The following is a 55,562-nucleotide window of genomic DNA, read 5'->3' as shown; positions in this document are numbered from 1 at the left end:
CGTCACCTTTACCGGCGACAACGGAATCTATGAAGCGAGAGGCATATATGGCGGCGTCAGCCTCGGTGCAGCCTTGCTGCTTCTGTCCGGAGCAATCCGTGAGCGGATGATGCGGCCTGCCCTATGGTTCATTTCGGCTTATATGGGCGGCTATTCCTTTGCGCGCCTTGCGGGTCTGATCGCAGGTGATCAGCCGACCACGGACTTTATTTTGTTTGCAGTATTCGAGGCTGTCTGCATGGTTGTTTCTATTATCGCGCTCAGCGCATACAAGCCGAAATAGACGCGGCCATGCGCCTTGCCGCAAAAGAAAAAGGCCCCGCCAGATGACGGGGCCTTTTTCTTTGTTTTCCCAGGCTAAGTCCTAGAAGCTCTTGCGCACAGTTACGCCATAGGTGGCTGGCTGGTTCGGATAGCCAGACAGGGAGCCTGTCTGTGCCACAGCCGGGAAGGCAACCGTGAGATACTCATCATTAAAGATATTACGGCCCCACAGCGTCACGCTGAGGCCATCCTGTGTCGTGAAGCCGGCAGAGGCGTTCACCGTGTTTACTTCCTTCTCCATGTCGATCAGCGCCTGATCTTGCGGATCGTCGAAATAATCTGACGGACTTTCATACTGCCAGTCCGCGCGAACGAAAGAATCCAGGGAATTGACCGTAAAGCTGTAAGTTGCTGCCAGAGAGGTCGACAGGTCCGGAATGCCATAGGGCTTCCGGCCGCTGATGTCTCCGGAGGCCGAATTCGGGAAGCTGTCATAGACAGGGTCCAGATACGTACCTGCCGCAGATATGAGCAATTGGTCCGTCACATTCCATTGAATGTCTGCCTCGACACCTTGGGTGGACTGCTTACCGGCATTCGTCAGCGCAAAGCCAGTGCCCGTAAAGGCGTTGGACTGGAAGCCTTCAATGGTCTGATCGAAGATCGCAACGTTAAAGGCAAAATTACTATAGGCCCCTTTGATGCCAAGCTCAAAAACCTCGGAATCTTCCGGACCGGCATAACGCGTGCCTTGCGAGAGGTTAGGCGTCAGCAGCCCCCCCTGCGTCAGCAGTGCATAATCGGAAGCGGTCGGACGGCTATCGCGGGACAGGTTCCACGAGGTAGCCTTGAAGCCGGTAGCATATGATCCGTAGACATTGATATTGTCTGTCAGGTCATAAGCAAGGCGCAGAGTGACGGACGTGTCCTCGTCATTGGTAGAGCCCCCCTCCACCAAATTCGGGAAGTTCACGAATTGCGGGAAGAATTGCAACTGCTGCAGGCTGCCCGTCGCCCCCGCGGCGGTCGCCTGCATTGTGGCAAAGACATCAGGGAAGTTCGCAGCAAAGGCACCGATAGCAGCCGGATTGGTCGGGTCAACACCGGCCTGGATCAAAAGGCCACCAAGAGTGGCCTGCTGAATGTAAGGTGACAGAGGATCGAGATCGACGGCGGCGAACATGTCGGTCGACACGACGTTCGCAAACGCGTCCTTGTTGTCCTGTGTATAGTTCAGTCCGAAGGTCGCGGTCAGGCGATCATTGATGTGATAATCAATTGTGCCGAAGATGGAGGCCGCCGTGTTGTCCTGGCCATAAGTCTCCGTCATGCCTTGTCCGGGCTGGAAGAATGTCCCCGGTGCAACGCCGAACACCGCCGGCTCCAATCCAGTCAGAAGTCCGGAAGACAGGATATCAATATAACCGCGGATCTGGCTACCATAGAGCAGCTGGTTGTCGATATCGACGCTTTCGTCGAAATAGAAGGCGCCAACCATCCAGTCGACCGGGCCTGTGCCATTCGAAGTCAGGCGGACTTCCTGGGTGAAAGTTTTGATCTCGGTGTCGTTTGAGTTGCGGCTCAACAGATCGGCGCTGGTGAAGTCAGAATCCTGATCGGTGCTCAGTTCGGACTTGCGGTAGGCCGTGATGGAAGTCAGCGTGAACGCGCCCATATCGAAATCGCCCTGCAGCGACAAACCGCCATTTGAAATCTGGTTCGTGGACGGGAAATTGTAGGCTACTCTGTAGGAGAATGGATCTTCTGCCACAATCTGACCACCCAGCCCCACAACAGCCGCGCCGGTTGGCCCATTCACAACGTTAGCCGCAATACAGCAAACTTCATCAATCTCATCATAATCGGCGATCAGGCGGAAAGACATATTGTCGGTCGGCTCAAACAGCATCTCGCCACGAATGTTCCAGCGGTCACGCTCGTTGGAGGGCACCCCGGACCCGATATCCTCGGCATATCCATCCCGCGTATTGTATCCACCGCCCAGGCTGAAAGCGAGATTCTCGCTGATCGGGCCGGTGACATAGCCACCAAGACGATAGCCATCATAATTGCTTATGGTGCCCTCGACATTGCCACCCCACTCATATTGAGGCTTCTTGGTAATGATCGAGATGACACCGGCAGAGGCATTCTTGCCGAACAGTGTGGATTGCGGGCCGCGCAGAACTTCTACACGCTGGATGTTCGGCAGATCAGAAATCTGAGAGGCAGACCTGGAGCGGTACACGCCATCAATAAACACACCGACAGACGGTTCGATACCCGCATTGTTGGACCCGTTGCCAAATCCACGAATGATGAAGTTCGTATTGGCCGAAGACTGCTGCTGGCTGACACGCAGGGACGGCACGATGGATTGCAGGTCGCCAAGATCAACAATCTCTGACTTTTCGATCACGGACTCGTCCACGACGGACACAGCGACCGGTACATCCTGCAGCGTCTGTTCGCGCTTGGTCGCGGTGATGGTGACCGTCTGAAGCGTGCGAGATGTGTCATCGTCCGCATCCTGGGCAAGCGCAGGGACGGAAATGGAGGCATAAGCGGCAAGGCCGGCACCCAGGAAGAGCGCAGACTTGTAACTGAACGCGCGGTCAGCGCGGGATTTGGCAATTTTCACTTCGTTTCCCTTTGAGCAAGATTTCTGTTCAGGAGGATTTATGCTTCGGTTTTATTCACTATGCGTAAGGTCTAAGCGGTTCGCATCGCTTTGCAATATGTTACGGCAAGTCAACTCTGACATAGCCATTACAGCATTGCACAATAAGCACAGCCTGATCTGATCTCGGGCAAGCGTGTACCGTGATGAGACTCCTCCGCTCCGCATCCTCCGCCGTCAGCGCGCACTCCCTGTCGAAATTCCACAGAATCGCTTCTGAAAACGCCTCAGCGGGGAAAAAATCCTGAGCTTGAGGCAACATATTCCCGCGGGGCGGGAATGCAGCAGACTGGAATAGATATTGCGGAAGTGAGAGCCGAACTGGCCCGCACGGGCCTTGGCATATCTGATGGAGCCCCCGCTCAATATGGAAGACCGGTCGATTCACCCCAATACCAGGATCCTGCTGGATGCCTGGCGCCGCATGAACGCTACCCCCGAGGATTATTCCCTTCATGGCCCGCGTGCGAACGAACATCCTGATCTGCTCACGAACCTCTTCGTGATTCAGGCAACGGGGGACGGCGCATGGGAGTTTCGGTCTGCCGGTGATGGCCTGCGCGCCCTGCTTGGCAGAGAGCTGGCCCAGCATGACTATCTCAGCCTCTGGACCGGCCCTGATCGCTACATGATGGCGGCATTCCTGGACGCTGTGCATCTAGACGGCGGGCCTGGTGTCATCCGCGGGCGTGGCGAGACACTGACGGGCCAGCGCGCCGAAATCGAAATCACGGTCATGCCGCTGGCACCGTCGCAATCAGGCTCACGCCAGAATCGCTTCCTCGGCCTGTATCAGACACTGGGGGGTGTCCCGACCCTGCGCGGACGCCCGATCTGGCGTCACCGGATTTCCATGCTGGTTCCACCGGACACTCGCCCCGAAAGCCCTGCGCTGAAGGTTGTCTCTTCGAACGACTAGGTTGTCCGGGGCGGTATATTCCCCGCCTTAGGCGAGTTCGGCTTGCGGCTCTTCTGCCGCAAGTGGCGCTTTCTTTAGGATCATGTCAGCGGCCTTTTCCGCGATCATGATGGTCGGCGCATTTGTGTTGCCGCCAATCAGGGTGGGCATGACGGACGCATCAATCACCCGCAAACCCTCCACGCCTCTCACGCGCAACTCGCCATCGACCGGACTGTCCTCGGACGTTCCCATAGCGACTGTCCCGACCGGATGATAGATCGTTTCGCCCATGCGGCGTACGAACGAATCGATCTCCTCATCACTCTTCACGCTCTCGCCAGGCATGATCTCCGCGCCGGTCAGTGCTTTCAGCGCATTCTGGGAACAGATATCACGTACCATTTTGACCGCTTCGCGCATCGCCCGGCGGTCTTCCTCGGTTGCCAGATAGTTCGGATCAATGGCTGGTGCATCAAACGGATCGGATGAGGCAAGGCATACCGTGCCTCGGCTTTCCGGCCGCAACTGGCAGGCGTGCACCGTGTAGCCATCCTTGTCGGCCTGATGCTTGGCGTGATCCATCATGATGGCATTGACCAGATGAAGCTGGATGTCCGGCATTTCCAGGCCCTCGCGCGACTTCAGGAAGGCCCCTGCCTGTAAATGATTGTCGGCCCCGGCACCGGTCTGGTTGATCAGGTACTGGATACCCACGCCCAGTTTCTTGATGCCTTTCTGCATGGAATAGGCAGACAGAGGTTGGGTCATTTCGTGAATGATGGTCAGGTCAAGATGGTCCTGGAGGTTTTGCCCCACTTTGGGAGACTTGACCTTTGCCTCAATGCCGAACCGTCCCAGATGATCCGGATTGCCGATGCCGGACAGTTGCATCAATTGTGGGGACTGCACCGCGCCGGCACAGACCAGCACTTCTTCGGACGCGTGGATCTCCTGGGCCAGACGGCCCTTCCCTTCGACAACCTCAACGCCGGTAGCGCGGCCATTCTCGATCAGCACACGCGTCACCAATCCTGTTGAGATAACAGTCAAGTTCGGGCGCACGCCCACAATCGGACGTAAATATCCGAAAGAAGCGCTCCAGCGCTCTCCCTTGTGAATGGTGCGCTGATAACGGCCTACACCTTCCTGATCTGCGCCGTTGAAATCCTCTGTGGTCTTGTAACCGGCCTCTTCCCCAGCCTGAAGGAAGGCCCGGTAAATCGGCGAATTCATCGGACTTTCGGAAACTTTCAGCGGCCCTGCGCCGCCATGAAAGGCATTATCGCCGCCTTCATATCCTTCAGAGCGTCGGAAATAGGGTAACACATCGGCATAGCTCCAACCCTTCAGGCCCATCTGGGCCCACTGGTCATAGTCCCCCGCATGACCGCGAATATAGACCATGCCGTTGATCGAGGAGGAGCCGCCCCAGCCTTTTCCACGCGGCCACCATAGCTTGCGTCCGTTCATATGCTTCTGAGGTTCGGTCCAGAAGCCCCAGTTATAATCGTTTACATCCTTGATCAGGTTTCCAACCCCCGCGGGCATGCGCACCATCAGGGAGTTATCTTTCTTGCCAGCCTCAATCAGACAGACCTTGATCGTGGGATCTGCAGATAATCGGTTGGCTAGAGCGCATCCGGCACTGCCCGCGCCGACAATAATATAGTCATAGGTTTCCACCTCTGTTTCCTCCAGCTGGTTGTCTCTGGTTAACGGATTCAGTTAATCCTTCACCTTCACACAACAGTTTGTGAATGAAACTCCTGTAAGTAAAGCGTTGTGTGGGGGAAGATGAATGCGAGGCCAGGAGGCCTACAGGAGTGAAGTTTATGTCTGCACCCCAGCTGTCCATGACGCACAGCCCTTTGGCGGAATCTGAACGGGACCGTCGTCAACACGAGCGGATCGACCTTGAGATCGGCGGCTGTTATCTCGACGAGGAAAGTCAGGACCACAAGCTGGTCACGGAGAACCTTTCCTGTTCCGGCGCCTTGATGCGCGCTGCGACCATCCCTTCCGAGGGATCAAATGTAATTTGTTATTTCGACGATCTCGGCCGTGTTGCCGCGACAGTGGTGCGCACGTCTGAAGATGGCTTTGCCGTCCAGTTCAATGTCGTACCGCACAAGCGCGAGAAACTGGCCAATCGCCTGTCCTGGCTGGCCAATAAGGGCGAGCATGAACTGCCGGAAGAGCGCACAGCCCCGCGCTATCCGACAAGCGGACACGCCCAGGTCATTCGCAAGAACGGCCAGCATCTGGCCTGCAATGTCATCGACATATCCCTGACCGGCGCGAGCCTGGAAACTCATGGCGCGCTGCCCGCCATTGGCGAGATCGTGATCGCCGGCAACCTTCAGGGCCGCGTCGTGCGGGTTGGCGAAGGCAATTTCGCCATCAACTTCCTACGCAAGGACGAAAGAGAAGACTAGCGCCCAGCCGCGTTTAGTCGATCCGTTTCAAGCTGCCGCGATGCCGCTTCCAGTTTTCCACATAGTGGACTGCTGACATCTTGATCACCTGGATCTGGTGGTCGGAAATTTCCTTCACAACCTTCCCCGGCGCTCCCATCACAAGGGAGTTGTCCGGGATTTCTTTACCTTCCGGAATCAGGGCGTGCGCCCCGATGATGCAATTCTTACCGATCTTTGCATTGTTCAGGATCGTGGAGCCGATACCGATCAGCGTTTCTTCACCAATCGTACAACCATGCAGCATCACCATATGGCCAACCGTGACATTTGCCCCGATTGTCAGCGGGCATCCGACATCAGTGTGAAGCACGCTGCCATCCTGAATGTTGGAGTTCTCGCCAATCGTGATCGGATCATTATCCCCGCGCAGGGTAGCACCATACCAGACTGAGGCATTCTCCTTGAGAATGACATTGCCCATAACCTGGGCGTTTTCAGCCACCCAGTAATTCCCGCTTTCGGGCAGGCTGGGACGGGCTCCGTCAATTTCGTAGATCGCCATGGGTCTGGGGCCTCCTTAATTTCGCAAACGGAATTATCGTTTAATCTTCTGATAACCTTGCTACACTCTAATCATCAACAGATTCGGAGTTGGAGACGGTCATTACCAGACCTTGTCACACCCCGCCGCCCGGGCGTCCAGCCCAGGAACTGGCTGCACCGCCCTCGGGGCGTCAGGCCTCTTCTTCCTCCCAGTTTCCACCAAGCCACTGTGCGTTCTTGCCAGTGGCTTTTTTCTTGCCCGCAACCAAGGAGTCCACCCATGGGTAAACGCAATGCAGCGAAGCGTATGAAGCAAGGGTCTGAAGTCAATTTGAACGCCTGGTTCGAGGAAGGTGCCCAGGGCAAGGGCCCCCAACTGCACGCCATTGAAGGCGGCCGGGGCTGGCATCCGGATGATGCTGATGGAAAGCAAACTCATCAGAGGGCGGAAAATGGGCGTACCCAGCGTTACCAGAAGACGGTAAAGCCCCGTTCTGAAAACCAAGCCCAGCTGATGAAGGCCATGGACGATCACGCCCTGGTCGCCGCGCTTGGGCCTGCCGGCACCGGCAAGACCTATCTCGCCATCTGCAAGGCGGTTGAGGCTCTTCAGAAAGGCAAGGTAGCGCGCATCATTCTGTCTCGTCCTGCGGTAGAGGCTGGCGAGCAGATCGGCTTCCTGCCCGGCGCCATGGAAGACAAGCTCGCGCCCTATCTGCGACCGCTTTATGATGCCCTCTCCGACAGGCTGTCTCCCGGCCAATTGAAACACATGCTGGCCGAAGGTGTCATCGAGATCGCCCCGATCGGTTTCATGCGGGGACGTACACTGAATAATGCCTTCATCGTCATCGACGAAGCGCAGAACTGTACCTATACGCAGTTGAAGATGCTGCTGACGCGCCTTGGCTGGCACTCCACCATGGTCATCACCGGAGACCCGGCGCAAAGCGATCTACTCCCGGAGTTTTCAGGCCTCGCCAATGCGGCAGAGCGGCTTGAGAAGCTCGGCGGCGCCGCCGTCATCAAGCTCGAAGGCAAGGACGTTGTCCGTCACCCGCTTGTCCAGGAAATGCTGGACGTATTGTAGAGTACCCTCGCTCTCCTCCAACCCGCCGGACTTGCCATCCGGCGGGCTTTTTTTATGCGTATAGCCAGATGTTCGGCTTTGCCGACCTCACTCCCCTCCTCGCCGCACCGCGTTTGTATGGGAATGGAAGTCAAACTTATTTTGATAATGATTATCATTTGCAATTTATGTGAACGTATTATAATTTGCCATCAAGCTAAAAGTCTCGTGCAAGGCCAACTGGCTTGGGCATACAATAAGAGGGATGTGGGGCCTGGCAGTTCGCAGGGCGCCACAGGAAAACATGACCAATACTCAACAAAAGATGCAGAGCGAATACTGGAATACGAGCGGAGCGGAGCGTTGGCAGCGCAATGCCCACCATCTGGAGCAGGCGCTCTTTCCCTTTTCAGCGGAAATCATCGGTCATATTGCTCCTGCGCCGACAGATAATATTCTGGACATTGGATGTGGAACCGGTGACCTCTCGACGGATCTGGCGTGCCTGACACCGGATGGCCAGGTTGTGGGTCTCGACATCTCTGCGCCGCTGCTGGAAACAGCACGGAACCGGAATGCCGATGCGCCGCTGCCCAACCTCTCCTTCATTCTGGGCGACGCCTCCTCATGGCAGCCAAGCGCCTATGTGGATGCAGTTGTCTCCCGTTTTGGGGTTATGTTCTTCGAACATCCGGAAGCCGCGTTCGAGAATATTCGCAACATGCTGAAGCCCGGCGGACGCATGGCCTTTGCCGCATGGGCCAGCATGGAGGAGAATGAATGGGTCTCTGCCCCCCTGAGCGCCGTGCAAGCATATCTGAACGAGGCTCGCCCTGGTCCGCTGCCCGTGCCTGCGCCGAACATGCCCGGCCCCTTTGGCCTGTCTGACCGTAACCGGATCGAGCATATCCTGGCCGCTTCCGGCTGGTCTGACATTCTCATTTCGCCCTGGCTCGGCCATCTGGAGTTTCAGGACATGCAAAGCCTGGAAGGCATCGTGGACTTCATGACCAGTATGGGCGGTGTTGCACGCATGATCGGCAGTGGTTTGATTGAGGCTGATGAAGCGCGTGCAGCTGTGACAGAATTTCTGACACCGATCTGGGAAGATGGAACAGCCACCATCTGGCGCGCCAAAGCCTGGATCGTATCCGCCAAAAACCCGGAACCGGAATAAGGCGCCCCCCCCTTAAGGGGGATGTGGCATCTTCAGACGCGGGCTAATTTCCATACATGAAAACACGCATCCTCCTGTCAGCCTTGCTTGGGCTGAGCTTCGCCCTTCCCCTGAACGCCTCGGCAGAGCCGGCATCAGCGGAAGAAACCACCGCCTTCATCGGCACATGGTCCATCGCCTGGCCGGATGAGTCCGGCGTGATCGTCAACGTGCCGGACGTAACATGTGACGCTCCGGCCATGATTGAGCAGGTCGATGAAGACACAATCCATGTCGCAACGCCCGGCGGAGATATGGGCAATTGGGATGTCCGCAGCTTTGATGGCCGCTTTCCATGGTGGCGCGAAGACGGCCAATCTCTGGTCTCTGAGTGGAAGAGCGAAAGCGCTTTCCTGCTGGCGGGAAAAGATCATACCGGCATCATGTCCGACTGGGACAATGCGAAACAATGGACGCGCTGCCCGGCCGGAGAAACTGAAAGCGAATAGAGCGGCCCTCTTCAGCTGGCGCTGCTGCGTCTAGTCGGACAGGTTTGATCGCAGGGACTCGATCTTTGCGATCAGGCCTGCCGATTCCTCAATAGGCATAAATCGGCATGCCGGCCGCCTCGATGGTCTCGGCGGAACATAGGCGGCTTCGGTCTCCAGCGCCTTGCAAAGGAAAACGCGCACATACAAATAGCACCTACGATTTAATCCCGCGCGATATTCATTTACAAAGGAAACCAATATGTCCGTTACAGTCCTCTACGAAACCAAAGCTGTCGCAACAGGTAACCGTGAGGGTGACGGAATGGCTGAAACACTGGACGGCAGCCTGAAACTGAATCTTGCCGCCCCGAAGGAACTCGGCGGTTCAGGAAATGGCAACAACCCCGAAGAAATATTCGCAGTGGGTTATGCCGCCTGCTTCATCGGGGCGATGAAAGCGGTCGCAAGCAAAAGCGAGTATTTGAAACTGCCCGCAGATGCAAAAGCAACTGCAACGGTCGGTATCGGTCCGTACTCTGAAGGTGGTTATGGCCTGAAAGTGTCGCTGGATGTGTCCCTACCCGGCCTTGAAAAAGCCGCTGCGGAAGAACTGGTCCAGAAGGCCCACGAGGTTTGTCCCTATTCCAACGCCACGCGCGGGAATGTTGACATGGAACTCTCCGTATCCGTCTAAACTTTTCGCCGGAGGCCGTAGCAGCGGCGCCCGGGCCCTCAGCCTACACCGCAAATCAGAGCATACGTTCTTTCGTTGCCGTGAAGCGGATGTCCGGATTCTTTTCCTGGGCGTAGCCGACATCCCAGGCATTCTTCGCCAGATAGACCGGCGCACCATCGAGATCCGTTCCGCTATAGGATTTGTTCTTGTCGAGAAACGCTTCCAGAAGTTTCGGATCATCACTGCTCATCCAGCGCGCCACATTATAGGGTGCAGGCTCGAAGACGACTTCCAGATTGTACTCGGCGGCAACGCGCTCGATCATCACTTCGAACTGAAGCTGGCCGACCGCGCCAACAATCATGTCAGACCCAATGGTTGGTTTGAACAGCTGGGTCACACCCTCTTCCGCCAGACTTTCCAGCGCCTTGCGCAAATGCTTTGCCTTCATCGGATCTTTCACGCGTGCACGGCGCAACAATTCCGGCGCAAAGTTCGGAATGCCGCCGAACTGAATATCTCCGTTCTCTGACAGACTATCGCCAACGCGCAGCTGGCCATGGTTCGGTACGCCGATCACATCGCCCGCATAGGCGGTCTCGGCGATCTCGCGATCCTGCGCCAGGAACATCATAGGATTATGGATATTCAGCTGCTTGCCCGCCGTCGTCTTCAGGCGCATGCCACGCTTGAACTCGCCCGAGCATAGCCGCAGGAAGGCCACGCGGTCGCGGTGGTTCGGGTCCATATTGGCCTGGATCTTGAAGACAAAGCCAGAGACCGGCTTGTCAGAGGCGTGAATTGTGATCGGCTCACCCTTCTTCTCGGCTTTCTGGTCCCTTGGCGCAGGCGCATATGAGTGTAGGGTACGGAGCAGTTCAGCAACCCCGAAATGGCGAAGCGCTGATCCGAACACGACCGGCGTCATGTGACCGCCCAAGAAGGCCTCTTCATCAAATTCCGGCAGCAGGCTGGTCGCCATTTCGGCGCCTTCGCTCAGCTCTGCGAAGACGCTCTCGTCCAGCTCGGCTATCAGCGTATCATCATCGCCTGAAATGCGCATGGCCGGCCCGATGCGCGGCGCTTCACCGGGTTTGCGCTCAAACTGGCAGAATTCCTGTTTCTTCAGGTCCAGCATGCCCGCGAAGCGCTGACCGCTCGCGGCAGGCCAGTAAAGTGGCGAAGTATCCAGCTGCAGCTTGTCCTGGATTTCATCCAACAGCGCGATGGGGTCTTGTGCCTCACGGTCCATCTTGTTGATGAAGGTGACAATCGGAATGTCACGCAGACGACAAACCTCGAACAGTTTCAAGGTCTGCGGCTCGATACCTTTTGCGGCGTCCAGCACCATGACGGCGCAGTCTGCTGCGGTCAGTGTGCGATACGTGTCTTCGGAAAAGTCTTCGTGGCCTGGCGTATCGAGCAGATTGAAAACGAGGCCATCAAATTCGAACGTCATGACGGAGGCGGACACCGAGATGCCACGGTCCCGCTCGATCTTCATCCAGTCAGACGTTGTACGGCGGGCTTCGCCGCGCGCGGCCACTTCTCCCGCGGCGCGGATGGCACCGCCAGCCAGCAACAGGTTTTCCGTCAGCGTCGTCTTACCGGCGTCCGGGTGGGAAATGATGGCAAAGGTGCGCCGCCGGGCGGCTTCCTGTTCATGGGACATGGAAATTCAGGCTCTTTCGTATTCGGCAGAGCCCCTAGCCCATTTGAGCTGGCGATTGAAGGGCTGTCGCTCAGGCAGCGGCTGGCCAGATCTCGCCCATATCCGGCGCCTTGCCTTCCCGGTGGTGGCGTTCGCGCAGCGAAGCCAAGATGGTTTCCGGCAGAATGGTCAGGCGCGGCTCTGAGACTTTGCCGTCAAAGGCCGGAAACAACGCCGCATTGGCACCTGTCTTGGAAATGATCAGAGAGCCCAGATCCTGCAGCAGGCTGTCTTCAAGACGGATGCCTTCCTTCACATGCTCGGCCACAACGCGGCTCGCAAAGGCCAGCGCTTCGCGCGCCCGCATGCCATATGGGTCACCGCAGCCGAGAGACTTCCAGCATTTGGCAAGGTGCATTTCGGGTATGTCGATCTCGGCGATCTGATCATTCATCAGAAACAGCATGATTGGCGCGCCCCAGCTTTGGTTCTCTACACGCTGAAGCTGCCGTCACACGGTTAACAACGGCTTACCATTGGTTAAAGACTTCTGTGAAATTACTGCGACTGCGAGCCTTCGACATCCTCTGTCAGGAAGTGGCGGCCCTGCCGGTCTTCAATCTCGATGACCCAGAGGTCCCGGTCCCGCTCGCGCGCTTTCTTCACATAGGCATCAACATCCCGCTCCTCCGGCCCGATGCCCTGCACGATGAGATCCAGGAAGATGCGCTCGCCCTCCATGTTCATGCTTGGGCTGTAGACCGCTGCCGTACCGTCCAGCCGGGCCACCTTGACCAGTACATCCCCGCGATGCTCGTCCCCTGCCTGCACGACAAAGGCCGACGCACCGCCGACTTCGACCCGCCGGATCAGCGCATCGACCCATAGCTTTGTGGGCAATCTTTCCATCATCATGCGAGAATTCCTGTGTGTTGTCGGCAGGAGCATACGCGCCGCTTGCAGCAAGCAGAATACCTATTCCGCCGCATCTTCCAGCGGCTGGATGTCGGCGGGGTTGGCGCGTGGCAGGCTGACTTCCACTTTCGTGCCCTTACCGGGTTTGGAGTCGATAGTGACGAGGCCGCCATGCAGCTGGGCAAAGGAATGTACCACGGCCAGGCCGAGCCCTGTGCCCTGCTTGCCCTTGGAATTGCTGCCCTGCGCAAAAGGCTCCATCACGCGGCGCACATCTTCCGCGCTCATGCCGGCGCCCTTGTCGGCCACGCTCAGCACTACGGCATTGCCTTCATCGCGCGCATCCAGCGTGACAGTGCCGTCCCGCTCTGAATATTTAAGCGCATTGGAAACTAGGTTCTGCCAGATCTGGCGCACGGCGCGCGGGTCTGCTTCGGCCCACACTTCATCGCTCGCCTTCAGTTTCATTTTGACGCCCATTCGGTCCGCCTGGTTTTCCAGCTGGCGCATGATGGACATGGCAGAGGCCGTCAGGTCCACAGGCTCCGGCTCCAGCCGCTGGCGGTCGGCCTCGGCCTTGGCCAGGTCCAGAATGTCCTCCACCAGCAACAGAAGGTCCTGCCCGCTCTCGTGAATGATTTCGGGATAGTCCTTGTAGGCTTCGGGCATCGGCCCGCGAATGCCGGCGCGCATCATGTCTGCATAGCCGAGAATGGCGTTGAGCGGCGTCTTCAGATCATGGCCTAGCGACGCAAAGAAGGCTGTGCGTCCGCGCAGGCGCTCTTCCGCCTCCTGCAGCGCAGCTTTCGTCTCGGTCGCCTTGGCGTGGGATTCGGTCAGGTCACGCAACACCAGGAAGGTGCCATTCTCATGCGCCTCGGCCACGAAAGTCGCCTCGCGGCCATTCTTCAGCGTGACATCGCCATGCGTGCGGCCATTGGCTGGCTGCAACAGGCCCTGCTCGCTGTCATCCTGTAGCAGTGAGGAGAGCAAGCCGCCGGCGCGAATGCCGCTTAGGCCCAGCATGTCGCCGCTGATCGTGCGGATACGGCCATATTGGGAAACGTCCAGTAGCATCAGGCCTGACTCTTCAGGCACGCGCAAATCGCTGACGGCCAGGTCGGGTGCCTCGGCGCCTGTCGTGGCAGTCGCTTCCTGCTTTTGCAGATAGATCCAGGCCAGCAGTCCTGTCACGACCAGGCCCGCAAACGCCATCAGCATCGCGACCAGTTGATAGCCGCCTTCCGTCACCACAGGCGGCAGCCAGCCGACGCGCACCATCAAAGTGGCGGCAACATAGGCCACCGCGCCGAACACCGCCGATTCGGCCGCCATCCGGGCATCGCCAAGGTTAAGGGCGACCAGCGGGGCAATGGTAAACAGAATGGTCAGAGGGGACAGCGCAGCCCCGGTCGCGGCCACGCCCATCACCGCCAGCAGACACCAGCTGATGACCAGGAAAGGCCCCGTCAGATCCACCCACCGGTCAGTCTGATTCAGCACCAAAACCCCCGTCACACCGGGGATTGCAGCCAGCGCAAAGCCCGCCATCATCAGCGAATCAATATCCGCCCGCAACAGCGTGGAAAGGCCCAGAATCACCACCAGGGCCAACCAGACCAGATGGACAAACTGTAATCTCTTTCGCGCCATCATGGCTAATCCGTTAACATCCCGGAGAGATTTATTAGGCATTCTGCCTTGGTCACTCATACTTTGCTGTATTTGTAATGTGGACGACTAGCAAGGCGAGGTTCCCCCGGTGGGGAAGTTCATGCAAGAGTGTCGCGTGTCGCGTGAGGGAGAAGTGAGACATGAAATCCATCAGAATGATCGGTACTGCGGTGATCGCTTTGGGCCTGGCCACCAGCGCATCCGCGCAGGAAGGGGACCCGATTTCGGATTCCGCAGCCATCTATGGCACTTACCAGAGTGAAGTCACAGAAGTGAAGGAAAAACCCTTCAGTTCTGCAGGTGACATCGACAATGCACTCACATCACTGGGCGGGCACAATCCTGATCAACTGTCGAAAGGCTGGATTGCCTATTCCGCGCTGATTGCCTCTCAAGACCCTGAATATCGCGCTGCTGTTCGCGACATTGAAGGCTTCTACGGCCGCGATGCCCTGCTGACCGGCCTGCAAAACGATGTTCGCTACGCCCGTCAACTGAGCGGTGGCGACAATGCTGTCAGCTCCGCCCTTTCCGCCACAGAAGCAGACAGCCAGCGCATCACCAGCGCAGCCGCCTATGTGAAGGAACAGGCCTACAGCCTTCAGGCCTCTGGCTGGGCCAAGGCCAAGATCGGCAATTCAGGCGCCAAGGCGACAAAACTGAACAGCCAGCAAACCATTGGCACTCCGGCCAATGCCAAACTGGTCAATGCTTTCAAGGCAACTGACATCGATTCCATCCTGGCCCAGGCAGGCCGCAGCGGCGCCCCCTCCCTGTGGGACAATGTCTCCGGCGCAGCTGAAGCCATCCGCTTTCCGGCGGCTGTGACGTCAGGCCTGAACCTGAACAGCAAGAAGCGCGTGAAATTCGGCAAGGAACCTGTGGCCGACCAGATCGCCACCCTGGCCGCCTATCGTGTGCTCGGCACGACGGCCGCTTCCAGCAGCCAGGTTCATTCCGCCATGGCAGAGCGTGAAACGCGCGGCTGCCTGAACATGGCCAACCTAAACCTGCAGCAATGCGTAGCCGCGGCGAACCAGCAATATGAAGTCCCCTTTTGTATCGGGGAACACGCCCTGGCCGATGTCGGCCAATGTATCGGCGGCGTCTACCAGTAATTCCCATCTCTCTCTCGCCCCCGGCGCTTCGGCTCCGGGGGTTTCTTTTTGTCTTCAGATGCCCCATCTGGCGGTCATGAGTATTACTGCTGCTGCCGACGAGATCCGCGAAGAGTTTTCCTGGCTGGAAGACTGGGAAGCGCGCTATGCGCACATCATTGATCTGGGCAAGGCGAACCCGCCGCTGGAGGCCCATGAACGCACGGAGGAAACCCGCGTGCGCGGCTGTGCCTCTCAGGTCTGGATGGTGACGGACATTGCCGATGGCAAGATGAAGGTGCGCGCCGAATCCGACGCGATGATCGTCTCCGGCCTGATCGCGCTCCTGATCCGCCTGTATTCCGGCGCGACCCTGGAGGAGATTACCCGCTTCGATGCCAAGGCCCTGCTGGACGAGATCGGCGTCAGCGGCGCACTGACCGCTCAGCGCTCGAACGGTCTTGCCTCGATGCTGGAGCGTATCCGCTCGGATGCCGCAGCCGCGCTCTCCTAAACCGGCGACAGGGCATAGGCCTCGGCAAGTGTCTTCAGCGCTGACAGTGCACGCGTGCCTGCGGCCTGGCGACTGACCCGCCAGTATTCTGCCGCCACGCAGCGGCTTGCCCGATCAATCAGCATGTCTTCAAGATCGCGCATTGCGGGCGTGCCAATCTCGGCTTCCAGCAGGGCCACCTGCGCGGCTGGCTCCGTCGTCGCGCGGGCCGGTCCAGCCCGCAACCGGCTGGCATCCGGGCGCGCAGCCCGTGCAAAATCATCCCGAAACCGGCCTGCCGCCGCCCGCAGTCTGACCGGCAAGGCACTGCCCGGCAGGGTCTTCGTTACCTCAGCGAACAAGGTTTCCCGGCGATGAGGCGGCCTCGCGCGGCCATCTTGCGGCGGGCGTATATTTGCACCGTCAAGGCCCGGCATCTCCAGCCCTGCCCCCATCAGGCGTTCCGGGAAATCCGCATGTGCCACCAGATGGCCCTCATGCTTCAGGCGCGTCACGATGTGCGGAGACACCCAGCCAATGCGCTGCGTGCGGGTATCCCGCCCGCGATAGACTGCCTGCCCGCCCTGCATCGGCACGATCAGGCCGCCATGGCGCAGCACGGCGAGCAAACGACGTTCCGTCATGTCTCTCAGCCGGGTCATCTACGCCTCCACGCTCGCGCCATCGAGCACGACGACGCTGGACAGCCCGACCGACAGCTGTTCGACCCAGAGGTCAAAGTCTGAATCGTCGCGCGCATCCTCGATCAGATTACACGCATAGGCAACCGTTGTGCGGTCCCGGTTGAAGGCCCGCGCCACGCGGCTGAGGCTCATGCCCAGCGCCGTACGCAGCAAGTACATCGCGATATGGCGGCCCCGCGACTCTGCGGGCGACCGGCGCTGGTGGCTGAGGATGCCCTCCGTCTTCAGGCCCAGCGCATAGGCCGTCAGCGCAGCGGCCAGATAGGCCCGGTCCTCGTCTTTCTGTGGATCAAATTCCGACACGTCTCTCTCCTGTTTCCGACAGGCACAAGACTACCCGACTTCCGCAGGTGTAGGATAACTTTCCTATTACAGCAAGTTGATCCCCCGTAATCCTTGGGGAATACGGGAATGAGAGGTGCCGGATTTGTGGGATTGGGGGAGCGGAAGAATGGTTAGTTAGTCCAAACGCAAAGCGCGCTGCCCGGCAGGGGCAACGCGCTGTGTAGATCTTCGAATTTGAGCGGAGCGAAACGCTCAGGCGGCGGCCAGGTCCTCGGGGCCGGCGCTATCCGGCCTTCCCCGCTTTGGGCGGGCGCGCACCAGTTCGTCATGGCAGAGCACCTGCGTCAGCTGTCCGTCCGGCCCGGCCAGCGGCAGGCGCAGCCAGGCGTGGAGACGGCCATTACCCTGATCGATGACCCCGCCAACCGGCGTGCCCCGGTCCAGCGCGGCAGACAGGCCGAGGCTGTAGGCTTCGCCATGCTCGCCCAGCACATCATCAATCCGGCGGCCGCGTGCCTCCATGCCGAAAATGTCCCGCAGGCGAGACCCGGCAATCCGGAAGCGGCCTTCACCAGACCGGTCAAATTCAACAATGGAGATACTGGCCAGCATGGCGCGGAAGCGCCCAGGGTCCAGTGATTCGCGATGAGCGAGGCCTTCCGAATCGCACAGACTGCACCAGTAATCGACCAGCTTGCGCTGCGACTCAGTCACGCCTCTAAAGAGATTCTTCTTGTTCATTCCGAGCACCCCCAGGTGATTCGATAGAATCACCTATCGCGCGAGTGGACTCACGGATCAAGAGTCATGGTGTAATTTTCTTAACCATTCCTACCAAATTCTTTCATTTCGGAAGTGAAACAAAAAGTATTCGGTCTGAATATTACTCGCGCTCTGCCTTGCCCAGGCCCATTTGCTTGGCAAGCTTTGATCTCTGTTTGGAATAGCCCGGCGCAACCATCGGGTAATCGGCCGGCAGGCCCCACTTCTCGCGGTATTCCTCTGGCGTCATGTCATATTTGGAGCGCAGGTGACGCTTCAGGGATTTGAACTTCTTGCCGTCTTCCAGGCAGATCAGGAAATCCTCGCCAATGGATTTGCGCACCGGCACGGCAGGCTTGGGCGCTTCCTTTTCCGGCTCAGGCTGGCCGTTCAGGGATGCCAGAGAGGCATGCACATTCCGGATCAGGCCCGGCAACTCATCGGATTTTACTGTATTGTTGCCGACATAAGCCGCGACGATTTCCGTCGCGAGTTCAATCAGAGCAACCTTCTCAACGCTACCATTCTGGTCAGTCATATTTGCCTCGATAAAGGAGAGCTGGAACAGGCGGTTCTGCCTGTCCCAAGCCCCTGGAAGGGTACACCCTACTCATGATGAGCGGGTTAAGGTCCGTGTTAGCTGGAGGTGATAAAGGCGAGGAGCAGCACAAGGCCGAGCAGAATCGCAGTCCAGATGGCCATGGCACTGCCAAGCCCGCCCCGGGCCAGTTCGCCACGCGGGCTGAATGTGTCCTCGATCCGGTCGTAGGCCCGGCCTGTCAGCTTGAAGAAGACAGACGTCATGGCAGGCCCTGCCTTCTGCCAGATCGTGCCGGCCCAGGTGAAGAGGCCATAGCCAGCCTTGCGATACACCCAGTCCGTATCCAACACAACGCCTGGCTTCTCTGGCGGATACCAGCCAAGACGCTTCAGCATCACGAAGGCGAAGATGGCCAGAACCAGCAGCTGCATCTGCGTCAGCACGTGATCAAGCGTGAACGGATTATACGCCATCGCCTCTTCACGATATGGCAGCAGATTGTACAGCCACTCATAGCCAAGGCCCGGCACGATTGCCGGAATGCCCACTGCCACACAGATGAAGGCGGCAAGCCCCATCGCCAGCAGCATGTTGAAGGGCGCTTCCTTCACACGCTTGCCGCTGTCATGGCCGAAGAAGGCAAAGTACGGGATCTTGATGCCGGAATGCTCCAGCACACCTGCGGAGGCGAACAGTAGCATTAGCCAAACAATCGTATAGCCCTCATGGCCCACGGCGCTCATCGTCAGCGACTTGGCCGCAAAGCCAGAGAAAAGCGGGAAGGCCGAGATGGACATTGCCCCGATGATACAGAACACGGTTGTCCAAGGCATGGATTTGTAAAGCCCGCCCAGCTCAGACGCCTTAGTCGTGCCCGTGCGATACATCACCGCGCCCATGCTCATGAACAGAAGGCCTTTGTAGATGATGTGACAGAAGGCATGCGCGCTTGCACCGTTCAGCGCCAACGCATTGCCGACGCCCGTCGCGCCAAGGCCGATCGCACAGATCATGAAGCCCACCTGGTTGTTCAGGGAGTAGGCCAGAACCTTGCGCAGATCATTCTCGATCACGGCAAAGAAAACCGGGAAGACAGTCATCACCGCGCCGATCCAGATCAGCGCATCATGGCCTGGGAACATGCGGGCAAACGCATAGACGGCCAGCTTGGTTGTGAAGGCAGACAGTACGACTGCGCCCACCACCGTGGCCTTCGGATAGGAATCCTGCAGCCAGTTGTGCAGGAACGGGAATGCCGCCTTGATGCCCAGCGCGATGAAGACAAGGATCGCCCCCGGCTCTTTCAGGCTGGTGAAGGCCTGAACCGAAAGGTCGCCACGCGAATGGTAGACATAGGCAATGCCCGCCAGCAGCAACACACCGGACAGGATCTGAATGGCCAAATAGCGCATAGAGGCGAAATAGGCCGCACGCGTCCCTGCCCGCAGGATCAGGAAGACAGACGTGATCGCCGTCAGTTCCCAGAACACGAACAGGCTCATCATGTCGCCGGAGAAGGTCGCCGCGACAGCCGCGCCGGCATAGGCCATGGCCATACCGTCCTGCAGCCGGTCATCAGTGTGCCAGGCATAGATCGCGTTCAGCAGCGCGGCCAATAGGAAGGCCAGACCAAAGATGAAACTGAGACCGTCTACCCGGTAGAAAATGAAATCAATGCCCAGCGCCTGCACGCCGAGGTGATTGACGTTCTGGTCCGCCAGCGCCAGCAGGATGATGGCGATAATCGGTGTGGCAATGGTCAGCCCCTGGCGCACGCGGCGCATCGGCAGGAACAGGGCCACGAGGCCAACTGCAATCATCAGCCAGCCAGGGTTCAGCATGGAGAGCGGGCCAGTCATCAGTCCTCATCTCCTTCATAACGATACGTGCCCTCGGTGGAGGGTTCGACAGGCACATCGGGATCAATATCGGCGGGAGGTCCGCCCGGCTCCCCATAGTAATCTTCCTTGCGGCGCAGCAGGCGACCAAGCGGCCAGCCCATCAGCACAACAAAGGCAAAGGAAGCAAAGCCCCACAGTGCATAGAAGCCGGTCGCATGGGCGATTTCGACATATTCGTGGCGGGGGACAGCCAGGTCCGCAACGATCAGCACCATGCTGAGAATGGCAAACCCCCAGAAGATCAGCGTGCCTGTGCGCTTGTTCTCGGTCCAGCCGAACAGGATTTTCGCCATCGGGTGAACGCCCTCTTCCGAAGGTGTGTGCAGGCGGTGCGCTGTCTCGGCGGCGCGCTTCACGAAGCGACCATTGGAGTCACGGGTATCGTTAGGCGTTTCATCGCTCATGGCTGACCTCCCGTAACGATGCTGGTGGATGTCGAGGCTTCAAAGGCTGGGGCCAGGAAATCGGCCATCGGTCCGGCCAGGAAGAACAAAATGATACACAGCCCGGCCGTGATCATTGGTGCGGCAACCGTGGGCATCGGCGCGCCATCCGGCCGCTTGAACGGTTTCGGCTCCGGCGTACCCGGCGGTGGCATGAGGGCCAGGATCGGGATCGGCAAGAGATAGGCAATATTCAGCAGAGACGACACGATCAACACCGGAATGACATACGGAATGCCCGCATCAACCGCGCCCTGCATCAACTCATATTTCGGCCACCCTCCAACCAACGGCGGGATACCAATGATGGACAGCGAGGCGATGAAGAAGGCGATGAACACCATCGGCATCTTCCGACCGAGGCCCTTCATGTCGGAAATATTCGTCAGGCCTGTGGCGACATAGATCGCGCCTGCGCACATGAACAGCGTCATCTTGCCGGCTGCGTGCGCCGCAATCTGCATCGAGCCGCCAAGCCAGCCCGCCTTTGTAGCAATCATGGCGCCAAGCGTGACATAGGCCAGCTGCGCAACGGTGGAATAGGCAAGCCGCGCCTTCAGATTGTCCTTCGTCATCGCGATCAGAGACGCGACAATGATGGTGAAGCACGCGACATAGAGCACAAACTCCCGCCCCGGCACGGTGGACAGCATGTCCTCCCCAAAGATGTAGATCGACACCTTCATCACGGTGAAAACACCCGCCTTCACAACCGCAACAGCGTGCAACAGCGCGGAGACCGGCGTCGGCGCGACCATGGCATTGGGAAGCCAGAAATGGAACGGCATCAGCGCCGCTTTACCGATGCCGAAGGCAAACAGGATTAGCAGCGCACTGGCAACGGCCGGCTGGATGTTCTTGTCGGCCAGCAAGCCGCCCGGCACGAAGTCCAGATTCTGCCCGGCCAGCACCCAAGTCCACATGATGGCCATCAGGAACAGGCCAATGGACGTGCCCAGCAGCGTCAACAGATAGATGCGTGCACCTCGCTTGGCCGCTGCATCGCCCTTATGGGCCACCAGCGGATAGGTCGACAGCGTCAACACTTCATAGAACACGAACAGCGTGAACAGGTTCGCCGCCATCGCGACGCCCAGCGCGCCGAAAATGGCGATGGCGAAGCAGATATAAAAACGCGTCTGATTACGCTCCCGGTTCCCGCGCATATAACCGATGGAGTAGAAAGAGTTCACGATCCACAGGCCACTCGCCACCAGCGCAAACAGCGCGCCCAGCGGCTCCACCCTGAAGGCAAAATCCAGCCCCGGTGCAGCCTGGCCAACATAGAGAGAAGGCTGATCGCCCCCTGCGACGGCTGAAGCCAGAGCAATCACAACACAGAATAGCAGCGTTGCGCCAACCAGTGTCACGCTTTCACGGATGTTTGAGACAGAACCGGTAATCGCGATACCGGCAGCAATAATGAGAGGCAGGCAAAGCGCTGCCCAGATCAGCATGTCAGGGCTCATCGGAAGGCCTCCAGTCCGAAGGCGGCCGCGGCCGCATCACGCGCCAGGCCGAGGGGGAACTCCGTGTTGATACCGAAATAGATGTTGGCCAGCGCCAGAACCCAGAGCGGAACGAGTATCAGTATCGGCGCCTCCTTTCGGAACTTGCGCGGATTAATTGGCGCCTGGAAGAAGATTGCTTCCAAAATGCGCCCCATATAGATCACCGCCAGGAAGCTGGAGAACACAACCAGCGCAACGGCCCACCACATGCCCTGCTCGAACAGGGCATAGCCAAGCTGCAGTTTGGACTGGAAGCCCGCCGTCAGCGGCACACCGATCAGCGACAGCGCCGCAATGGCAAAGCCGGTCATCGTCCACGGGGCCGAACGGCCAAGGCCTGCAAAGTCCCGAATGGTCGTGCCCTGATAGGTCAACACCACACCGCCGACGGCCATGAACAGCGCGCCCTTGATCATGGCGTGGTTCAGCAGGTGGAACAGGCCAGCGCTGAGGCCGGCAATCGAGCCGATGGACACGCCGAGGATCATGTAGCCAACCTGAGCCACAGAGGAATAGGCCAGCGTCCGGCGGACATCGGTTTGGAAGACCGCCTGGAAGCTACAGGAGATCATCGCGGCTAGGCCCAGCGGCATGAGGATGAAGGTAAAACTCGCCTGCTCGAACGCGAATTCCGGGCGGAACACGGTGAACAGGAAACGGATCAGCGCATACAGCGCCACCTTGGTCGCCGTGGCCGACAGGAACATCGTTACGAAGGATGGCGAATAGGAATATGCGTTCGGCAGCCAGGAGTGCAGCGGCCACATCGCGGCTTTCAGGCCAAGGCCGATAACGATGAAGGCGAAGCCCGCCTCAACGCTGCGATTGCCTGCCAGCGATGGCAGCTGGGACGCAATGTCCGCAATGTTCAGCGTGCCGGTAGCGGCATACAGGAATCCGACGCCGATAATATAGAAGCTGGCACCGATCGTGCCCATGATCAGATAGTTGAACGCGGCTGGCAGAGCCCGGCGGTCCCGCCCCGCCCCGAGCGCGACCAGCACATAGGTGGAGATGGAAGAGATCTCCAGGAAGACAAACAAGTTGAAAGCGTCACCCGTGATCGCAACACCGCACAGGCCTGCAAAGCAGACCAGGAAGGCAGAATAGAACAGCGCGTGCTTCTGCTTGTTAATCTCGGCCACAACCGTTGGCCAGGAGAAGATCGTTGCCAGCACACCAACTGCCGACACCAACAACAGGATCATCGCGTTCAGCGCATCGACCCGGAACACGATGCCGATCGGCATCGGCCAGTTGCCGATATCATAGCTGACCACACCAACCGGCGAAGCCTGTACCTGCCCCAGAAGGATCAGCGCAAAGAAAAGAGATGCGGCAGTCGCAAAGATGCTGACCAACCAGGCTATCCGGCCATTAGGTACCAGCGCCAGAACCGGCGCCAGGAAAAGCGGCATCATTACCAGCAGCACAGGCGCATGCAACAGCGCCCAGCGCGGCGCAGCATTCAGCAGGATATCCATCATGCCAGCGCCTCTCTCTCGGCTTTTTCCTGTTCCGCTTCCTGTGCGATAGCGGTCTCCATATCAATTGCCCGCACTTCGTCGCTCTCAATCGTGCCATAAGCTTCCCGGATGCGGACAATCAGGGCGAGGCCGACCGACAGGGTCGCCACGCCGACTACGATGGCCGTCAGCATCAGAACGTGGGGAAGCGGGTTGGAATAAGTGTTTGCAAGGTCTGCATAGCGCTCGCTAGAGCTGGCGGCCGTCAACACAGCGTCAAGTGCTGCATGCGTTTCTTCAGCGCCATGGCCCCCGCCATGTCCGCCCTCAACATCCGGGCCAAACAGGATCGGCGCCGTTCCGCCGGTCACCTTGCCCAGCGTGACGTAGAACAGACAGATAGAGGTCTGGAAGATAGAGACGCCAACAAGGCGCTTGATCAGGTTGCCAGAGGCAAAGCTGATATACAGGCCGATCATCATCAAGCCGATGATCGCCCAATAATTTCCACGGTCGAGAATGAATTCCAGCATGGTTTACCAGTCCTCGTCGCGAATTTCGGCCACACGGCCAGCAAAGGCATAGAAGATGGTCAGCATAGCGCCGGACACACCGAACAGAACGCCCAGTTCGATCAGAATAATACCGACATGTTGGCCGTGATGGCCGCCGGGCTCTTCCTGGAAAAGGGCCTGATATTCAAGATACTGGCCGCCTTGCAGCAGGGCCCAGAAGCCGACGCCCGCATAAAGCAGGACGCCGACCGCAGCCAGCGAGCGGGTGAACACTGGCGGAATGGCGCGCATTGCTGCCGGAACGCCGAAGATCAGCGCGTACAGGATCACGGCCACAGCCACGATCACACCGGCCTGGAAGCCGCCGCCCGGACCGGAATCGCCATGGAACTGCACGTACAGTGCATACAGAAAAATGATTGGAATCAGCGTTTTTGTAACAACGCGGAGGATGACGTGATGGTCGCTTTTCACTCTTTGCCCTCCTTCTCATTAGAGATGGCGTCATCTTTGGGCAGCGGCGGCGGAGCCTTGTCTTCCTTGCGGATGGTCTCTGCAAGAGAGCGCTCGCCAAAACCGAGCAGCAGGGCCACGGCCAGGCCAGCCACGAACACCACGGTCGTCTCGCCCAAAGTATCGAAACCGCGATAGCTGCCGAGCACCGGGGTCACGACGTTCGGGATGCCCGTATCGTGCCAGTTAATCTGCAAATAGGTCAGGCCAACACCGGAGTTTGCTGGTGAATTCGGATCGCCAAAGCCCGGCAGGTCCACGGTCGCATATATCAGCAAAATGCCGGTAACAATGCAGACCAGGAACGGTCCGAGATTCTTCAGCGGCTTTTCCGGTTTCGCCGTGCGAGACGTCAACAGCATGGCGCCCAGCAGGACAGCCGTCGACATGCCTGCGCCAACGGCCGCTTCCGTAAAGGCCACGTCCACCGCATCAACGGCCACATACCAGGCCGCAGAAACAAGCGAGTAAATGCCCGACAGCATCACGATACCGAACAGGCTGCGCATACGAGCAATGGCAATGCCGACAATAAACAGCATGCCCAGCAGCACGATGTTTACCATCTCCATGCCGATGTTTACATCAATCACGTCATCCATCAGGCGGCCTCATCATCATCGTCGGAGCGCTGGCCAATCGGCCCGATCACCGGTTGCAGGCCTGCCGTATGCGCCGCATTGGCAGCAGCATGGGACGAGGCCGGGCCTGTCAGGAACAGGAAAACGAAGATCGCCACCAGCTTGCTCACAACCAGCCAGCCCGGCGCCATCAGCCCCATGCCCAGCAGGATCAGAATGGCTCCGGCTGTATCGGTGATACTGGCCGCATGCAAACGGGTGTAGAAATCCGGAAAGCGCAGAACTCCGACAGAGCCGATCAGGCAGAGAATCCCGCCACCCAGGCACAGCGCCGCCCCCAGCGGGAAACGCACCATTCCCCAGAAATCTGCGATATTGGCGAAGAGGTCACCCATTGTTGCCACCTCCCTGTCCGCCGCGGCGAACCAGCGGCACCTGGAAAGACCGGTAACGGAAAAATTTCAGAATCGCGATCGTCGCAACGAAGTTGATCAGCGCATACAGGATGGCAATATCCAGGAACTCAGGACGCCCCATCACAAAACCGAGCAGGCCCAGCGCCAGAACGGTCTTGGTGCCGAAAGAGTTCACCGCCAGAACACGGTCATACAGGGTCGGCCCGGCAATGGCGCGGATCAGCAGCAACAGCATGCCGATCAAAAGGGCAATCAGCGCAGCAGCGGTCATGCGTCCGCCCCCTTCCCGTCCGCGGCAATACGACTCCGGCGGTCCATATCCTCAAAGGCTTCCGGCTGGGCTTCCTGTTCGTAGAGTGCGTGCACCAGCATTTTGTCACCCTCCACTTCCACGGTCACAGTGCCTGGCGTTAGTGTAATGGAATTGGCGAAGGTCACCTTGGCCAGATCCGTGCGGCAGGTGGTCTTAACTTTCACCAGGGCCGGAACGATATCGAGATCGGCCTTCACACAGGCGCGGATCACAGTGATGTTCGCTTTCACGATTTCCTTCATCAGCCATGGGAAATACATCGCATAGCCTAGGATACGTACATAGGGCGCACCTTCACGATCAATGATATCCAGCCGGTAAGCCAAGATGAGACAGACTGCGACAGACACCGCACCAAAGGTGAGCAAGAGAGGCGAAAAATGGCCGGACATGCCGAGCCAGAAGCCCACAAGTGCTACCAGCAACCCCAGAAAGTACGCCACAGGGGCACCCCTTTCCATTCCACAATAGACCCAAGTTGAACGACCTGACCTAAAGGCCTGCGCGCCACTTGGAAAGTGTTTTTGGGGTGGTTTTTCGCCGCTATCTGCCAAAAACCAGGCGCGCCGTGCGCTGGGCGGTCGAGAACTCGGTCTCTTCATTGGCTGCCGCGTCACTATAGCCACTCTGCATCATGGCTGGCTTGAAGGCCGATGAGAGCGACCAGTTCCAATAGCGCAGCACAGTCTGCGCCTTGGCAACTGTCAGGATCTCATAGGTCTCGGCGACATTGGCGAACACCGGATCGGTCTCGCCCTCTTCGCTTTCCAGAGGTCTGCGCAGCCCTGCCCACAAGACAGGCAGAAAGTCTCGCTTCACACCGGTTCCCTTGCACAGCACCGCAACCCCTTCCCCGCCCTTGTCGCTGAGAATCTTGGCGGCGGTGACCGGTTTCAGGCCGGCCAGATAGCCAATTTCCTGCGCCAGTTCGGAATCCATGCCATTCAGGGCCGAGGCATTGATGGCATCTTCCAAGCTGTCATACGGACTCTTCTCAATGGCGGCGCGATTGCGCTGGCGCCGCTCAATCAGCTGAAGCGCCTTGCGGGCCACCGGGTCAGACCAGTTCTCCGCTGCGGCTAGCTCGAAGACATCCTTGCAGGTATCGATCACTTCCAACCGATCTGCCGCATGTCGCTGCAGGATCTTGCGTCGGGTGGCAGCATCACTCCACCAGAACATGGCCATGGCGTGAGAGGGCTTCATCTCCAGCCGCTCGACAAGCAATGGACAGATCGACTTGTCATCACGAGACCGGGCAACCAGCTTGTCGATAGCCTGTTCCGGCATGATCGCACCATTATTCGCCAGCATCTCCTTGACGGAATTCAGTTCGGCAAACTCCGCCAGGTATTCGCAGACTGATTCAGGTATCAGCTTGCGCCGGGCAATCATCAGCCGGTGGTCCGCCGTGCCCGTCATGCATATCTCGCGCAGATCGCAAGCATCATAGCCCTCATTGCCTTCCAGCACATGGCGGGCAACCTGAAACGAGCATTGGCCCAGATACCGCAGCAGGCGCTTGGGGGCTTCGCGGTGCACGGCCAGCCGGCGCGCGCACATTTCGCGTTCGGATTCTTCTGCATGGAACAGCATATCCAGCAGGATATCACTCACCATATGGCGGTCCTGATGGGCCAGACGTGAGGCTGGCATGGCAATCAGATCCAGCAAGCGACGGAACAGGGCGTTCCTCGCGCGGCCGATCTCTGGTGTCGTCAGCGGCTCAATTGCGTCTTCCATGCCGTCGCCTGGCTTGTTGTCTTTTCCAAGTTTTGCAGCAAACAGTTAATGGGATATGGAGAGCAGATAAGCGGCGAGATACGCCGCGCTCACTCGTACTTTTGCTTTCCAGGGTGCACGACCATGAGCAGCAGGCTGGCCACCAACATCACGATGGCCAGCATGAACAACAGGCCGCCATCCGTTGCTGTCGTCTGCGGGTCCAGCGAGGCCGGAACCTCACGCCCCAGCCAGGGCGACAGATGCATCGCCACAGCTCCGCCCAGCACGGCCGCCGACAGAAATGCCCCGAACCGGCGCGTCATCGGCAGCAACAGGAACAGCGCCGCCAGCAGTTCCACAACGCCAACAACAACCCGTCCCGTCGGCTCAAAAAGGCTGACCCCGGAATTCACGGCGATGGTCTGGAAAACTATATTCTCGCCCGGCGGGTCAAAAAACTTCACAGACCCTTCCGGCGGATTCGGCAGGGGATAGATCGTTGCCTGAACGAACATCGCAATCAGGAACAGGGCCAGCGCCCAACTTACAAGATGCCTGAACATGCGCATACCATTCTTCCCCTGCCCACATGGGTGGTTAACCGAAGCTAGCGAGCCCCCGCACATCTGGCAACTGACAGGCTTGCGGACCCGGTCTGGCACTTTCCCGCGCCTTTATGGCCGAAGCATGATAAAAAACCGCTTCAGCACGTCTACGTATGGTGTTTTCCCAAACGGCAGTCACGCTTGATGCGGGAAGGACTGCATGTCTCGCATGGGGAGGGCTTTCCATCTCGGGGCTTGCTCCATACAGTCCGCCAATTCTGCTGGGAACAGGCCTCACAATGAATGACAGAATTGACGATCTGATAGACGAGATGGCCGAAGATGCGGCTGAAGACATCTCGTCCCCGGTCAGCGGCGTCAATGAGGCTATCGGCGCAGGCGCGTCCTTTCTGGCCACCGCCAATCACTGGCGCGCGCGCCGCCTGCGCCGGGGCGTCAAGGTTGAACTACCCGCCTATCTTATGGTCCAGCTCAGCTGGTTCATGGCGTTCGGCCTGCAGATGGTGCTCTTTCCCTATCTGATTACCGGACAACAGCATTTGCACATGGACGGCCTGGCCCTCGGCCTGGCGAACATGGCTCTGTCGGCCCCGTCTGTCATCTTCCTGTTGATCGGCGGCGTCGTGGCAGAGCGCGCCGATGGCAAGCGCCTGCTCATCATCCTGCACTTCCTGGCCGCCGCCCCTGCCCTGTTTCTGGCGCTCGCAGTGTCCCAAGGGCAACTCTCCTACCCCGCCATGATCATCTACGGCATCACCATCGGAACGGTCGGCGCCTTCATGATGCCCGCGCGGGATTCCATCGTGAATGAAGTGGTCGAGCGGCGCATGAGGGTCGGCTCCGGCGTGACGCTGCAACTCGGCGTGACGCTCGCCACCATGGCGCAATTCCTGGCCCAGATCGGCGGCCTGATCCTCGGCGGCTATGCTGACAAGCGCACGCAGATGCCAGACTGGATGGGCGGCTTTGGCATTGGCCCCATCCCGGCAGAAGACCTGCTGATGATCCAGGGGCTGACGCTGGCCTGCGGCGCGGGCTTTGCACTCTGGCTGGCCAAGGGGCGTCAGGTCCGTTCCAGCGGCAAGGGCATCAAGTCTGCACTCAGCGACATTGCCGAAGGATTCCACGCCGTGCGGTCTGACGGAAAGCTGTGGGCGATGACCGCGCTGATGTTCGGCGTCGGCATCTTCGTGATCGGCGCCTTCCTGGTTGTGCTGCCGATTGTAAACCGGGACATTTACGGCTTCGGATCAGACGGCATTCGGGACATGTTCGTCACCTTCTGGATGGGCGCGTTCGTCTCGTCCGTCGTGCTGTCGATCTTCAAGCGCATCAAACGTCAGGGCCGCCTGTTGCTGATCGCGCAATTCCTAGGCTCCACCAGCATTCTCGCCATGATGTGGCACATCCCGCATTTTGCGTTCCTGTGCATCGTCTTCATCTGGGGTCTGGCCGCAGGCATCTCCATCGCGATGAGCCGCTCCATCGTGCAGGATGCGGCGCCGAAGGAAAAGCTCGCCCGCGTGCTCTCCATCTACCAATTGGGCTTCATGGCCGGGGCCCCGTTCGGCGCGGCGATCATGGGCGCACTGGTGGACCTGTTCGGCCCCTACCGTATCGCCATCGTGCCCGCCGGTGGCATGACCATCCTGATCCTCTGGATGGTGTTCTTCACGCCGGTCTGGAACATGAAAGGCTCTGCCTGGATCGAACATCATGAGAAGTAATGACGGCTTTGTCTGGATGACAGACAGGCCGAACACTTCTAACCATCAGTGCCATGAGCTCCCGCCCGCAAGCCACAATCCATCTCGCCAACATCGCGGCCAACTGGCAGGCGCTGGACCGACTGAACCCGGGCGCCACAACGTCGGGCGTGATCAAGGCAGACGCCTATGGCCTCGGCGCGCGCGAAGTTGCCCGCAGACTGGCCAAGGCTGGCTGCAACACATTCTTCGTCGCGCATGTCGAGGAAGGCGTCAGCGTGCGCCGCGAGCTGGGCTTTGGGGCGCGTATCTTCGTACTGAACGGGCCGTTCCCAGAAGACCTGCGCATATATCGCGATGCTGACCTGACGCCGGTTATCTCCACACCGCAGCAATTGATGCTGTGGTCACGCGCGCCGCGGGCAGGCTGTGCGCTACACTTTGATACGGGCATCAACAGGCTGGGCCTGTCGCCCGGAATTGTCGAAAAACAGGCCGAAGCGCTGCGCAAGCTGCAACCGCTGCTGATCATGAGCCACCTCGCTTGCGCGGATGAGCCTGACAATCCCATGAATGCGCAGCAGCTGAAGGCGTTCACCCAGATCACAAAGGCCTTTCCGGATGTGCCTGCCAGCCTGGCAAATTCCGCTGGCTGTTATCTTGGCCCGGCCTATGCGTTTGACCTGACCCGTCCTGGCATTGCGCTCTATGGCGGCTCCCTGCCGCCCCTGGGGTTCGCGCTGGAACCCGTTGTCTTGCTGGAAGCGAGCATCCTGTCCGTGTTCGAGGGCAAGGCTGGCGAGACGGTCGGATATGGCGCGACCCACACGCTGAAACAGGATACACCTCTGGCCACGGTGGCGCTCGGCTATGCAGACGGAATCCCGCGTTCTGGCGCCAATGCGCTGATGAGTTATCTTGATGCAGCGCCGTGCCCTGTGCTTGGACGCATTTCCATGGACCTCATCACAATAGACGTCTCAAAAGCACAGAAAGCGGCAAAATCCGGCGCGCGCGTTGAATTCCTCGGCTATAATGCCAAACTGGAAGAGCAAGCGGCCCGTGCTGGTACGCTCGGTTATGAACTACTCACAGGGCTCGGAAATCGTGTCAAACGCATCTACCCGTAAGCGCGGGTTCCCCAATCCCCTGCAATGGATCGGCGCCGCTTCGCTCGGCCTGTTCAGTGAAGTCGGCCGGCTGTTCATCTTCTTCCTGAAGGTAATGGCCACGGCTTTTACCCCGCGCTGGTATGTGGCGCAGGTCTGGAAGCAGATGGTCAATATCGGCTTCTACTCCCTGCCCGTGGTCGGCCTGTCAGCCGTCTTCATCGGCGCGGCCCTGGCGCTCAACATCTATGAAGGCGGCAGTCGCTATGGCGCGGAACAATTCGTTCCCAGCATCGTCGTGCTGGGCATCACGCGGGAACTGGGCGCAACCATTACCGGCCTGATGCTGGCGGGCCGCGTGTCGGCCGGCATTTCGGCAGAGATCGGCGCCATGCGCGTGACAGAGCAGATCGACGCGCTGGAAACCCTGTCAGCCTCTCCCTTTCGCTATCTCTATGCTCCGCGTTTCCTGGCCGCGATCATTGCGCTGCCGCTTCTGGTGCTGGTCGCAGACATTATTGGCATCATGGGTGGCTGGCTGGTTAGCGTCTATGCGCTGGATTTCGACTCCACCACCTATATCCGCAACACGATGGACTTCCTGACGAACAATGATGTGATCGTCGGGTTGATCAAGGCCGTCGTATTCGGCGCCGTCATTGCCACGATGGGCTGTTATCAGGGCGACCGCTCCGAAGCCGGCGCAACCGGCGTTGGCCGCGCGGCGACGCTTGCCATGGTCGGCGCAGCGGTGCTCGTGCTGGCGACAAACTATATCATGTCCACCCTGTTCGTGGAGATTGGCCTGTGACCACGCCCATCCTCAGACTGGAAAACGTCAAGAAATCCTTCGGCCAGAAACATGTCCTCAAGGGCGTGGATCTGGAAGTCCAGCGCGGGGAAAGCCTCGTCGTGCTGGGCGGATCCGGCTCCGGCAAGTCCGTGATGCTGAAGAATGCGCTCGGGCTGATGACGCCGAATGACGGCAAGATCTTCTTTGACGGAGAAGACGTTACCAAATCCACCGGCAAGACCCGCGCCAAGATGCGCGAGCGCATCGGCATGCTGTTCCAGTCCGGCGCGCTGTTTGACAGTCTAACCGTTTGGGAAAATGTCTCCTTCCGCCTGCTGCAGGCCGACCGCATGCGCCGCAAGGACGCCAAGGAACGCGCCATCGAGACGCTGAAGAAAGTGCGCCTCGGCGCTGATGTGGCAGACCTTTATCCGGCGGAAATCTCCGGCGGGATGCAGAAGCGTGTCTCCCTCGCCCGCTCGATCATCTCGAAGCCGGACCTGATCTTCTTTGACGAGCCGACCACCGGCCTTGATCCGATCACGGCCGATGCGATCAATGATCTGATCATCGAACAGGTGCGCAGCCTGGGCGCCGCCGCCGTCTCGATCACGCATGACATGGCCTCTGCCCGCAAGATCGCGGACAACATCGCCATGCTCTATGAAGGCAAGATCATCTGGCACGGCCCGGCCGACATCATTGACAATAGCGGCAATGATTATGTCGACCAATTCGTCCACGGACGAGCCGACGGCCCGATCCAGCCAGCGATTTAGGGCCTAACCCAGCGGGCGGCCTATGACTCCGGTTTGATGAATGTGCCTCTCGCTTTTTCCGCTGGCAGGCATAAAACGCAGGCGCATCATTTCTGAGATCATGCCATGCCTGCTGTTTCCTTTGCCTCGATCGCGCCGGTCTTTCTGCTGATCGTTTCCAATATCGTGATGACCTTTGCCTGGTATGGGCATCTGAAGTTTCCCGGCAAGGCGATCTGGCTAGTCGTGTTGGCCAGTTGGGGCCTCGCTTTCTTTGAGTATTGCTTTGCCGTGCCTGCCAACCGGATCGGTCATACCGTCTATTCCGCGGCGCAGCTGAAGACGATGCAGGAAGTCATCACGCTGATCGTGTTTGCCGTCTTCTCGGTGCTCTATCTGAAAGAGGCCTTTACCTGGAACCATGCCGTCGGCTTTGCCCTGATCGGCCTCGGCGCATGGTTCGTGTTTGCCGGGCCGTTTCGCTGAGCTTTCTGCCGTCAATTCCCCTTCCCCCGCGCGCCAAAGCGCAATATCCCCTTAACCATGCCTAAAGCCTCCAATATTGCCTATGTCTGCCAGTCCTGCGGCGAAGTTCACTCCAAATGGAGCGGCAAGTGCAATGGCTGCGGAGAGTGGAATACGCTGGTAGAGGAAGCCGTCAGCAGCGCGCCGGGTGGGCTTGCCGCGCCCAAGACCGGCACCAAGCGCAGCTCCAAGGCAGACTTTGTTGCCCTGAACGCGGAAACCGAAACGCCTGCCCGCATCGTGATGGGGGTCGAGGAACTGGACCGTGTCTTCGGCGGCGGCATCGTGCCTTCCTCCGCCACGCTGATTGGCGGGGACCCCGGCATCGGCAAGTCCACCCTGCTGCTGCAGGTCGCCGCGCGGCTTGCCCGAAATGGCGTGAAGACGGTCTATGTTTCGGGCGAGGAAGCCGCCGCCCAGATTCAGGAGCGCGCCCAGCGCCTGAAAGTGGCCAACAGCCCCGTGGATCTCGCCACCGAGACAGACTTGCGCAAGATCCTCTCCGCGCTGAAGGCGGCCAAGCCCGATTTCGTGGTGATCGACTCCATCCAGACCATGTGGTCGGACAGTCTTGAGGCCGCGCCTGGTTCGGTCAGTCAGGTTCGCGCCTGCGCACAGGAACTGGTGCGCTGGGCCAAGAAATCCGGCGCGGCGCTGGTACTGGTCGGCCACGTCACCAAGGAAGGCAATATTGCCGGCCCCCGCGTCGTGGAGCACATGGTCGACGCCGTCTTCTATTTCGAGGGCGAGCGCGGCCACCAGTTCCGCATCCTCCGCGCGGTGAAAAACCGTTTCGGACCAACGGACGAGATCGGCATCTTCGAAATGCACCAATACGGCCTCGCCCCGGCGAAAGAGCCCTCCGCCCTGTTCCTAAGCACGGATGGCGAGGGTGAAGGCGGCGCGGCGGTATTTGCGGCCATGGAAGGTTCCCGCCCTGTGCTGGCAGAGGTGCAGGCCCTGGTCGCCAAAAGTGCCTATGGTACGCCCCGGCGCAGCGTTGTTGGCTGGGATGGCGGGCGACTCGCCATGCTGCTGGCCGTGCTGGAGGCGCGCTGCGGCATCAGCCTGTCGGGCATGGATGTGTATCTCTCCGTCGCGGGTGGCTATCGCATCAGCGAGCCGGCGGGCGATCTCGGCGCGGCGGCGGCCCTGCTCTCTTCGCTCTCCGATATGGCGGTTCCGGGCCGCAGCGTGTTCTTTGGCGAGGTCGCTCTCTCTGGGGCTGTCCGGCCTGTTGCGCGCATGGAGCAGCGCCTTAAAGAAGCCGTACGTTTAGGTTTTACTCACGCCTATGTTCCAGAAGGCAGTCCAACCACAGTGGATGGCTTGACGATCACGCCGATTAAAAGACTTATCGATCTGGCCCAAACCCTCGCTCCGGACGCACAGAATGCTTGAGTCCATTACAGCTTTCGACGCTATCGCCGTCGCTGTCATCGTGATCTCCGCGATCATGGCCTTTGCCCGGGGATTCTTGAGGGAAGTTGCCACCCTCGGCGCGTTCATCGGTGCCCTCGCCGCCGCCTATTATGCCCGCAAATTCTTCCGCGATGACCTGGCCGGTCTCGTACCGGAAGGCATGGAGCCTTGGACGGCAGACCTGTTCCTCGTGATTGTCGCCTTTATTATCGTTTATGTGATCGTTGCCTGGCTGGGCCAGCGCCTTTCGAAAAACATCCAGGGCGCCGACGGAATCGGCATGTTCGACCACATTGCCGGCCTGTTCTTTGGCATCGCACGTGGCTTCATTGCCTTGGTTTTCTTCGCAGTGCTCCTAAATCTGGCCTTGGATGACAGCCGGATCCCAGACTGGATACAGAACTCCGCCACCTACCCGGCGCTTAGCAACATGGCTTCTTATGTTAATGATGAAGCCTCGAAAGTCGGAAAAGATGTGCAAGCCGCCCTTCCCTCAGAGGCCAAAACAGGGCAATAGGCCCGTGTCGCAGAACTGTCACTCAGGAGGTGCGTCACAGATGGTCTATTTCGATCATGATGATGACAAGCCACGCGAGGAGTGCGGCGTCTTCGGAATCTACGGAAACCACGAAGCCAGTCTTTTGACGGCGCTGGGGCTTCATGCCCTTCAGCACCGTGGACAGGAAGCGTGTGGCATCATCACCTTTGACGGAAAGCGTTTCCCTTCGGAACGCCATCTCGGCATGGTGGGAGAGCATTTCGGTGGAGACCTGCGCCAGCGCCTTCCGGGCCACGCAGCCATCGGTCACAACCGGTATTCCACACAAGGGCGCACGATGCTTCGCAATGTGCAGCCCATTTTCGCAGACCTTGCCGGGGGCGGCTTCGCCGTTGCCCACAATGGCAATCTGACCAATTCCAGAAAGCTGCGCACCGAACTGGTGAAAGACGGGGCGATCTTCCAGTCCACCATGGACACTGAAGTCATCCTGCACCTTGTGGCCCGCTCCACACGTCCGCGCTTCCTGGACCGTCTGGTCGATGCGCTGCAGAAAATTGAGGGGGGCTATGCCCTGGTGGGCCTGACTGGCAAGAAGCTGATCGGTGCGCGTGACCCGGTGGGCCTGCGCCCGCTGATCCTCGGCAAGCTGGGCGAAGCCTATGTGCTGGCGTCGGAAACCTGCGCGCTGGACATTATTGGCGCGGAATTCGTGCGCGAGATCGACAATGGCGAGATCGTCGTGATCAGCGAGAAGGGCGTTGAGTCCCATCGCTTCACCGCGCCGCGCCCGTCCAGCCCGTGCGTGTTCGAATATGTCTACTTCGCCCGTCCGGATTCCATCGTTCAGGGCCGCTCCATATATGAAGTGCGCCGCCGCATGGGCCACCATCTGGGCCTCGAAACCCCGGCGGACGCCGATGTCATTGTACCGGTGCCGGATTCCGGCGTGCCGGCCGCGCTCGGCTTTTCCGAACAGACCGGCATCCCCTTCCAGATGGGCATTATCCGGAACCACTATGTCGGGAGGACCTTTATCCAGCCGACCCAGATCGGGCGCCAAAGCGCCGTCTCCAAGAAGCACAGTCCGAACCGGGCTGTACTGGATGGCAAGCGCGTGATCCTGGTCGATGACTCCATCGTGCGCGGCAACACGTCGAAGAAGATCGTCCAGATGGTGCGCGATGCCGGCGCCAAGGAAATCCATTTCCGCTCAGCCAGCCCGCCCATCGTGAACCCGGATTTCTACGGCATCGACATGGCCGCCAAATCCGAGCTCTTCGCTGCGATCCATACGCATGAGGAGATGGTGAAGGAACTGAACGTCGACTCGCTAGGCTTCCTCTCCGTGGAGGGCCTCTACAAGGCGATTGGCGAGCCAGAACGCAATCCGATGCAGCCGCAATTTGCGGATCATTGCTTCACGGGCGTCTACCCGACCCCGCTGGTGGACAATGAACACGCAGAGGCCGACAAGGAACGCCAACTCTCCTTGCTGGACGATGCCTAGGATTTCAGCCTAAAGGCAGATCAGGACATCATCTCATCCCGGAACCATGCGCCGCATGTTCCGGGATGAGATGACAGGATAAAAAGGCCCATGACTGACACTCCACGCATCACCCTCGTGACCGGCGCTTCGCGCGGGATTGGCCGCGCCGCCGCGCTTGAACTGGCCAAACGGGGCGACCTCGTGATTGCCGTCGCGCGCTCCAAGGCCGCGCTGGAAAAGCTGGACGACGAGATCCGCGCCAATGGCAGCGAAGCCGTCCTTGTGCCGATGGACCTGAAAGATACCAAGGGCATCGAAACCCTTGGCAAGGTGATCGGAGAGCGCTTTGGCCGTCTGGATGGCCTGGTCGCCAATGCCGGCATTCTCGGCACGCTGGGCCCCGTCGAAACCTGCGGCCCGCGCAGCTTTGAGGAAACCATTGCGGTGAACCTCAATTCGAATTTCCACCTGATCCGCGCTCTGTCGCCCTGGATGCACCAGTCAGATGCCCCGCGCGCGGTATTTGTCAGCTCCAGCGTCGCGCGCAGCCCGCGGGCTTTCTGGGGACCCTATCAAGCCTCCAAGGCCGGTCTTGAAGCGCTTGTGCTCGGCTGGGCGGACGAGAATGAAAACCTGAAACTGCGCGCCAATATCTACAATCCAGGCGGCACCCGCACCGGCATGCGCGCCGAGGCCATGCCGGGTGAAGACCCGATGACTCTTCCGACCCCGGAAGAGGTCGCCGCCGAACTGATCAAACTGGTCAGCCCGCAAGAAACGCGCAATGGCGCGCTGGTCAACTACCGAGACCTTCAGCAAACGAAGCATTAAATCATGCAAAAAGACACGCTCTACCTTCTGGACCCGCACAATAGCGATCCAGCCTATCCGGGTGCGGCCTATTACTGCCCGGACTGCATCATTATGGAAGGCCTGCTGGCCAGCTATCCAGAGTTGGCAGGCAAGCTGGATATCCACCGCATCAACTGGGCCCGCCCGCGCAGGGAGATTGTCAGCCTGCTGGGCGAAGACAATCAGGGTTCCCCTGTGCTGATCCTGTCTGATTCAGGCGAAGGCCTGGACGGCGTGCAGCACCATGACGGCCATTATTTCATTAATGACCGCAATGCCATCCTGCACGCGCTGGCCCGCCGTCACGGCATTCCCGGCCCACATCCCTGATGCAGGCCGCCCCTGCTGACATACCAGCATGACCTCAGACGACTTCGCCTCGCGCCCGCGCCTGCGTTCTGCCATTCTCAATGACCTGCCTGTGCTGAAGCAGTGCGAACAGGGCATCATTTCGGCTGAGCGCCCCTATGACCACACGCTGCGGCCAGACCCAATAAGTTATTACGATGTCGGCGAACTGGTCGCATCAGAGGATGCCGAAGTTGCGGTTATCGAACTCGATGGAGAAATTATCGCCACGGGCTATGCGCACAAGCGACCATCAAAGCCCTATGTCGAATCCGACTATCATGCCTTTTTAGGATTCATGTTTGTACACCCGGACCATCGCGGCAAGGGATTGAACCGTCTACTGATGGATCACCTTTTTTCATGGGCGCGCTCGCGCGGTCTGCCCGAAGTGCGGCTGGAGGTCTACAGCAACAACGCGCCCGCGATCCGTGCCTATGAGAAGACCGGCTTCAAACCCTACATCACCGAGATGCGCCTGAATCTGGAGGAGTAGCCGCCTGAGAGCGCCGCCAGGCACGTTCCGCCTCCCAATCCTTGCGCAGGCGCGCGACACGTTGCGGAAAGCGTGCCTCCAGTCTCTCGATCCGCCGAACCCGGTCTGTCCGGAAATGGCGGAAGCCCTGCCGCAATTCACACCACGCGCACATCATCCTTATGTCATCGGCATAGACAATCAGAAAAGGCCACACGATGCGGCGGGTCACATTTCCCGCCTCGTCGGCATAGCCAAGGTCCATCTTTTTCTGGGCACGGATGGCTTCGCGCACCAGGGCCACATCAAAGGAATCCTCCGGCCGCTTTCGGAAGCTGATCGGAACAAGTCCGGAATCCACAATCACGGGCTGCAGGTCCAGCGGTACGGCAGATGACAGCTTGGCGATCAGATCCTCCGCGCCGCGCACCAGACGCGCATCTCCGCGCGCAGCCACCCAGCGCGCGCCCAGTACGGCAGCCTCCAATTCATCCGTCGTGAGCATCAGAGGCGGCATGTCATATCCCGGCTGCAGCACATAGCCCGTGCCCGCCTCCCCGCGGATCGGTACGCGCTGCATGATCAGCTCCGCCATATCGCGATAAATAGTGCGCAGACTGGTCTCCAGCTCCTCGGCCAGCTCCTTCCCGGTCACGGGCCGACTCTTGCGCCGTAGAATCTGGATGATCTGGAAAAGCCGTTCGGTGCGCCTCATGAACTGAACCCTACTGCCACGCTACTGACACCATGCTGTCAGCAGACCTCCGCTATCAAGCCTTCATCACAAGCCAGACAGGAGAAAAGTGATGATCACGCTTTATGGATGGGGCCCGATGTTCGACTGCCCCTCGCCCAGCCCTTTCGTCATGAAGACAGATATCCAGCTGCAAATGCTGGGCGTCAGCTTCACCCGCGCCATGGCGGATCTCGAAAGCGTTCCGAAGCATAAGGCGCCCTACATCATTGATGATGGCAAGCTGCTCGAGGACAGTAATTTCATCCGCCATCATCTGGAAATCAAGCTTGGCCGCGGCCTGTATGACGGCATGACTGGCAAGGACATTGCCGCCAGCTGGGCTCTGGAACGCATGGCGGAAGGCCAGCTCACCAAGATCATGGCGTATGAGCGCTGGATGAAGGATGGCAATTTCAGAAAAGGCCCAGCCCTGTTCTTTTCAGGCGTTCCCGAAAATGCCCGGGACGCAGTTCGGAACGAAGTGCGCGAAAACCTCTCTGCCATGCACACTGGCGAAGGAACAGGCCGGTTCAGCGATGAGGAACGGATGCAACTGGCGGACTGGGATATCGGCGCCATCGCCATGCATCTGGCGGATCAGGACTATATGTTCGGAACCGAACCCAGCTGCGCCGATGCTTCTGTTGCTGCCGTCCTGATCGCCTGCGGCACGGAGTATTTCGACACGCCGCTGAGCGGCCTTGTTCACAAGCACGCCAATCTGGTCGCCTATATCGACCGGATGAAGACGCGTTATTTTGCGGACATCGACTGGCCAGTCTCATACATGATGGACGCCGAGCCGGCCTGACCCGTCCGGAGCTTACCCCCAGGTCTCACCCCGGCGCGTCATCTGCCGGGGTGAAGACCGTATTATGCTCAAGGGCATCGAAGGGCAGCACTTCGCCCGTCGAGATACTGCGCGCAACATAGCCGCGCCCACGGAAGAAATCTACCAGTTCCTCAACCGTCGAGTCGAAACGGCTCTGATGAGCTTCCACCTCGCACAGAACAGTGGGTCGGTGCTTTTCAATTGTCTCGACCGCGCCGCGCAGCACGTTCAATTCGCCGCCTTCAACATCAATCTTGATGAAGGAAATCGGCCCGGTCTCGATACGCTTGATCACTGTGTCCAGCCGGGTCAGCGGCACCAATTCCTTCTTCACCTCGAAACGGCCCTTGAAATCTTCGTCACTGCCGATATGCGCCAGACCGACACCGATATTGCGGGATTTCTTGATCGGCACACTGAGGGTCACCATACCCTCATCATCGCCCAGCGCCAGCGGCAGCACCATGATGCGGCTCTTGCCGCGCATGAATCCCGCCATGGTCATCACCGAGCGCGGCATGGATTGCGGCTCGAACGCCACGACCAGCCCGCCTTCGGAGAGTTGTGACAGGCGCCGGGAAAACTCCCCGACATTCGCGCCAATATCAATCGTCGTTGACCCAACCGGAATGTATTCCTTGAGCATGCCCAACTCGGCCTGCCCCTGGTTCATATAAGCTCGCGGCTTGTGGAAGATGGCTTTGAAGAGCTTTTCAGCAGCCGTACGATGGCCACTCAGAAAGAAGCCATTCTCAATTGTAATCACCATAAAACCCCAAACTCGCCTCGGTTGTAGACAAGCCCAGAATCAACGGTTGAACAAGTTACAATTAAAAAAAGAAATCGAATATGTCAGCCGTGCACGATACGCTTTACAATATCGCCCTATTCCTCCGGCGGGCGTGTGCGGGCAAAGCTTTCGCGGGCCGAGAGCTCTTCATACCACTCTGCCAGATCCGGATGCGGGGCGCGCCAGTCTAGATCCGGTAACCTGAAATCGAGATAGCCTAGTGCGCAGACATAGGTGATCAGGCCCAGATCAAACGCCTTGGGATCTTCCGCAACTTCCTCGGCAATCTGGTCTACGCTGCGATGGATGGCACCCGTCCAGCGCTCCTGCCACATGCCAGAGCGCTGCCCCTCAGGCCGTCCGCCTTCTATAACCATGCCAATGGCGGCGTCCAGAATGCCGTCGCCCAAGGCCTGCGCCCGAAGCACGCTCCAGCGGCGTGAACCTTCCTTGGGCAACAGGCGCTTACCACCCGCTTCATGGTCCAGATATTCGCAGATCACCGGGCTGTCATACAAGGCAGAGCCATCCTTCAGAATCAGCGAAGGAATCTTGCTGAGCGGATTGTGGATGATCTCTGCCGCGCCTTCCGCCATGGAATTGGCCTTCACCATTTCCACCTCGTCTTCCATGTCATGCTCAATGATCACCACACGAACTTTTCGCGCATAGGGCGAAGTCAGTGAATAATGAAGCTTCATGGACTGCCCTTTCACACAAAATGCTTCGACAATTTCAGCCCTTGCCCCTGATAATTGGAGCCTTTTCCACCATACAGCCCCTGCGGTTTTGACGCCATGCTTTCATAGATCAGCTTGGCGACCGGCTGACCGTGTTCCAGAATGAAGGGCACATCGCGAGAGCGCACTTCCAGCACAGCGCGGCTGCCGCTTGAATTGGTGCCAAAGCCTGGATCGAAAAAGCCCGCATAATGCGCGCGGAACTCGCCCAGCTCAGGCGCGATCGGGGCCATCTCTGCGGCCTCGTTCGGCGCGACCTTTACGGTCTCCCGGCTGACCAGAATGTAAAACTCCTCCGGGTTCAGAACAATCCGGCCATCGCGCGGCCAGACCGGTTCCCAGAACTGCCCGGCCTCATGTGCGCCGATGCCTCGAAGGTCCACGATGCCGGAATGGTGCTTCGCGCGCCAGCCCACAGGCTGGTCGCCCTTCACTTCCAGATCGATGGAGACCACTTTCTCTTTCAGCGTTTCAGGCCGTTTGCGCTTGAACCTTATCTGCGCCAGCCGGTCTCCCGGGCGTACCATGATCGGGAACGTCCGCGGCGACACTTCCAGGTAAAGCGGCCCGGAATAGCCCATCGGCACTTCGTCAAAGGCGCGCGACCTGTTCGTTACCAGACGCGTGAACACATCGATCCGCCCGGTGGAGCTTTTCGGGTTCGCCCGCGCCGCAATGCCGGGCGGCAGGCGCAGATGCTCCTGTAGCGGCACGAGGTACACGCAGCCCGTCTCCAGTACCGTGCCTTCCTTGGTCAGGTCGATCCGGTGCATATGTATGCCCGGCTCCTGCAACATTTCGGCAACCGTGCGGTCCTTGCCGGGCAGAAAGCTTGCCCGCAGGCGATAGGCATCCTCTGCCAGCCTCAGGTCCAGGCTGGCCGGCTGCACCTGTCCGTCATCCAGCGGCAGGTCTGTGCGGATCGCACCCGCCTCTGCCAGTGCGATAATCTCATGATCTGGCAATACACCCGAATCTTCGGCCATCTCTTGCACCCCTTGCCGTCTCAGGCATAAGACCCATTACACGAAACACAAGGACTATAGTGTCATGGCAGATGGACAAGGTAGCGATAGCAAAAAGGGCTGGAAGCCGGCGACCCGTGCGGTGCGCGGCGGCCTGATGCGCTCGCCCCATGGCGAGATCTCCGAAGCGCTATATCTCACCTCCGGATATTCCTATGACAGTGCCGAACAGGCGATGCGCCGCATGGCCGGTGAGGAAGATGGCTTTGTCTATTCCCGCTATGGCAGCCCGACCTGCGAAATGCTGCAACAGCGCCTCGCCCTGATAGAAGGCGCAGAGACCTGCCGCGTCGCGGCCTCTGGCATGGGTGCCATTTCCAGCGCGATTCTTGCACCGCTGAAGGCCGGTGACCGCGTTGTTGCGGCGACCGCCCTGTTCGGCTCCTGCCGTTGGATCATCGCCAACCAGATGCCGAAATTTGGCATCGAGACCGTCTTCGTGGACGGTGCAGACCTGGACGCCTGGGAGCGCGAGATCGCCAAGGGCTGCCAACTTGTGCTGATCGAAAGCCCGGCCAATCCCCTGCTGGACGGGGTGGACATCGAAGCAGTGTCAAAGCTCTGCAAGAAGGCCGGCGCCGTGCTGGTGGTCGACAATGTGTTCGCCACGCCGATCCTGCAAAAGCCACTGGAGCTCGGCGCGGATCTCGTGGTCTATTCCACCACCAAGCATATGGACGGTCAGGGCCGCGTCATGGGCGGCGCGATTCTCGGCAACTCGGCCTATATTGAAGAGGTGATTGATCCGTGGCTGCGCCACATGGGCCCGGCGGCCTCGCCGTTCAATGCCTGGGTCGTGCTGAAGGGCCTGGAAACGCTGAAGCTGCGCGTAGACCAGCAGACGCAAAACGCCGCCCGTCTGGCAGATGTCATCGCGGACCATCCGGCCATTGCGGCGGTGCGCTATCCCCACCGGAAAGACCATCCGCACTACGATGTGCATAAACGCCAGATGAGCGCGGGCGGCACAATGATCGCGCTCTCCCTCAAGGGCGGGCAGGACGCGGCGTTCAAATTCCTGAACGCCTTGGAGCTGGTCGATATCTGCAACAATCTCGGCGACACCAAATCGCTGGCTTGTCACCCCTCCTCCACCACGCACCGCGCCCTCAGCGATGAAGAGCAGGCCTCAATGGGGCTTGACCGCAGCTGGATCCGGATGTCCGTAGGACTGGAAGATTCTGACGATCTTGTAATGGATTTGACCAACGCCCTTAACAGAGTGTGAACCAATAGGATTGAATTTCACAGGAATGGGCAGACGGGTACCACCTCCACTTTATGAACAGATCACGGATGGCGTGCGCATCCGGGTTCGTCCGAAATTCATGCATGATGAATCAGAGCCGGCAAAAGCCCGGTTCATGTGGTCCTACACAGTGGAAGTGGAGAATGAGAGCGAGCGAACCTGGACCATTGTCCGCCGCCACTGGCGCATTGTGGACGCTGCTGGCCGCCGTCAAATTGTTGATGGCGACGGCGTGATCGGCCAGACGCCAACGCTTGGTCCGGGAGAGCGCTTCAGCTACACATCCGGCGCACCGTTGTCTGCCCCGTCCGGTATTATGAGCGGCACCTATGATCTGGAAAGCGATGATGGCGCCACACTGATCGCCACCATCCCTGTCTTCTCGCTGGACAGCCCGTACGAAACGTCCTTGCCTTCTTGAGTCTTGGCCCGCTTGAGGCTCAGGCCCTAGCTGTCCAGTTCGCCTTCAATCAGCTCGATGATGCGTGGCGTATTCGCACCTTCAATGTAATTGTCACCCATGAAGAAGCCCGGCGTACCATCGACGCCCAGCGTCCGGCCCAGCTGCTTCATATCGGACAGTTGTTTCTGGATTTCCATGGAGCGCATGTCAGCGCGCATCTTCTTCACGTCGATGCCATGGTCCTTGGCAATCTCGTCCAGCTTCGACTCCGTGAGATCGTCATTGTTCTTCAGCTTCATCAGCGCGACGTGATATTCGTTATACTTGCCCTGCTTGCCAGCTGCGAGGGCTGCCAGCGCGGCGGTCTCGCTGATGCCGCCAAAGATCGGCAGTTCCTTGAACACGACGCGCACCTTGCCATCATATTCCTCAGGCAGGTTCTGCACCCAGTCGACAGAGCGTTTGCAATAACCGCAGCGATAATCGAAGAACTCGACCAGCGTGATCTCTGCATCCGCGGGGCCGATGAAATGATCGTCAGCGTGATTATACAGCGCATCATAGTTCTGCATGATCGCATCCTGGCTGGCCTTGGCCGCCTCGGCGCGCTGGCGGTCGGCCAACTTGATCAGGGCTTCCTCGATGATCTCCGGGTTTTCCAGAATGTAGTCGCGCACGACCTTTTCCACGGCCTCGCGGTCAGCAGCGGGCGCTGCCTTGCTCTCGGCGCAGGCAGGGGTAAGGGCAAGAACCGCCATCGCAGCGGTCATGGTGGCAAGTTTAAAGGTCATACGGGCCTTCCTGTCGTCAGGTATAATATTACGTTTCGCAGATATACAGGCTGCGCAGCCCGCGTCCATCAGGCCTGACACAAAGTTGATCGCGGCCTATTGAACCGTGAGCGAAAAGCCCGGTCCCCGGCGGCGATACATATCGCGATTGTCCGGATTGTTCGCGTCCGTCACCATCAGGATGTCATCGGCGCGGCGATAATCCGGCGTTCCTGGCTCAAGGCTCTGCACGGCAAAGTGCGCAAAGCGGTTCGCCCGCACAATATCGCCAACCGAATAGGCAGACTCGGCGGTTGCCAGCTGAGCTTCGGCGCGGCGGCCCTGCTCCTCATAGGTGATGGCCAGCTGCGCCCAGGCAAAGGCATTGTCCGGTTCGGCGATCAGCGCCTTGCGCAGTGCATCCTCGGCGGCTTCGATGTCGCCCGGCTCAGCGCGGGCATTCAGTGACCGCGCATAATTGATCAGCAGCAGTGGCGCGCCGGGCTTCAGCTCCAGCGAGCGCTTGTGCGGCTTAACCGATTCTGCCGTTCGGCCGCTTTCAAACAGGACCTGACCTTTCAGTTCCCAGAAATACGGATTGTCCGGTTCGTCTTCCAGAAGCGAATCGATCAGCGTCAGCGACGTTTCGATGTCAGATGCCTGCATCGCCGCAATGGCGCGGGCATAGCGAGCTGGCTCGCTCTGGTCGCTCGGCGGATATTCACGCGCCACCTTGTTCGGCGTGTCGAGGAAGCCGATCAGCTTCGCGCGCATCATCTGGTATTGATATACTTCACGATCCGTTGGCTGCACATCCATCATGCCGGAATCCTCGGCCAGCTGGCGCACCGTGCGGATACGGTCAGAGGCCAGCGGGTGGGCCCGAAAATACGGATAGCGGCGCGCATCCGACAGCACTTCCTGATAACGGAACTTCTCGAAGAACTCGACCAGGCCACGCGGAGACTCGCCCAGCTGCGTCAGATATTCCACGGCGGCGGCATCGGCAGTTGCCTCTTCCGCGCGGGTGTGGACGAAGAAGTTCAGTGCCGCAAATTGCTGGGACGAGCCGATCAGCGCTGCGCCAGCCCCGCCTTCCCCTGCCGCCATAGCCAGGATGCCAAGGCCGATGGACAGCAAGGCCGGGCGCATCGCCACACCAGCGGCGCGCTGGCGGCTGACCGAGTGGCCGCACGCAATGTGACATGTCTCGTGCCCAATCACACCCTTGATCTGGCCGGGCGATTCCGCCGCAATGATCAGACCGGTATGAATGTGGATATTCTGCCCGTTCGCCACGAAGGCGTTCAGCGAGGGATCATTGATGATGTAGAGGCCAACATCATTCGGGTTGAGGCCCGCAACCTCCAGAATGGGGTTCGTCCATTCGCGCAGAGTCTCCTCGATCTCGGTATCGCGGATCAGGCTCTGGGCCGACGCACTGGCGGCCATCAAGGCGGCCATGGCGGCAGTCGCAGCAAGCTTCAGGAAATTTCGCGCCATGCTTAGCGCCTCCCGTTCATCAGGTTACGCCCCTGAATTTACGGGGCTCGCCGCCTAAAGGCGAGGGGCGATCAACACTGATGACAGAATTGTCAGGTGTTGGCTGACTGGAACATGAATGTCAGCGCCGGATCGAGGCGGATGCCGATTTCCGCGCCTGCTTTCGGCGCGCTCGTGCGCGGCACCAGCGCCGTCAGCGCCTGACCATTGCATTGCAACAGCAGGCGGCAGAGCGGCCCGGTCAGCTGGCTGGCCAGCACTTTCGCCCGCGCCGGAGAGTTCTCATCATGCAACACGCCTTCCGGGCGTACGATCAGTTCCGTTCCTGCCGGAACCGCCTGCCCGGTCAATCCTTCCGGCAGATGCTCGGCCTTGAGGCGGCTGACCGGCCCCAGAGACGCAGCCACAGCGGCGCTCGCCGGATTCATGTAAATCTCGGCCGCCTCGCCCTGTTGCAACAGTGTTCCGCCCTGCAAAATCGCAATACAATCAGCGCTTTCCAGCGCTTCGGTCGGATCATGCGTCACCAGCAGGGCCGGAATGCCAGCCTCGCGGATTGCCGCCAGCGCCGTGTCGCGCACACTGCCGCGCAGCGCGGGGTCGAGGCCGGAGAAGGGCTCATCCATCAGGATCGCCGCCGGGCTGGGTGCCAGCGCGCGGGCAATCGCCACCCTTTGCTGCTCCCCGCCGGAAAGCTCATGCGGATAGGCCTCTGCCCGGCCCGTCAGGCCCAGCCGTTCCAACCATTCCGCCGCCAGCGCGCGCGCCGCCTCCTTGCCCATGGATTTCAGGCCAAAGGCCACGTTCTGCGCCGCCGTCAGATGCGGAAACAGCGCAAAATCCTGAAAGATGAGTCCGATGCGGCGTTTTTCGGCCGGCACGGTCCGCTCAGGGGAGGACAAAAGCTGGTCGCCCAGCCGGATTTCGCCCGTATCCACCGGCTCCAGCCCGGCAAACAGGCGCAGCAGCGTGGACTTGCCCGCGCCCGATCCGCCCAGCAGGGCCGTGATCTCACCCGGTTGCAGCGTCAGGCTGACATTCTGCACCACGGTTGAAGTGCCATAGCGCCGGGAAATGCCCTTGGCCGTCAGTGTCTCACTCATTGCGTATCTCCAGGCCGGGAATGGCTGAGCCGCCAGGACAACAGGATCACCGGCAACAGACCTGCCAGCGTGATCAGCAGGGAGGGCAGCGCCGCCGCTGCCAGCCGCTCATCACTGGCATAGGCATTCGCCCGGACAGACAGCGTGTCCCAATTGAACGGGCGCAACATCAGCGTCGCGGGCAGCTCTTTCAGTGATTCAACAAACAGGATCAACGCACCAGCCATGGCGCCTGATAGCGCGACCGGTAGGTCTACGGAAACCGCGCGCCGCAGTGGCGAAGCGCCAAGGCTTTCAGCAGCATAGCCCATGGAGGCCGGGGCGCGGCCGAGCGCGGCCACCATCGGCTCAGCGCCAGAGGTGGTGAACCGGCTGGCATAGACCCAGGCCAGCGCAACAATCGCACCGGCCCCGGTCAGCGTCACGCCCAGTTGCCCCATCACCAGCAGCGCGCCCAGTGCCAGAACAGCGCCTGGAATGGCATAGCCGGTCGACGCCATGAGGCGCGCAAAGCCTGCCACCAGTCCGCTCTGCCGCGCGGTCAGCGCAATCGTCAGCGCCAGCACAAAGGCCAGCACCGCGCCAGAGCCCGCAAGGATCAGCGTATTGATCAGCGCCTGCCCGATCGGCGCAATCTGGTCATGGCTCTCAAGGCTCAGCCAGATCAGCCGCGACACCGGCAGGAAGAACGCAACCAGAAACACCAGGCCGCAAAATGCGCTCGCCGCCAGACCCGCGCCCAGCGGCAGTTTGGTACGAGACACTGTGCGCCAGCGGGTGGAGCTTTGCTGGCTGCCTGCCCGCCCGCGCGTATGGCGCTCGGTCAGGATCAGCGCGATCACGATCACGACCAGGATCAGCGCCAGACGGGACGCCGCTGCCGGTTCGCCAAAGCTCTGCCAGGCGCGCACAATGCCAAAGGTCAGCGTCGGCACGCCCAGATATTCCGCCGCGCCATAGTCTGCTGCCGCTTCCATCAGCGTCAGCGCCAGACCTGCCGCAATTGCCGGGCGCGCCGCGGGCAGCGCCACCTGCCAGAACCGGCGAGCACTGCTGGCACCCAGGCTGCGCGCCGCTTCCAATGCGCAGACAGATTGCGACACAAAGGCCGACCGGGCCGTCAGATAGACATATGGATACAGCGCGCAGGTCAGCACAAAGGCCAGGCCCGGCAGGCTGCGCATGTCCGGAAACCAATAGTCGCGTGCCGACAGGCCCGTCGCCTCGCGGATCGCCATCTGGAACGGCCCCATCAGGCCCATTAGATCTGCATAGGCATAGGCCAGCACATAGCCGGGTGCCGCCAGCGGCAGGATCAGCAGCCATTCAAAAAGCCCCCGCCCCGGAAAGCGGTACATCGTGACCAGCCATGCGGCCGGAACCGCAACAGCCAGGGTCATAATGGCGGTTAATGCCAGCGTGCCTAGCGTGCCCAGCGTATAGCCGGTCAGCAGTGTGTCGCGGATGTGCACCCACACATCACCGCCGCCATACACCAGCCCTGCAATCAGCGTGGCAATGACCGGCACAGCAATGATCAGGCCCGCCAGAAAGGCGGGCCCGTCAACGCTTCGAAATCTGAAGCTGCGAAGGTTTGTCAGGCTGGTCAAGACGGGTTAGTTCCAGCCAGCCCGGTCATAAATGGCCTGCGCCTCGCCCTGATTCTCGCCCAGACGGTTCAGTGGGAAAACGCTTTCCTTGAACTCTTCCGGCAGCAACTCCAGACCTTCAGGCATCTTGGCGCCTTCGATCAGCGGCACTTCCTTGGTCTCCGTCGTCAACAGGCCCTGGCCTTCCGGCGTGGTCAGCCATTCGATGAAGCGCAGCGCATTCTCGCGGTTCGGCGAATTGGCCGCCACGGCCGCGCCGGTCACGTTCACATGCGTGCCCCAGCTATCCTGTTGCGGGAAGGAGAGTTTCGTCTTGCTGGCGGCGGCGCGCTGCGTGGCTGAGCCCTGCATCATGCGCACCCAGTAATAGTGATTGGTCAGCGCGACCGAGCATTCACCGGCGGCAATTGCCTCGATCTGGGTCGTGTCGCCCCCTTGCGGCGGGCGGGCGAAATTCTCCACCACGCTACGCGCCCAGGCGGCGGCGCTGTCTTCGCCCATCCGGTCGATCAATTCGCCCATCAGGGATAGATTATAGATGTTCGTGGAAGAACGCATGCAGACTTCACCGTCAAAATCGGCGCTGGCGAGGTCGGCATATTCATCCACCTGCTCCGGCGTCACGCGCTCGGGATCATAAACGATCACGCGAAAGCGCTTGGTCAGGCCGTACCAATTGCCTGCCGGATCGCGGAAATGCTCCGGCACCACCTTGTCCAGCACTTCGGAATTGGCGGGCTGTGTCAAACCGGCTGCTTCAAATCTGTACAGCGTGCCCGCGTCGGAGGAGATGATCACATCGGCGGGGCTGTTTGCGCCCTCAGCCTTCATCGCCTCCAGCAGCTCTGCCGCCCCGGACTCCCGGAAGCGCACCTTGATGCCGGTTTCGGTTTCGAACTGCTTGTACATCTTCTTGTCGGAATCATAGTGCCGCGCGGAATAGACGTTCAGCACGCCAGCGGACTCTGCAGCAGGCGTTACAGGCGCATCACTTTCAGCCGGCGCCTCCGCCGGGCCACCGCAGGCGGCCAGAAACAGGGCGGCTGTCGCAAGGGGCGCATACCATTTCATGGAACAATCTTTCTCTTCTCAGCGTTAGAACACCGTTCAAACACAGTTGAGAATGAATCGCAACAAGACAAGGTAGCGACCTTTTGCCCGTTTCTTGCACATTCCGCCAAAAGAAATGTCCCGGAGTGTGAAACTTCTATGGCAATGCAAATTTTGCATTAAGGATGAACCGCCTAGAAAGGCGTTAATAAAAAAGGCCACACGGCACAGAATGTGGGGAAGTGATGAGTGATATTATTGTCGATCTGGCACTTGGATCACCCGAGGAAGACGCAAAACTGGCCGCCGCGCTGGATGCGTTTCTCAGCGAGCACATTACCCGCAACCCCATGTCGGATGACTATCCGCAAATGATGGTCCGCACGGCAGTTTGTCCGATGGGCACGATGCACAAGGAAATCATCTTCCAGAGCCAGAAATGGGCCGAAGCCTTTCAGAGTTTCTGGGAAATCCACAAAATGCAGGCGAGTGCGGCCTGAACATTCAATTCCCTGAAGAAATGGCTTAAACAGCGCGCATGACCCGCGCTGATGGCCCCTCCCGCTCCCTGCCCCGTATTGCCATAGCTGGCGCAGGCATTATCGGTCTCAGCTGCGCACTGGAGCTCGCTGGCCGCGGCGCAGCGGTCACCCTGTATGACCCGAACCCGCCCGGACGCGGCGCCAGCTGGGCCGCCGCCGGCATGATCGCCCCTGCCTATGAAGCCGCCTGTGAGCCCGGCGTGCATCCGCGCCTGTTCGAGCTTTGCCTGGAAAGCGCGGCCCTGTGGCCGGGCTTTGCCGAGCGCCTTCAACACGATTGCGGCGTGCATCTCGGCTATTCTGCAGGCCCCTCGCTCGCGGTCGCCGCCGATGACACCACCGCGCAGCACCTTTCCGGCATTCTCGAAAACCTGAAGGCCAAGGGTCTGCCCGGCGAGCAGCTCAGCCTTGAGGACGCCCGCCGGATCGAACCGGCCCTGTCACCGGATCTGATCCGTGCCCTGAAACTTGAAACCGATGGCTATGTGAATAACCGCGCTGTCGTCACCGCCCTGCTGACCCTCTGTGAACGTCAGCCGAACATCACGCTGAAGCGCGCCGCCGCCCCGCTGCAATCGCGTGGAAGTGAGCTTGCCATTGAGGGGCATGACCTCTTGCTCGTGACCGCCGGCTGGCAAAGTGCCGTGCTGAAAGTGGAAGAACGCGGACAGCAATTCAGCCTCGTCAACTGGGATACCACGCTCGACGAAATCGATTCCTATGGCGGTCAGATGCTGTCTGTGGAACGGCGCGAAGATCATCCGTCCACCACTCTGCGGGCGGGCGTCATCTATATGGTGCCGCGCGGAGACCTGCTCGTTATCGGTGCCACGATGGAACCTGGCCGCACTGAAGGTATGCCGGATACGGAGAGCATTGCCACCCTGCTAAAAAATGCCGCCCGCATCGTCCCTTCTGTCGCAGGTGCCCGCATCACGGATACATGGTCCGGCGTGCGCCCTGGGACACCCGATTTTGCGCCCTTCCTGGGCCGCACCCGGCAGGAAAACATGTTCGTCGCCGCAGGCCATTATCGCAATGGCATCCTGCTCGCCCCGTTGACAGCCCGTATTCTGGCAGACCAGATGCTGGGCCATCAGACCAGCGACCTCGCCAACGCCTTCTCGCCAGCGCGCCTCCTGCCCGCCTGATCCAAAAATATTTCCCATTCTCCTTGATCGCGGCCTGAAAATGCGTATCTAGACGCTTCGACCGCAGAGAGTTCTTGGAGGCCAGACACATGGATATCGCAAAGCCCACCGCTTCGCTGACCCTATCCATGACCCTTCGGCTTCCCCATGTCCTTTTCTCTCATGCTCGACTCTCTTTCCCTCACAACGCCTGACAGCACGCCGCTTTTTGACGGGCTGACCCTGTCGCTCGGCCGCGAACGCATTGGCCTTGTTGGCCGCAATGGCTGTGGCAAGTCCACCTTGCTGCGCGCCATAGCCGGAGAGGTCGAACCCGCCTGCGGCAACCTCTCCGTACACGGCCGCATAGGCCGCCTCGATCAGATTGCGGACGAAACGCTCACCGTCTCCGAAGCGCTCGGCGCGGCAGAGGGTCTCGCCATACTCACCCGCATGACGACCGGCGATGGCACGCTGGAAGATGCAGAGGCCGCCGACTGGACGCTGGAACCGCGCCTCGATGCCGCCCTGTCCTCAACCGGCTTGCGGGAAATGCCATTGGATACGCCCCTCGCGCGGCTCAGCGGCGGAGAGCGCACACGTGTCATGATCGCCCGTCTGCTGCTGGAACAGCCGGACATCCTGTTGCTGGACGAGCCGACAAACAATCTCGATACGGAGGGGCGTGCCGCCATCACATCCCTGCTGCGCGACTGGCGCGGCGGCGCGATCATCGCCAGTCATGACCGGGGCCTCCTGGAACATATGGACCGGATTGTCGAACTCTCCCCTATCGGCGTCACCGTCTTTGGCGGTGGCTGGAGCGAGTTCCGCGAAGCCCGCGACGCTGCCCGCGCCCAGTCCGAGGCAGACCTCACACGCTCCGTGAACGCCCTGAAACGGACAAAGGCAGACGCCCAGCGCGCAAAGGAAAAACAGGACCGCCGCGACAGGGCCGGCCGCAACACCCGCGCCAAAAACGCAGAGCCCAAAATGCTGCTCGACAAGCGCCAGGAAAGCGCCGAGCACACCGCCGCGCGCGGCAACCAACTCGTAGGTCGTCAGACGGCAGAGGCCGCTGCGTCGCTTGAGGCCGCCCGTGCCCGCGTCGAGATCACTGCGCCGATCACCATGGAGTTGCCGCCCATCCACCTGCCTGCCAGCAAGGACATTCTCACCGCCAAAGACATCACCGCGGCCTTTGACGGGCGCCGCCTGTTCGGCCCGCTCAGCTTCACCCTGCGCGGACCTCGGCGCCTTGCCATTTCCGGGCCGAACGGCTCTGGCAAGACGACGCTCATGCGGATGATCCTGGGCGAGCTTGCCCCCGCTTCCGGCACGCTGCACCGCCACACAGACCGCATCGCCCGGCTCGATCAGCATGTCAGCCTTCTGCCGCGCGTGGGCTCCATCCTTGAGGCCATCCGCGCCGTCCAGCCACACCTCACCCTGAATGAGGCGCACGCCGCGCTCGCCCGCTTTGCCTTCCGCAACACCGCCGCGCATCAGCCGGTCGCCACCCTTAGCGGCGGGGAGCGCCTGCGCGCCGGGCTCGCCGCCATCTTCGCCGCGCCAGAGCCGCCGGACCTCCTCCTGCTGGACGAGCCGACCAACCATCTCGACATGGACACGATTGAAGCCCTCGAAGCCGCCCTCACCGCCTATGACGGCGCCCTGATCACCATCAGCCATGACCCGAATTTCCTCCACGCCATCGGCATCGAAAGCGCTATTGCGCTGCCCTGACGCAGCGCGATTGCTGGACGGGCGCACAGCTCGGCCTTAAGTCTCTTGCCTCAGGAGGACCACGCCACATGCATCAGATCGCCCCGATGAGTGAAGACCAGGCCGCCATCAAGGCCGCCGTCGAGAAAACGCTCGCGCCCTTCAATGATGAATACTGGGCCAAAACAGACGAAACCGGTGACTGGCCGGAAGAATTCTGCGACGCCATGGCCGCGGGCGGCTGGCTGGGCATTGCCTTCCCGGAAGAATATGGCGGCGCGGGCCTCGGCCTGAAGGAAGCGGCCCTGATGATGCAGACCGTCACGCGCACCGGCGCGGGCTATTCCGGCGCGTCTGCCATCCACCTCAATATTTTCGGGCCGAAGCCGCTGGAGAAATTCGGCAATGCCGAACAGAAGCAGGAAAACCTGCCCAAGATCATCTCCGGCCAGGAGAAGATGTGCTTCGCCGTAACAGAGCCGAATTCCGGCCTCGACACGTCCAGCCTGGAGACCAAGGCAGAGCGCACCAATACCGGCTACACCATCAATGGCCGCAAGATCTGGACGACCGGGGCACAGCGCGCCGACAAGATCCTGATCATCGCGCGCACCACGCCGAAAGACCAATGCGCCAAGCCCTATATGGGTCTCTCCCTGTTCTACACAGACCTTGACCGCGGCAAGATCGAGGCAAACCCGATCCCGAAAATGGGCCGCAAGGCCGTCGAGTGCAACACGCTGTTCATTGACGGGCTGGAAGTGCCGAAGGAACACCTGATCGGCGAGGAAGGCGCGGGCTTCAAATACCTGATCCAGGGCCTGAACCCGGAACGTGTTCTGTTCGCGGTCGAAAGCATCGGCCTCGGCTTTGCCGCGCTGGAGCGGGCTGCTCAGTATGCGAAGGACCGCGTCGTATTCGGCCGCCCGATCGGCCAGAACCAGGGCATCCAGCACCCGCTCGCCAGGGCCTGGGCAGAACTGTCCGCCGCCGAACTGCTCGCCTACAAGGCCGCGGGCCTCTATGATGAGGGCCTCGATTGCGGGGCGGAGGCAAATGCCGCGAAATATCTCGGCACAGAGGCCGGCTTCCGCGCCTGCGAGACCGCCGTGCTGACCCATGGCGGCATGGGCTATGCCAAGGAATACCATGTCGAGCGCATGATGCGCGAAGCCATGCTCGCCCGCATCGCCCCGGTCAGCCGCGAAATGATCCTCAACTTCATCGCCGAACGCGTCCTCGGCCTGCCGAAGAGTTACTAGGCGTTTCGCCTTCCCTCTATCGGGGAAGGCGAAACGCACCTTACATATCGTCTGCCTTTTTCAGGTGTTCGAAGAATTCTTCCTTGCTGTTGGTGCGGGGATAGGGCGTGTCCGGAACAGCGACGCCCAGGAACTCGCAGAGTGGTGCCCAGCCATCCTTGGCCTCATGCACCAGCAGGCGCTCTGCCGGAATTTCGGCCTTCACGGCGGCCTCATGCGCGACAAAGGCGGCGATCACATCCTCTTTCTCACGAGATGGGCCGAGGCTGCGGTCCAGCACCTTGCGGACCATTTGCAGCCAGGCCTTCACATGCGACGGGGCCTCGTCCGGTATGTTCACCGAAGCAAGGATCGTCTCGGAAATGCTGCCATACCAGCTCTCGGGCGAGCGGGAGGACAGGATGATCTTCGCCTCAGGAAAGGCCGCCGCCAGCTCCCGCCAGAAAGCCGCCGTCGGCCAGTCCACCGCCGCGACATAGCCCTGATAGATCGCGCCAAAATCCGGCCTGCCCGCCAGCGCATCATTCCATAGCGGCACCTGCCGCTCGCCATGCTCGATCACCTCTACCATGTGATGGCATGGCCAGAAGCTCAATTGCTCAAGCGCCAGTTTCAGGGACATCGTCCCCGTACGCCCAAACCCGGCGCTGAATACAGATAGTGTCATGTGCGTCTCCCACCCAAAGGCCTGCTGGCCCTTTGCAGAAAACCTAGCATGACATCCCGATATGCATACAAGAAAAAAGTCGCCAGACCGGTTTATCCCACAATTTATGGGCCGGGACGTGTAACAATCATTACAAAGTCAAATTCGTTTTCCGACACCCCTCCGTGCCGGGATATA

60 protein-coding genes (1 of these 60 running past the window's edge) are annotated in these 55,562 nt (G+C 59.8%); 27 read left to right on the top strand and 33 right to left on the bottom strand.

Annotated elements, in window-relative coordinates:
- On the top strand, positions 1-283 hold the 3' portion of the coding sequence (locus tag HY2_RS14930; protein WP_034829025.1) for a DUF4345 family protein. The gene continues 98 nt to the left of window position 1, outside the view; 283 of the gene's 381 nt are visible here — the last part of the coding sequence; its start codon lies off the left edge, out of view; it ends in the stop codon at positions 281-283.
- A gap of 81 nt (positions 284-364) precedes the next feature.
- Here the strand turns inward: HY2_RS14930 and HY2_RS14925 are convergent, their stop codons facing one another.
- A complete protein-coding gene (locus HY2_RS14925; protein WP_206741046.1) occupies positions 365-2,905 on the bottom strand; it encodes a TonB-dependent receptor in 2,541 nt (846 codons plus the stop codon).
- A 376-nt stretch (positions 2,906-3,281) separates the two neighbouring features.
- Between HY2_RS14925 and HY2_RS14920 the strand changes: the two genes are divergently transcribed.
- The gene (locus tag HY2_RS14920; RefSeq protein WP_112062669.1) at positions 3,282-3,863 is read left to right on the top strand and encodes a PAS domain-containing protein; all 582 of its coding nucleotides are present in this window, start codon (positions 3,282-3,284) and stop codon (positions 3,861-3,863) included.
- Positions 3,864-3,890: 27 nt separating this feature from the next.
- On the opposite strand, the gene HY2_RS14915 is transcribed toward HY2_RS14920, so the two are convergent.
- Positions 3,891-5,528 (bottom strand): choline dehydrogenase, encoded by a 1,638-nt coding sequence (locus tag HY2_RS14915; protein ID WP_034829021.1) that lies wholly within the window; start codon positions 5,526-5,528, stop codon positions 3,891-3,893.
- A gap of 149 nt (positions 5,529-5,677) precedes the next feature.
- Between HY2_RS14915 and HY2_RS14910 the strand changes: the two genes are divergently transcribed.
- Positions 5,678-6,280, top strand: a complete 603-nt coding sequence (locus tag HY2_RS14910; protein ID WP_034829019.1) for a PilZ domain-containing protein — start codon at positions 5,678-5,680, stop codon at positions 6,278-6,280.
- Between the two features lie 13 nt (positions 6,281-6,293).
- On the opposite strand, the gene HY2_RS14905 is transcribed toward HY2_RS14910, so the two are convergent.
- Positions 6,294-6,824 (bottom strand): gamma carbonic anhydrase family protein, encoded by a 531-nt coding sequence (locus HY2_RS14905; RefSeq protein WP_034829018.1) that lies wholly within the window; start codon positions 6,822-6,824, stop codon positions 6,294-6,296.
- 261 nt (positions 6,825-7,085) lie between these two features.
- Between HY2_RS14905 and HY2_RS14900 the strand changes: the two genes are divergently transcribed.
- The 4 genes from HY2_RS14900 (at position 7,086) to HY2_RS14885 (ending at position 10,215) form a co-directional block, all read left to right on the top strand.
- Positions 7,086-7,895, top strand: coding sequence for a PhoH family protein (locus tag HY2_RS14900; RefSeq protein ID WP_034829017.1), 810 nt, complete (start codon positions 7,086-7,088; stop codon positions 7,893-7,895).
- Between the two features lie 283 nt (positions 7,896-8,178).
- A complete protein-coding gene (locus tag HY2_RS14895; protein WP_112062668.1) occupies positions 8,179-9,051 on the top strand; it encodes a class I SAM-dependent methyltransferase in 873 nt (290 codons plus the stop codon).
- A 56-nt stretch (positions 9,052-9,107) separates the two neighbouring features.
- Positions 9,108-9,539 carry a hypothetical protein gene (locus HY2_RS14890; protein WP_034829016.1) on the top strand — a complete coding sequence of 144 codons (432 nt, stop codon included), beginning with the start codon at positions 9,108-9,110 and terminating at the stop codon, positions 9,537-9,539.
- 241 nt (positions 9,540-9,780) lie between these two features.
- Positions 9,781-10,215, top strand: a complete 435-nt coding sequence (locus tag HY2_RS14885) for an organic hydroperoxide resistance protein (RefSeq protein ID WP_034829015.1) — start codon at positions 9,781-9,783, stop codon at positions 10,213-10,215.
- 55 nt (positions 10,216-10,270) lie between these two features.
- Here the strand turns inward: HY2_RS14885 and HY2_RS14880 are convergent, their stop codons facing one another.
- The 4 genes from HY2_RS14880 to HY2_RS16910 form a co-directional block, all read right to left on the bottom strand.
- Positions 10,271-11,869, bottom strand: coding sequence for a peptide chain release factor 3 (locus HY2_RS14880; RefSeq protein WP_112062666.1), 1,599 nt, complete (start codon positions 11,867-11,869; stop codon positions 10,271-10,273).
- A gap of 70 nt (positions 11,870-11,939) precedes the next feature.
- Positions 11,940-12,314 (bottom strand): hypothetical protein, encoded by a 375-nt coding sequence (locus HY2_RS14875; RefSeq protein WP_034829013.1) that lies wholly within the window; start codon positions 12,312-12,314, stop codon positions 11,940-11,942.
- 92 nt (positions 12,315-12,406) lie between these two features.
- The gene (locus HY2_RS14870) at positions 12,407-12,763 is read right to left on the bottom strand and encodes a DUF1491 family protein (protein ID WP_233346378.1); all 357 of its coding nucleotides are present in this window, start codon (positions 12,761-12,763) and stop codon (positions 12,407-12,409) included.
- Positions 12,764-12,823: 60 nt separating this feature from the next.
- A complete protein-coding gene (locus HY2_RS16910) occupies positions 12,824-14,419 on the bottom strand; it encodes a sensor histidine kinase (protein WP_051595088.1) in 1,596 nt (531 codons plus the stop codon).
- A 158-nt stretch (positions 14,420-14,577) separates the two neighbouring features.
- On the opposite strand from HY2_RS16910, the gene HY2_RS14860 reads away from it, so the two are divergent.
- Both HY2_RS14860 and HY2_RS14855 read left to right on the top strand, forming a co-directional pair.
- Positions 14,578-15,555 carry a hypothetical protein gene (locus HY2_RS14860; RefSeq protein WP_034829011.1) on the top strand — a complete coding sequence of 326 codons (978 nt, stop codon included), beginning with the start codon at positions 14,578-14,580 and terminating at the stop codon, positions 15,553-15,555.
- A gap of 76 nt (positions 15,556-15,631) precedes the next feature.
- A complete protein-coding gene (locus HY2_RS14855) occupies positions 15,632-16,048 on the top strand; it encodes a SufE family protein (RefSeq protein WP_034829112.1) in 417 nt (138 codons plus the stop codon).
- Here the strand turns inward: HY2_RS14855 and HY2_RS14850 are convergent.
- The 16 genes from HY2_RS14850 to HY2_RS14775 all read right to left on the bottom strand — a co-directional run bounded on the left by HY2_RS14850 (position 16,045) and on the right by HY2_RS14775 (position 28,272).
- Entirely contained in the window at positions 16,045-16,689 is a 645-nt protein-coding gene (locus HY2_RS14850) for a hypothetical protein (protein WP_034829010.1), read from the bottom strand. The two genes, HY2_RS14855 and HY2_RS14850, sit on opposite strands and share 4 nt — an antisense overlap.
- Positions 16,690-17,034, bottom strand: a complete 345-nt coding sequence (locus tag HY2_RS14845; RefSeq protein WP_051595087.1) for a helix-turn-helix domain-containing protein — start codon at positions 17,032-17,034, stop codon at positions 16,690-16,692.
- Positions 17,035-17,268: 234 nt separating this feature from the next.
- Positions 17,269-17,730: a PAS domain-containing protein gene (locus HY2_RS14840; RefSeq protein WP_158534050.1), complete on the bottom strand. Its 462-nt coding sequence runs from the start codon at positions 17,728-17,730 to the stop codon at positions 17,269-17,271.
- 169 nt (positions 17,731-17,899) lie between these two features.
- Positions 17,900-18,316 carry a Ros/MucR family transcriptional regulator gene (locus HY2_RS14835; protein WP_034829008.1) on the bottom strand — a complete coding sequence of 139 codons (417 nt, stop codon included), beginning with the start codon at positions 18,314-18,316 and terminating at the stop codon, positions 17,900-17,902.
- Between the two features lie 98 nt (positions 18,317-18,414).
- Complete coding sequence (locus HY2_RS14830) at positions 18,415-20,178, bottom strand: Na(+)/H(+) antiporter subunit D (protein ID WP_034829004.1); 1,764 nt, start codon at positions 20,176-20,178, stop codon at positions 18,415-18,417.
- Positions 20,178-20,624: a hypothetical protein gene (locus HY2_RS14825; RefSeq protein ID WP_051595086.1), complete on the bottom strand. Its 447-nt coding sequence runs from the start codon at positions 20,622-20,624 to the stop codon at positions 20,178-20,180. The genes HY2_RS14830 and HY2_RS14825 overlap by 1 nt, the downstream gene beginning before the upstream one ends.
- Positions 20,621-22,132 (bottom strand): proton-conducting transporter transmembrane domain-containing protein, encoded by a 1,512-nt coding sequence (locus HY2_RS14820; RefSeq protein ID WP_034829003.1) that lies wholly within the window; start codon positions 22,130-22,132, stop codon positions 20,621-20,623. Before HY2_RS14820 ends, HY2_RS14825 begins: the two co-directional genes overlap by 4 nt.
- Positions 22,129-23,661, bottom strand: a complete 1,533-nt coding sequence (locus tag HY2_RS14815) for a monovalent cation/H+ antiporter subunit D family protein (RefSeq protein WP_233346377.1) — start codon at positions 23,659-23,661, stop codon at positions 22,129-22,131. Before HY2_RS14815 ends, HY2_RS14820 begins: the two co-directional genes overlap by 4 nt.
- Positions 23,658-24,173 (bottom strand): cation:proton antiporter subunit C, encoded by a 516-nt coding sequence (locus tag HY2_RS14810; RefSeq protein WP_034829001.1) that lies wholly within the window; start codon positions 24,171-24,173, stop codon positions 23,658-23,660. The genes HY2_RS14815 and HY2_RS14810 overlap by 4 nt, the downstream gene beginning before the upstream one ends.
- A gap of 3 nt (positions 24,174-24,176) precedes the next feature.
- The gene (locus HY2_RS14805) at positions 24,177-24,629 is read right to left on the bottom strand and encodes a Na(+)/H(+) antiporter subunit B (protein ID WP_034829000.1); all 453 of its coding nucleotides are present in this window, start codon (positions 24,627-24,629) and stop codon (positions 24,177-24,179) included.
- Positions 24,626-25,270 carry a DUF4040 domain-containing protein gene (locus tag HY2_RS14800; RefSeq protein ID WP_051595085.1) on the bottom strand — a complete coding sequence of 215 codons (645 nt, stop codon included), beginning with the start codon at positions 25,268-25,270 and terminating at the stop codon, positions 24,626-24,628. The genes HY2_RS14805 and HY2_RS14800 overlap by 4 nt, the downstream gene beginning before the upstream one ends.
- A complete protein-coding gene (gene mnhG, locus HY2_RS14795) occupies positions 25,270-25,644 on the bottom strand; it encodes a monovalent cation/H(+) antiporter subunit G (RefSeq protein ID WP_081815087.1) in 375 nt (124 codons plus the stop codon). The genes HY2_RS14800 and mnhG overlap by 1 nt, the downstream gene beginning before the upstream one ends.
- Entirely contained in the window at positions 25,637-25,936 is a 300-nt protein-coding gene (locus tag HY2_RS14790) for an MrpF/PhaF family protein (protein WP_034828999.1), read from the bottom strand. Before HY2_RS14790 ends, mnhG begins: the two co-directional genes overlap by 8 nt.
- The gene (locus HY2_RS14785) at positions 25,933-26,421 is read right to left on the bottom strand and encodes a Na+/H+ antiporter subunit E (RefSeq protein ID WP_034828998.1); all 489 of its coding nucleotides are present in this window, start codon (positions 26,419-26,421) and stop codon (positions 25,933-25,935) included. The genes HY2_RS14790 and HY2_RS14785 overlap by 4 nt, the downstream gene beginning before the upstream one ends.
- A gap of 100 nt (positions 26,422-26,521) precedes the next feature.
- A complete protein-coding gene (locus tag HY2_RS14780) occupies positions 26,522-27,721 on the bottom strand; it encodes a DUF2336 domain-containing protein (RefSeq protein ID WP_034828997.1) in 1,200 nt (399 codons plus the stop codon).
- Between the two features lie 89 nt (positions 27,722-27,810).
- Positions 27,811-28,272, bottom strand: coding sequence for a DoxX family protein (locus tag HY2_RS14775; RefSeq protein WP_034828996.1), 462 nt, complete (start codon positions 28,270-28,272; stop codon positions 27,811-27,813).
- A gap of 275 nt (positions 28,273-28,547) precedes the next feature.
- On the opposite strand from HY2_RS14775, the gene HY2_RS14770 reads away from it, so the two are divergent.
- The 11 genes from HY2_RS14770 (at position 28,548) to HY2_RS14720 (ending at position 38,269) form a co-directional block, all read left to right on the top strand.
- Entirely contained in the window at positions 28,548-29,996 is a 1,449-nt protein-coding gene (locus HY2_RS14770) for an MFS transporter (protein WP_233346375.1), read from the top strand.
- Between the two features lie 53 nt (positions 29,997-30,049).
- Positions 30,050-31,105, top strand: coding sequence for an alanine racemase (gene alr, locus HY2_RS14765; protein ID WP_034828995.1), 1,056 nt, complete (start codon positions 30,050-30,052; stop codon positions 31,103-31,105).
- The gene (locus tag HY2_RS14760; RefSeq protein WP_034828993.1) at positions 31,083-31,895 is read left to right on the top strand and encodes an MlaE family ABC transporter permease; all 813 of its coding nucleotides are present in this window, start codon (positions 31,083-31,085) and stop codon (positions 31,893-31,895) included. Before alr ends, HY2_RS14760 begins: the two co-directional genes overlap by 23 nt.
- Complete coding sequence (locus HY2_RS14755; protein WP_034828991.1) at positions 31,892-32,656, top strand: ABC transporter ATP-binding protein; 765 nt, start codon at positions 31,892-31,894, stop codon at positions 32,654-32,656. The genes HY2_RS14760 and HY2_RS14755 overlap by 4 nt, the downstream gene beginning before the upstream one ends.
- Positions 32,657-32,761: 105 nt before the next feature.
- Positions 32,762-33,121, top strand: a complete 360-nt coding sequence (locus HY2_RS14750) for a DMT family protein (protein ID WP_034828989.1) — start codon at positions 32,762-32,764, stop codon at positions 33,119-33,121.
- A gap of 57 nt (positions 33,122-33,178) precedes the next feature.
- The gene (gene radA, locus HY2_RS14745; protein ID WP_034828988.1) at positions 33,179-34,561 is read left to right on the top strand and encodes a DNA repair protein RadA; all 1,383 of its coding nucleotides are present in this window, start codon (positions 33,179-33,181) and stop codon (positions 34,559-34,561) included.
- Positions 34,554-35,099: a CvpA family protein gene (locus HY2_RS14740; RefSeq protein ID WP_034828987.1), complete on the top strand. Its 546-nt coding sequence runs from the start codon at positions 34,554-34,556 to the stop codon at positions 35,097-35,099. The genes radA and HY2_RS14740 overlap by 8 nt, the downstream gene beginning before the upstream one ends.
- 40 nt (positions 35,100-35,139) lie before the next feature.
- Complete coding sequence (gene purF, locus HY2_RS14735) at positions 35,140-36,591, top strand: amidophosphoribosyltransferase (protein ID WP_034828986.1); 1,452 nt, start codon at positions 35,140-35,142, stop codon at positions 36,589-36,591.
- A gap of 90 nt (positions 36,592-36,681) precedes the next feature.
- Positions 36,682-37,404, top strand: a complete 723-nt coding sequence (locus HY2_RS14730) for an SDR family NAD(P)-dependent oxidoreductase (RefSeq protein ID WP_034828985.1) — start codon at positions 36,682-36,684, stop codon at positions 37,402-37,404.
- A 3-nt stretch (positions 37,405-37,407) separates the two neighbouring features.
- The gene (locus HY2_RS14725) at positions 37,408-37,755 is read left to right on the top strand and encodes a DUF3088 domain-containing protein (protein ID WP_034828984.1); all 348 of its coding nucleotides are present in this window, start codon (positions 37,408-37,410) and stop codon (positions 37,753-37,755) included.
- Between the two features lie 28 nt (positions 37,756-37,783).
- Positions 37,784-38,269: a GNAT family N-acetyltransferase gene (locus HY2_RS14720; protein ID WP_034828983.1), complete on the top strand. Its 486-nt coding sequence runs from the start codon at positions 37,784-37,786 to the stop codon at positions 38,267-38,269.
- Here the strand turns inward: HY2_RS14720 and HY2_RS14715 are convergent.
- Positions 38,238-38,963: a helix-turn-helix transcriptional regulator gene (locus tag HY2_RS14715; RefSeq protein ID WP_034828982.1), complete on the bottom strand. Its 726-nt coding sequence runs from the start codon at positions 38,961-38,963 to the stop codon at positions 38,238-38,240. The two genes, HY2_RS14720 and HY2_RS14715, sit on opposite strands and share 32 nt — an antisense overlap.
- A 91-nt stretch (positions 38,964-39,054) precedes the next feature.
- On the opposite strand from HY2_RS14715, the gene HY2_RS14710 reads away from it, so the two are divergent.
- On the top strand, positions 39,055-39,795 hold the full coding sequence (locus HY2_RS14710; RefSeq protein WP_051595084.1) for a glutathione S-transferase family protein: 741 nt from the start codon (positions 39,055-39,057) through the stop codon (positions 39,793-39,795).
- A gap of 25 nt (positions 39,796-39,820) precedes the next feature.
- On the opposite strand, the gene HY2_RS16905 is transcribed toward HY2_RS14710, so the two are convergent.
- The 3 genes from HY2_RS16905 to HY2_RS14695 all read right to left on the bottom strand — a co-directional run bounded on the left by HY2_RS16905 (position 39,821) and on the right by HY2_RS14695 (position 42,332).
- Positions 39,821-40,585, bottom strand: a complete 765-nt coding sequence (locus HY2_RS16905; protein ID WP_051595083.1) for an FkbM family methyltransferase — start codon at positions 40,583-40,585, stop codon at positions 39,821-39,823.
- Between the two features lie 116 nt (positions 40,586-40,701).
- Positions 40,702-41,307 (bottom strand): glutathione S-transferase N-terminal domain-containing protein, encoded by a 606-nt coding sequence (locus HY2_RS14700; RefSeq protein ID WP_034828981.1) that lies wholly within the window; start codon positions 41,305-41,307, stop codon positions 40,702-40,704.
- An 11-nt stretch (positions 41,308-41,318) separates the two neighbouring features.
- A complete protein-coding gene (locus tag HY2_RS14695) occupies positions 41,319-42,332 on the bottom strand; it encodes a 2'-deoxycytidine 5'-triphosphate deaminase (RefSeq protein ID WP_034828979.1) in 1,014 nt (337 codons plus the stop codon).
- Positions 42,333-42,396: 64 nt separating this feature from the next.
- On the opposite strand from HY2_RS14695, the gene metZ reads away from it, so the two are divergent.
- Together metZ and apaG are read left to right on the top strand one after the other, a co-directional pair.
- A complete protein-coding gene (gene metZ, locus HY2_RS14690) occupies positions 42,397-43,599 on the top strand; it encodes an O-succinylhomoserine sulfhydrylase (RefSeq protein WP_034828977.1) in 1,203 nt (400 codons plus the stop codon).
- 25 nt (positions 43,600-43,624) lie between these two features.
- Complete coding sequence (gene apaG / locus HY2_RS14685) at positions 43,625-44,041, top strand: Co2+/Mg2+ efflux protein ApaG (RefSeq protein WP_034828975.1); 417 nt, start codon at positions 43,625-43,627, stop codon at positions 44,039-44,041.
- Positions 44,042-44,067: 26 nt separating this feature from the next.
- Here the strand turns inward: apaG and HY2_RS14680 are convergent, their stop codons facing one another.
- The 5 genes from HY2_RS14680 to HY2_RS14660 all read right to left on the bottom strand — a co-directional run bounded on the left by HY2_RS14680 (position 44,068) and on the right by HY2_RS14660 (position 50,080).
- Complete coding sequence (locus HY2_RS14680; RefSeq protein ID WP_034828973.1) at positions 44,068-44,814, bottom strand: DsbA family protein; 747 nt, start codon at positions 44,812-44,814, stop codon at positions 44,068-44,070.
- Between the two features lie 96 nt (positions 44,815-44,910).
- Complete coding sequence (locus tag HY2_RS14675) at positions 44,911-46,296, bottom strand: M48 family metalloprotease (protein WP_034828971.1); 1,386 nt, start codon at positions 46,294-46,296, stop codon at positions 44,911-44,913.
- Between the two features lie 92 nt (positions 46,297-46,388).
- On the bottom strand, positions 46,389-47,399 hold the full coding sequence (locus HY2_RS14670) for an ABC transporter ATP-binding protein (protein ID WP_034828969.1): 1,011 nt from the start codon (positions 47,397-47,399) through the stop codon (positions 46,389-46,391).
- Complete coding sequence (locus HY2_RS14665) at positions 47,396-49,009, bottom strand: ABC transporter permease (protein WP_233346374.1); 1,614 nt, start codon at positions 49,007-49,009, stop codon at positions 47,396-47,398. The genes HY2_RS14670 and HY2_RS14665 overlap by 4 nt, the downstream gene beginning before the upstream one ends.
- 6 nt (positions 49,010-49,015) lie before the next feature.
- Positions 49,016-50,080, bottom strand: a complete 1,065-nt coding sequence (locus HY2_RS14660; protein ID WP_034828967.1) for an extracellular solute-binding protein — start codon at positions 50,078-50,080, stop codon at positions 49,016-49,018.
- Between the two features lie 224 nt (positions 50,081-50,304).
- On the opposite strand from HY2_RS14660, the gene HY2_RS14655 reads away from it, so the two are divergent.
- The 4 genes from HY2_RS14655 to HY2_RS14640 all read left to right on the top strand — a co-directional run bounded on the left by HY2_RS14655 (position 50,305) and on the right by HY2_RS14640 (position 54,718).
- Complete coding sequence (locus HY2_RS14655; protein WP_034828965.1) at positions 50,305-50,559, top strand: hypothetical protein; 255 nt, start codon at positions 50,305-50,307, stop codon at positions 50,557-50,559.
- A gap of 38 nt (positions 50,560-50,597) precedes the next feature.
- Positions 50,598-51,752 (top strand): FAD-dependent oxidoreductase, encoded by a 1,155-nt coding sequence (locus HY2_RS14650; protein WP_034828963.1) that lies wholly within the window; start codon positions 50,598-50,600, stop codon positions 51,750-51,752.
- Positions 51,753-51,914: 162 nt separating this feature from the next.
- Positions 51,915-53,477: an ABC-F family ATP-binding cassette domain-containing protein gene (locus HY2_RS14645; RefSeq protein ID WP_241762410.1), complete on the top strand. Its 1,563-nt coding sequence runs from the start codon at positions 51,915-51,917 to the stop codon at positions 53,475-53,477.
- Positions 53,478-53,545: 68 nt separating this feature from the next.
- Positions 53,546-54,718: an acyl-CoA dehydrogenase family protein gene (locus tag HY2_RS14640; RefSeq protein WP_112062591.1), complete on the top strand. Its 1,173-nt coding sequence runs from the start codon at positions 53,546-53,548 to the stop codon at positions 54,716-54,718.
- 40 nt (positions 54,719-54,758) lie between these two features.
- Here the strand turns inward: HY2_RS14640 and HY2_RS14635 are convergent, their stop codons facing one another.
- Complete coding sequence (locus HY2_RS14635) at positions 54,759-55,385, bottom strand: sulfotransferase family protein (protein ID WP_034828958.1); 627 nt, start codon at positions 55,383-55,385, stop codon at positions 54,759-54,761.
- Positions 55,386-55,562 lie beyond the last annotated feature (177 nt).

The organism is Hyphomonas pacifica (genome assembly GCF_000682675.1).
Taxonomy (GTDB): domain Bacteria; phylum Pseudomonadota; class Alphaproteobacteria; order Caulobacterales; family Hyphomonadaceae; genus Hyphomonas; species Hyphomonas pacifica.
Note: the sequence above shows the minus strand (reverse complement) of the source record. Positions and strands in the feature narration are given on the sequence as shown.

What these genes read in the sequence shown, in the direction of transcription:
- HY2_RS14910 (WP_034829019.1), top strand. Translation starts at nt 5,678, where the DNA reads ATGTCTGCACCCCAGCTGTCCATGACGCACAGCCCTTTGGCGGAATCT.
- HY2_RS14905 (WP_034829018.1), bottom strand. Translation starts at nt 6,824, where the DNA reads ATGGCGATCTACGAAATTGACGGAGCCCGTCCCAGCCTGCCCGAAAGC.
- HY2_RS14900 (WP_034829017.1), top strand. Translation starts at nt 7,086, where the DNA reads ATGGGTAAACGCAATGCAGCGAAGCGTATGAAGCAAGGGTCTGAAGTC.
- HY2_RS14895 (WP_112062668.1), top strand. Translation starts at nt 8,179, where the DNA reads ATGACCAATACTCAACAAAAGATGCAGAGCGAATACTGGAATACGAGC.
- HY2_RS14890 (WP_034829016.1), top strand. Translation starts at nt 9,108, where the DNA reads ATGAAAACACGCATCCTCCTGTCAGCCTTGCTTGGGCTGAGCTTCGCC.
- HY2_RS14885 (WP_034829015.1), top strand. Translation starts at nt 9,781, where the DNA reads ATGTCCGTTACAGTCCTCTACGAAACCAAAGCTGTCGCAACAGGTAAC.
- HY2_RS14880 (WP_112062666.1), bottom strand. Translation starts at nt 11,869, where the DNA reads ATGTCCCATGAACAGGAAGCCGCCCGGCGGCGCACCTTTGCCATCATT.
- HY2_RS14875 (WP_034829013.1), bottom strand. Translation starts at nt 12,314, where the DNA reads ATGCTGTTTCTGATGAATGATCAGATCGCCGAGATCGACATACCCGAA.
- HY2_RS14870 (WP_233346378.1), bottom strand. Translation starts at nt 12,763, where the DNA reads ATGATGATGGAAAGATTGCCCACAAAGCTATGGGTCGATGCGCTGATC.
- HY2_RS16910 (WP_051595088.1), bottom strand. Translation starts at nt 14,419, where the DNA reads ATGATGGCGCGAAAGAGATTACAGTTTGTCCATCTGGTCTGGTTGGCC.
- HY2_RS14860 (WP_034829011.1), top strand. Translation starts at nt 14,578, where the DNA reads ATGAAATCCATCAGAATGATCGGTACTGCGGTGATCGCTTTGGGCCTG.
- HY2_RS14855 (WP_034829112.1), top strand. Translation starts at nt 15,632, where the DNA reads ATGAGTATTACTGCTGCTGCCGACGAGATCCGCGAAGAGTTTTCCTGG.
- HY2_RS14850 (WP_034829010.1), bottom strand. Translation starts at nt 16,689, where the DNA reads ATGACCCGGCTGAGAGACATGACGGAACGTCGTTTGCTCGCCGTGCTG.
- HY2_RS14835 (WP_034829008.1), bottom strand. Translation starts at nt 18,316, where the DNA reads ATGACTGACCAGAATGGTAGCGTTGAGAAGGTTGCTCTGATTGAACTC.
- HY2_RS14830 (WP_034829004.1), bottom strand. Translation starts at nt 20,178, where the DNA reads ATGACTGGCCCGCTCTCCATGCTGAACCCTGGCTGGCTGATGATTGCA.
- HY2_RS14825 (WP_051595086.1), bottom strand. Translation starts at nt 20,624, where the DNA reads ATGAGCGATGAAACGCCTAACGATACCCGTGACTCCAATGGTCGCTTC.
- HY2_RS14820 (WP_034829003.1), bottom strand. Translation starts at nt 22,132, where the DNA reads ATGAGCCCTGACATGCTGATCTGGGCAGCGCTTTGCCTGCCTCTCATT.
- HY2_RS14815 (WP_233346377.1), bottom strand. Translation starts at nt 23,661, where the DNA reads ATGATGGATATCCTGCTGAATGCTGCGCCGCGCTGGGCGCTGTTGCAT.
- HY2_RS14810 (WP_034829001.1), bottom strand. Translation starts at nt 24,173, where the DNA reads ATGCTGGAATTCATTCTCGACCGTGGAAATTATTGGGCGATCATCGGC.
- HY2_RS14800 (WP_051595085.1), bottom strand. Translation starts at nt 25,270, where the DNA reads ATGGATGACGTGATTGATGTAAACATCGGCATGGAGATGGTAAACATC.
- mnhG (WP_081815087.1), bottom strand. Translation starts at nt 25,644, where the DNA reads ATGGGTGACCTCTTCGCCAATATCGCAGATTTCTGGGGAATGGTGCGT.
- HY2_RS14790 (WP_034828999.1), bottom strand. Translation starts at nt 25,936, where the DNA reads ATGACCGCTGCTGCGCTGATTGCCCTTTTGATCGGCATGCTGTTGCTG.
- HY2_RS14780 (WP_034828997.1), bottom strand. Translation starts at nt 27,721, where the DNA reads ATGGAAGACGCAATTGAGCCGCTGACGACACCAGAGATCGGCCGCGCG.
- HY2_RS14775 (WP_034828996.1), bottom strand. Translation starts at nt 28,272, where the DNA reads ATGCGCATGTTCAGGCATCTTGTAAGTTGGGCGCTGGCCCTGTTCCTG.
- HY2_RS14770 (WP_233346375.1), top strand. Translation starts at nt 28,548, where the DNA reads ATGAATGACAGAATTGACGATCTGATAGACGAGATGGCCGAAGATGCG.
- alr (WP_034828995.1), top strand. Translation starts at nt 30,050, where the DNA reads ATGAGCTCCCGCCCGCAAGCCACAATCCATCTCGCCAACATCGCGGCC.
- HY2_RS14750 (WP_034828989.1), top strand. Translation starts at nt 32,762, where the DNA reads ATGCCTGCTGTTTCCTTTGCCTCGATCGCGCCGGTCTTTCTGCTGATC.
- radA (WP_034828988.1), top strand. Translation starts at nt 33,179, where the DNA reads ATGCCTAAAGCCTCCAATATTGCCTATGTCTGCCAGTCCTGCGGCGAA.
- HY2_RS14740 (WP_034828987.1), top strand. Translation starts at nt 34,554, where the DNA reads ATGCTTGAGTCCATTACAGCTTTCGACGCTATCGCCGTCGCTGTCATC.
- purF (WP_034828986.1), top strand. Translation starts at nt 35,140, where the DNA reads ATGGTCTATTTCGATCATGATGATGACAAGCCACGCGAGGAGTGCGGC.
- HY2_RS14730 (WP_034828985.1), top strand. Translation starts at nt 36,682, where the DNA reads ATGACTGACACTCCACGCATCACCCTCGTGACCGGCGCTTCGCGCGGG.
- HY2_RS14725 (WP_034828984.1), top strand. Translation starts at nt 37,408, where the DNA reads ATGCAAAAAGACACGCTCTACCTTCTGGACCCGCACAATAGCGATCCA.
- HY2_RS14720 (WP_034828983.1), top strand. Translation starts at nt 37,784, where the DNA reads ATGACCTCAGACGACTTCGCCTCGCGCCCGCGCCTGCGTTCTGCCATT.
- HY2_RS14715 (WP_034828982.1), bottom strand. Translation starts at nt 38,963, where the DNA reads ATGAGGCGCACCGAACGGCTTTTCCAGATCATCCAGATTCTACGGCGC.
- HY2_RS14710 (WP_051595084.1), top strand. Translation starts at nt 39,055, where the DNA reads ATGATCACGCTTTATGGATGGGGCCCGATGTTCGACTGCCCCTCGCCC.
- HY2_RS16905 (WP_051595083.1), bottom strand. Translation starts at nt 40,585, where the DNA reads ATGGTGATTACAATTGAGAATGGCTTCTTTCTGAGTGGCCATCGTACG.
- HY2_RS14700 (WP_034828981.1), bottom strand. Translation starts at nt 41,307, where the DNA reads ATGAAGCTTCATTATTCACTGACTTCGCCCTATGCGCGAAAAGTTCGT.
- HY2_RS14695 (WP_034828979.1), bottom strand. Translation starts at nt 42,332, where the DNA reads ATGGCCGAAGATTCGGGTGTATTGCCAGATCATGAGATTATCGCACTG.
- metZ (WP_034828977.1), top strand. Translation starts at nt 42,397, where the DNA reads ATGGCAGATGGACAAGGTAGCGATAGCAAAAAGGGCTGGAAGCCGGCG.
- apaG (WP_034828975.1), top strand. Translation starts at nt 43,625, where the DNA reads ATGGGCAGACGGGTACCACCTCCACTTTATGAACAGATCACGGATGGC.
- HY2_RS14680 (WP_034828973.1), bottom strand. Translation starts at nt 44,814, where the DNA reads ATGACCTTTAAACTTGCCACCATGACCGCTGCGATGGCGGTTCTTGCC.
- HY2_RS14675 (WP_034828971.1), bottom strand. Translation starts at nt 46,296, where the DNA reads ATGGCGCGAAATTTCCTGAAGCTTGCTGCGACTGCCGCCATGGCCGCC.
- HY2_RS14670 (WP_034828969.1), bottom strand. Translation starts at nt 47,399, where the DNA reads ATGAGTGAGACACTGACGGCCAAGGGCATTTCCCGGCGCTATGGCACT.
- HY2_RS14660 (WP_034828967.1), bottom strand. Translation starts at nt 50,080, where the DNA reads ATGAAATGGTATGCGCCCCTTGCGACAGCCGCCCTGTTTCTGGCCGCC.
- HY2_RS14655 (WP_034828965.1), top strand. Translation starts at nt 50,305, where the DNA reads ATGAGTGATATTATTGTCGATCTGGCACTTGGATCACCCGAGGAAGAC.
- HY2_RS14650 (WP_034828963.1), top strand. Translation starts at nt 50,598, where the DNA reads ATGACCCGCGCTGATGGCCCCTCCCGCTCCCTGCCCCGTATTGCCATA.
- HY2_RS14645 (WP_241762410.1), top strand. Translation starts at nt 51,915, where the DNA reads ATGCTCGACTCTCTTTCCCTCACAACGCCTGACAGCACGCCGCTTTTT.
- HY2_RS14640 (WP_112062591.1), top strand. Translation starts at nt 53,546, where the DNA reads ATGCATCAGATCGCCCCGATGAGTGAAGACCAGGCCGCCATCAAGGCC.
- HY2_RS14635 (WP_034828958.1), bottom strand. Translation starts at nt 55,385, where the DNA reads ATGACACTATCTGTATTCAGCGCCGGGTTTGGGCGTACGGGGACGATG.